This window comes from Pseudomonas siliginis, from assembly GCF_019145195.1.
GTDB lineage: Bacteria > Pseudomonadota > Gammaproteobacteria > Pseudomonadales > Pseudomonadaceae > Aquipseudomonas > Aquipseudomonas siliginis.
In genome coordinates, this window is sequence record NZ_JAHSTW010000008.1 from 113043 (window position 1) to 170713 (window position 57671).

51 protein-coding genes (2 of these 51 cut by a window edge) are annotated in these 57671 nt (G+C 57.6%); 16 read left to right on the plus strand and 35 right to left on the minus strand.

What is annotated here, in order from left to right:
• On the plus strand, window positions 1-1336 hold the 3' portion of the coding sequence (locus tag KVG87_RS16925; RefSeq protein ID WP_217851693.1) for an ABC transporter permease. Its footprint begins 1169 nt before the window's first position; 1336 of the gene's 2505 nt are visible here — the last part of the coding sequence; its start codon lies beyond the left edge, outside the window; its stop codon occupies window positions 1334-1336.
• 34 nt (window positions 1337-1370) lie between these two features.
• Complete coding sequence (greB, locus tag KVG87_RS16930; protein ID WP_016770885.1) at window positions 1371-1868, plus strand: transcription elongation factor GreB; 498 nt, start codon at window positions 1371-1373, stop codon at window positions 1866-1868.
• Window positions 1869-1874: 6 nt separating this feature from the next.
• Here the strand turns inward: greB and KVG87_RS16935 are convergent, their stop codons facing one another.
• The 3 genes from KVG87_RS16935 to KVG87_RS16945 form a co-directional block, all read right to left on the minus strand.
• On the minus strand, window positions 1875-2183 hold the full coding sequence (locus KVG87_RS16935; RefSeq protein WP_041478394.1) for a hypothetical protein: 309 nt from the start codon (window positions 2181-2183) through the stop codon (window positions 1875-1877).
• Window positions 2184-2431: 248 nt separating this feature from the next.
• On the minus strand, window positions 2432-2866 hold the full coding sequence (locus tag KVG87_RS16940) for a DoxX family protein (RefSeq protein ID WP_039759946.1): 435 nt from the start codon (window positions 2864-2866) through the stop codon (window positions 2432-2434).
• A gap of 111 nt (window positions 2867-2977) precedes the next feature.
• On the minus strand, window positions 2978-4399 hold the full coding sequence (locus KVG87_RS16945) for an MltF family protein (protein WP_122507529.1): 1422 nt from the start codon (window positions 4397-4399) through the stop codon (window positions 2978-2980).
• A gap of 234 nt (window positions 4400-4633) precedes the next feature.
• Between KVG87_RS16945 and KVG87_RS16950 the strand changes: the two genes are divergently transcribed.
• The 3 genes from KVG87_RS16950 to KVG87_RS16960 all read left to right on the plus strand — a co-directional run bounded on the left by KVG87_RS16950 (window position 4634) and on the right by KVG87_RS16960 (window position 7698).
• Window positions 4634-5440 carry a TatD family hydrolase gene (locus tag KVG87_RS16950; RefSeq protein ID WP_217851695.1) on the plus strand — a complete coding sequence of 269 codons (807 nt, stop codon included), beginning with the start codon at window positions 4634-4636 and terminating at the stop codon, window positions 5438-5440.
• 207 nt (window positions 5441-5647) lie between these two features.
• Window positions 5648-7129, plus strand: coding sequence for a methyl-accepting chemotaxis protein (locus KVG87_RS16955; protein WP_217851697.1), 1482 nt, complete (start codon window positions 5648-5650; stop codon window positions 7127-7129).
• Between the two features lie 203 nt (window positions 7130-7332).
• Complete coding sequence (locus KVG87_RS16960; RefSeq protein WP_217851699.1) at window positions 7333-7698, plus strand: DUF962 domain-containing protein; 366 nt, start codon at window positions 7333-7335, stop codon at window positions 7696-7698.
• A gap of 1 nt (window position 7699) precedes the next feature.
• Here KVG87_RS16960 and KVG87_RS16965 read toward each other — a convergent pair whose 3' ends face one another.
• On the minus strand, window positions 7700-8494 hold the full coding sequence (locus tag KVG87_RS16965) for an acyl-CoA thioesterase (protein WP_056788449.1): 795 nt from the start codon (window positions 8492-8494) through the stop codon (window positions 7700-7702).
• Window positions 8495-8978: 484 nt separating this feature from the next.
• Between KVG87_RS16965 and KVG87_RS16970 the strand changes: the two genes are divergently transcribed.
• Window positions 8979-9974, plus strand: coding sequence for an IS110 family RNA-guided transposase (locus tag KVG87_RS16970; RefSeq protein ID WP_217851701.1), 996 nt, complete (start codon window positions 8979-8981; stop codon window positions 9972-9974).
• Window positions 9975-10009: 35 nt separating this feature from the next.
• Here KVG87_RS16970 and KVG87_RS16975 read toward each other — a convergent pair whose 3' ends face one another.
• Complete coding sequence (locus KVG87_RS16975) at window positions 10010-10768, minus strand: CHAD domain-containing protein (RefSeq protein WP_217851703.1); 759 nt, start codon at window positions 10766-10768, stop codon at window positions 10010-10012.
• Between the two features lie 103 nt (window positions 10769-10871).
• The gene (locus KVG87_RS16980) at window positions 10872-11150 is read right to left on the minus strand and encodes a hypothetical protein (protein WP_016770894.1); all 279 of its coding nucleotides are present in this window, start codon (window positions 11148-11150) and stop codon (window positions 10872-10874) included.
• 214 nt (window positions 11151-11364) lie between these two features.
• Between KVG87_RS16980 and KVG87_RS16985 the strand changes: the two genes are divergently transcribed.
• The gene (locus tag KVG87_RS16985; protein WP_041478381.1) at window positions 11365-12402 is read left to right on the plus strand and encodes a patatin-like phospholipase family protein; all 1038 of its coding nucleotides are present in this window, start codon (window positions 11365-11367) and stop codon (window positions 12400-12402) included.
• Window positions 12403-12550: 148 nt separating this feature from the next.
• On the opposite strand, the gene KVG87_RS16990 is transcribed toward KVG87_RS16985, so the two are convergent.
• The 6 genes from KVG87_RS16990 to kdpF all read right to left on the minus strand — a co-directional run bounded on the left by KVG87_RS16990 (window position 12551) and on the right by kdpF (window position 20629).
• Window positions 12551-13249, minus strand: a complete 699-nt coding sequence (locus KVG87_RS16990; RefSeq protein WP_217851705.1) for a response regulator — start codon at window positions 13247-13249, stop codon at window positions 12551-12553.
• 48 nt (window positions 13250-13297) lie between these two features.
• Window positions 13298-15949, minus strand: a complete 2652-nt coding sequence (locus KVG87_RS16995) for a DUF4118 domain-containing protein (RefSeq protein WP_133339427.1) — start codon at window positions 15947-15949, stop codon at window positions 13298-13300.
• A gap of 145 nt (window positions 15950-16094) precedes the next feature.
• Window positions 16095-16640: a potassium-transporting ATPase subunit KdpC gene (kdpC, locus tag KVG87_RS17000; protein ID WP_217851707.1), complete on the minus strand. Its 546-nt coding sequence runs from the start codon at window positions 16638-16640 to the stop codon at window positions 16095-16097.
• 128 nt (window positions 16641-16768) lie between these two features.
• The gene (kdpB, locus tag KVG87_RS17005) at window positions 16769-18826 is read right to left on the minus strand and encodes a potassium-transporting ATPase subunit KdpB (RefSeq protein ID WP_217851709.1); all 2058 of its coding nucleotides are present in this window, start codon (window positions 18824-18826) and stop codon (window positions 16769-16771) included.
• A gap of 10 nt (window positions 18827-18836) precedes the next feature.
• Complete coding sequence (kdpA, locus tag KVG87_RS17010) at window positions 18837-20531, minus strand: potassium-transporting ATPase subunit KdpA (protein ID WP_217851710.1); 1695 nt, start codon at window positions 20529-20531, stop codon at window positions 18837-18839.
• An 8-nt stretch (window positions 20532-20539) separates the two neighbouring features.
• Entirely contained in the window at window positions 20540-20629 is a 90-nt protein-coding gene (gene kdpF, locus KVG87_RS17015; RefSeq protein ID WP_007899818.1) for a K(+)-transporting ATPase subunit F, read from the minus strand.
• Between the two features lie 423 nt (window positions 20630-21052).
• Between kdpF and eat the strand changes: the two genes are divergently transcribed.
• The 3 genes from eat to KVG87_RS17030 all read left to right on the plus strand — a co-directional run bounded on the left by eat (window position 21053) and on the right by KVG87_RS17030 (window position 23409).
• Window positions 21053-22417: an ethanolamine permease gene (gene eat, locus KVG87_RS17020; protein WP_016770900.1), complete on the plus strand. Its 1365-nt coding sequence runs from the start codon at window positions 21053-21055 to the stop codon at window positions 22415-22417.
• 129 nt (window positions 22418-22546) lie between these two features.
• Window positions 22547-22714, plus strand: coding sequence for a DUF2897 family protein (locus tag KVG87_RS17025; RefSeq protein ID WP_016770901.1), 168 nt, complete (start codon window positions 22547-22549; stop codon window positions 22712-22714).
• Between the two features lie 137 nt (window positions 22715-22851).
• Window positions 22852-23409: a TetR/AcrR family transcriptional regulator gene (locus KVG87_RS17030; RefSeq protein ID WP_217851711.1), complete on the plus strand. Its 558-nt coding sequence runs from the start codon at window positions 22852-22854 to the stop codon at window positions 23407-23409.
• Here the strand turns inward: KVG87_RS17030 and fabF are convergent.
• From fabF to KVG87_RS17050, 4 genes are all read right to left on the minus strand, one after another.
• The gene (gene fabF, locus KVG87_RS17035; RefSeq protein ID WP_217851712.1) at window positions 23406-24680 is read right to left on the minus strand and encodes a beta-ketoacyl-ACP synthase II; all 1275 of its coding nucleotides are present in this window, start codon (window positions 24678-24680) and stop codon (window positions 23406-23408) included. The genes KVG87_RS17030 and fabF overlap by 4 nt on opposite strands.
• Window positions 24681-24885: 205 nt before the next feature.
• Window positions 24886-25221: a ComEA family DNA-binding protein gene (locus KVG87_RS17040; protein ID WP_122746666.1), complete on the minus strand. Its 336-nt coding sequence runs from the start codon at window positions 25219-25221 to the stop codon at window positions 24886-24888.
• A gap of 110 nt (window positions 25222-25331) precedes the next feature.
• Window positions 25332-27326, minus strand: a complete 1995-nt coding sequence (locus KVG87_RS17045) for a polysaccharide biosynthesis protein (RefSeq protein WP_217851713.1) — start codon at window positions 27324-27326, stop codon at window positions 25332-25334.
• Between the two features lie 132 nt (window positions 27327-27458).
• On the minus strand, window positions 27459-27821 hold the full coding sequence (locus KVG87_RS17050; protein WP_217851714.1) for a hypothetical protein: 363 nt from the start codon (window positions 27819-27821) through the stop codon (window positions 27459-27461).
• On the opposite strand from KVG87_RS17050, the gene KVG87_RS17055 reads away from it, so the two are divergent.
• The 6 genes from KVG87_RS17055 to KVG87_RS17080 all read left to right on the plus strand — a co-directional run bounded on the left by KVG87_RS17055 (window position 27808) and on the right by KVG87_RS17080 (window position 35419).
• Window positions 27808-29907 carry a glucosyltransferase domain-containing protein gene (locus KVG87_RS17055; protein WP_217851716.1) on the plus strand — a complete coding sequence of 700 codons (2100 nt, stop codon included), beginning with the start codon at window positions 27808-27810 and terminating at the stop codon, window positions 29905-29907. The two genes, KVG87_RS17050 and KVG87_RS17055, sit on opposite strands and share 14 nt — an antisense overlap.
• Window positions 29904-31952 carry a hypothetical protein gene (locus KVG87_RS17060; RefSeq protein ID WP_217851718.1) on the plus strand — a complete coding sequence of 683 codons (2049 nt, stop codon included), beginning with the start codon at window positions 29904-29906 and terminating at the stop codon, window positions 31950-31952. The genes KVG87_RS17055 and KVG87_RS17060 overlap by 4 nt, the downstream gene beginning before the upstream one ends.
• Before the next feature lie 75 nt (window positions 31953-32027).
• The gene (locus KVG87_RS17065) at window positions 32028-33137 is read left to right on the plus strand and encodes a DegT/DnrJ/EryC1/StrS family aminotransferase (protein WP_217851720.1); all 1110 of its coding nucleotides are present in this window, start codon (window positions 32028-32030) and stop codon (window positions 33135-33137) included.
• Window position 33138: 1 nt separating this feature from the next.
• The gene (locus KVG87_RS17070; protein ID WP_217851721.1) at window positions 33139-34074 is read left to right on the plus strand and encodes a glycosyltransferase family 2 protein; all 936 of its coding nucleotides are present in this window, start codon (window positions 33139-33141) and stop codon (window positions 34072-34074) included.
• On the plus strand, window positions 34071-35018 hold the full coding sequence (locus KVG87_RS17075) for a WxcM-like domain-containing protein (protein WP_217851722.1): 948 nt from the start codon (window positions 34071-34073) through the stop codon (window positions 35016-35018). The genes KVG87_RS17070 and KVG87_RS17075 overlap by 4 nt, the downstream gene beginning before the upstream one ends.
• 5 nt (window positions 35019-35023) lie before the next feature.
• Entirely contained in the window at window positions 35024-35419 is a 396-nt protein-coding gene (locus tag KVG87_RS17080; RefSeq protein ID WP_252876708.1) for a GtrA family protein, read from the plus strand.
• Between the two features lie 82 nt (window positions 35420-35501).
• Here the strand turns inward: KVG87_RS17080 and KVG87_RS17085 are convergent, their stop codons facing one another.
• The 19 genes from KVG87_RS17085 to serC form a co-directional block, all read right to left on the minus strand.
• Window positions 35502-36527 carry an MraY family glycosyltransferase gene (locus KVG87_RS17085; protein WP_217851723.1) on the minus strand — a complete coding sequence of 342 codons (1026 nt, stop codon included), beginning with the start codon at window positions 36525-36527 and terminating at the stop codon, window positions 35502-35504.
• Between the two features lie 107 nt (window positions 36528-36634).
• Window positions 36635-40822: a methyltransferase gene (locus tag KVG87_RS17090; RefSeq protein ID WP_217851724.1), complete on the minus strand. Its 4188-nt coding sequence runs from the start codon at window positions 40820-40822 to the stop codon at window positions 36635-36637.
• Window positions 40819-42126: an ABC transporter ATP-binding protein gene (locus tag KVG87_RS17095; RefSeq protein ID WP_095182232.1), complete on the minus strand. Its 1308-nt coding sequence runs from the start codon at window positions 42124-42126 to the stop codon at window positions 40819-40821. The genes KVG87_RS17090 and KVG87_RS17095 overlap by 4 nt, the downstream gene beginning before the upstream one ends.
• The gene (locus KVG87_RS17100) at window positions 42116-42934 is read right to left on the minus strand and encodes an ABC transporter permease (RefSeq protein ID WP_095182233.1); all 819 of its coding nucleotides are present in this window, start codon (window positions 42932-42934) and stop codon (window positions 42116-42118) included. The genes KVG87_RS17095 and KVG87_RS17100 overlap by 11 nt, the downstream gene beginning before the upstream one ends.
• A 116-nt stretch (window positions 42935-43050) precedes the next feature.
• The gene (locus tag KVG87_RS17105) at window positions 43051-44058 is read right to left on the minus strand and encodes a glycosyltransferase family 2 protein (protein ID WP_367616686.1); all 1008 of its coding nucleotides are present in this window, start codon (window positions 44056-44058) and stop codon (window positions 43051-43053) included.
• Window positions 44059-44459: 401 nt separating this feature from the next.
• Window positions 44460-45413 (minus strand): UDP-glucose 4-epimerase family protein, encoded by a 954-nt coding sequence (locus tag KVG87_RS17110; protein ID WP_095182234.1) that lies wholly within the window; start codon window positions 45411-45413, stop codon window positions 44460-44462.
• Window positions 45410-46333 (minus strand): glycosyltransferase, encoded by a 924-nt coding sequence (locus tag KVG87_RS17115; RefSeq protein WP_217851725.1) that lies wholly within the window; start codon window positions 46331-46333, stop codon window positions 45410-45412. Before KVG87_RS17115 ends, KVG87_RS17110 begins: the two co-directional genes overlap by 4 nt.
• A 53-nt stretch (window positions 46334-46386) precedes the next feature.
• Window positions 46387-47277, minus strand: a complete 891-nt coding sequence (gene rfbA / locus KVG87_RS17120; RefSeq protein ID WP_095182236.1) for a glucose-1-phosphate thymidylyltransferase RfbA — start codon at window positions 47275-47277, stop codon at window positions 46387-46389.
• Window positions 47274-48167 (minus strand): dTDP-4-dehydrorhamnose reductase, encoded by an 894-nt coding sequence (gene rfbD / locus KVG87_RS17125; protein ID WP_217851726.1) that lies wholly within the window; start codon window positions 48165-48167, stop codon window positions 47274-47276. Before rfbD ends, rfbA begins: the two co-directional genes overlap by 4 nt.
• Window positions 48164-49240, minus strand: coding sequence for a dTDP-glucose 4,6-dehydratase (rfbB, locus tag KVG87_RS17130; RefSeq protein ID WP_217851728.1), 1077 nt, complete (start codon window positions 49238-49240; stop codon window positions 48164-48166). The genes rfbD and rfbB overlap by 4 nt, the downstream gene beginning before the upstream one ends.
• A 222-nt stretch (window positions 49241-49462) precedes the next feature.
• On the minus strand, window positions 49463-49702 hold the full coding sequence (locus KVG87_RS17135; RefSeq protein ID WP_217851730.1) for a LapA family protein: 240 nt from the start codon (window positions 49700-49702) through the stop codon (window positions 49463-49465).
• Between the two features lie 30 nt (window positions 49703-49732).
• Entirely contained in the window at window positions 49733-50029 is a 297-nt protein-coding gene (gene ihfB / locus KVG87_RS17140) for an integration host factor subunit beta (RefSeq protein ID WP_007950920.1), read from the minus strand.
• A 153-nt stretch (window positions 50030-50182) separates the two neighbouring features.
• On the minus strand, window positions 50183-50461 hold the full coding sequence (locus tag KVG87_RS17145) for a hypothetical protein (protein WP_217851732.1): 279 nt from the start codon (window positions 50459-50461) through the stop codon (window positions 50183-50185).
• Between the two features lie 192 nt (window positions 50462-50653).
• The gene (rpsA, locus tag KVG87_RS17150; RefSeq protein WP_016770920.1) at window positions 50654-52339 is read right to left on the minus strand and encodes a 30S ribosomal protein S1; all 1686 of its coding nucleotides are present in this window, start codon (window positions 52337-52339) and stop codon (window positions 50654-50656) included.
• Between the two features lie 119 nt (window positions 52340-52458).
• Window positions 52459-53148, minus strand: coding sequence for a (d)CMP kinase (gene cmk, locus KVG87_RS17155; protein ID WP_024013869.1), 690 nt, complete (start codon window positions 53146-53148; stop codon window positions 52459-52461).
• Window positions 53145-55352 (minus strand): bifunctional prephenate dehydrogenase/3-phosphoshikimate 1-carboxyvinyltransferase, encoded by a 2208-nt coding sequence (locus tag KVG87_RS17160; RefSeq protein WP_264082222.1) that lies wholly within the window; start codon window positions 55350-55352, stop codon window positions 53145-53147. Before KVG87_RS17160 ends, cmk begins: the two co-directional genes overlap by 4 nt.
• A 28-nt stretch (window positions 55353-55380) precedes the next feature.
• The gene (hisC, locus tag KVG87_RS17165; protein ID WP_217851736.1) at window positions 55381-56493 is read right to left on the minus strand and encodes a histidinol-phosphate transaminase; all 1113 of its coding nucleotides are present in this window, start codon (window positions 56491-56493) and stop codon (window positions 55381-55383) included.
• Between the two features lie 12 nt (window positions 56494-56505).
• The gene (pheA, locus tag KVG87_RS17170; RefSeq protein ID WP_016770924.1) at window positions 56506-57600 is read right to left on the minus strand and encodes a prephenate dehydratase; all 1095 of its coding nucleotides are present in this window, start codon (window positions 57598-57600) and stop codon (window positions 56506-56508) included.
• Window positions 57600-57671, minus strand: partial view of a 3-phosphoserine/phosphohydroxythreonine transaminase gene (gene serC / locus KVG87_RS17175; protein ID WP_038860448.1) — the final stretch only. 1014 nt of this gene lie beyond the right edge of the window; 72 of the gene's 1086 nt are visible here — the last part of the coding sequence; its start codon lies beyond the right edge, outside the window — the gene reads right to left on this strand; the stop codon is at window positions 57600-57602. Before serC ends, pheA begins: the two co-directional genes overlap by 1 nt.

Here is a 57671-nt window from a genome sequence, read left to right on the forward strand (position 1 = left end):
GCTGCCGATCCCCTCGAGCACATGGATGGTCTACGGCGCGGCGCTGGGTGCGCTGGGCCTGATCATGTGGCGTCTGAGCCTCGACCTGCTGCTGACCTTCGCCCTGCTCGGCGGTGGCGTGGTCGCCGCGCTGGTGCTGGGCGGCCTGCTGTTGTTGCTGCTGCAAAGCCTGCGCCGCATGCTCGCCCGCGCCTCGTTGCCATGGCGTCTGGGCCTTGGCCAGTTGTTGCGGCATCCATTGGCGGCAGCCGGGCAGTCGCTGGCGTTCGGTCTGATCCTGTTGTCGATGGCGCTGATCGCACTGCTGCGCGGCGAACTGCTCGACACCTGGCAAAACCAGCTACCGAAAAACGCACCGAACTATTTCGCGCTGAATATCCTCCCGGCGGACAAACAGGCTTTCGCCGATCACCTGATCAAGGTGTCCGCGCAAGCGGCGCCGTTGTATCCGGTGGTGCCAGGACGACTGATCAGCATCAATGGCGAAGCGGTGCAGCAAATCGTCAGCAAGGACTCCGCCGGTGACCGCGCCATTCAGCGTGACCTGAGCCTGACCTGGGCGGCGGATCTGCCGGCCGGCAACAAGCTCACCGCCGGCTCGTGGTGGAGCGGTCAGCCGTCCGACGACGTGCCGGGGGTCTCGGTGGAAGGCAAGGTTGCCGAAAGCCTGAAACTCAAACTCGGCGATCACATGGTGTTCAGTGTCGGCGGGGTCAATCGGGAAGCGAAGGTCACCAGCCTGCGCGAGATCAACTGGGACAACTTCCAGCCGAACTTCTTCATGATCTTCCAGCCCGGCACCTTGAAGGATCTGCCGGCGACCTACCTGACCAGTTTCTATCTGGCTCCGGGGCATGATCAGCAGATTGTCGAGTTGTCGCGGACCTTTCCGGCGGTGACCATCCTGCAGGTCGAGGCCTTGCTCGAACAGCTGCGCAGCATCCTCGCCCAGGTAACCCTGGCGGTGGAATATGTATTGTTGTTTGTTCTGGCTGCGGGGATGGCGGTGCTGTTCTCCGGCCTGCAAGCGACGCTGGATGAACGTATCCGCCAGGGTGCGCTGTTACGCGCGCTGGGCGCCGAGCGGCAGTTGCTGATCAAGGCGCGGCGTATCGAGTTCGGTCTGTTGGGTGCGGTCAGCGGTCTGCTCGCGGCGATCGGTTCGGAGGTGGTCAGTCTGGTGCTGTACCGCTTCGCTTTTGATCTGCCATGGCATCCGCATCCATGGCTGCTGGTGCTGCCGTTGATTGGCGCCGCACTGATTGGTGGTGCCGGTGTGTTCGGCACGCGTCGCGCTCTGAATGCGAGCCCACTGACAGTGTTGCGCGAGGGTTGATAGACTCAAGCGGTCTTAATCACAAGAAGTCGCCATGAGCCGTTATCGCCCTCCCCGCACCGCCGGCACCGCGCTGATCACCCCCGAGGGTGAAGCGCGAATGCGCGCCGAATTCCATGAGTTGTGGCATGTGCGTCGCCCGCAGGTCACCCAAGCGGTGAGTGAAGCGGCGGCGCAGGGTGATCGTTCGGAAAACGCCGAATACACCTACGGCAAAAAGATGCTGCGCGAAATCGACAGTCGCGTGCGTTTTCTCACCAAACGTCTGGAAGCGCTCAAGGTGGTCAGCGAAAAACCCAGCGACCCGAACAAAGTCTATTTCGGCGCCTGGGTAACCATCGAAGACGAGGACGGCAAGCAGTCGCGCTACCGCATCGTCGGCCCCGATGAACTGGACCTCAAACTCGGCTTGATCAGCATCGACTCGCCGCTGGCCCGCGCGCTGATCGGCAAGGCACTGGACGCGGAAGTGCGGGTGCAGACGCCGACCGGCGAGCAGTTCGTTTACATCGTTGCGATTGAATATCCGTAAGCACCATCAGCGCCGAGTGATCAGGCCCTGCCGTGCAACGCGGGTCAGTTGCTTGATCATCTCCGGCGCATCTTCTGCGCTCGGCGCCTGAATCACCGCCAGATCAAAGCTGTCCGTAGCGAAACGCGCCAGCGACTCGCCATCATCGACAAACTGGATCAGGAACGCGGCAGGACCGCCGCTGCGACGTGGCCAGCCATCGAGATAACGCAACAGCGTCGGCTGGTGTTTGCCGCCAAGAAGGATTTTCGGGTTGCGCTGGGTGACATGTGCCGTGATCGGCGCGGGACGTGCAGGAGGGCGTAATGCGTTCATCGTGTCGTGTCTCTGCCTCAAAAGTCTGCATGGCAGGTGAGAGGCAACACCGAACCAGCGCTTTAGCGGTATTTCGAAGCCCTGTTCCGGCTTCTGACGGTAACTGTAGAAGTCACCTGGCGCCCCGCAAGTAGCTGTTTAAATCGGCGCATGGGCAACATCCTAGAGAACGTGACCGATCAGTGTCAAGAATCGCCAGCAACAAAAAAGGCCCGCGCAATGCGGGCCTTTGCCTTGAGCCAGAGCCTTCAACCGGCTATGGCGCGATCCGCCGAGAGCTTGCCGGCACCTTCGATAAGTACCGCGATGCTGCCGGCCAGCAGAGCCAGAGCGAACTCATAACCGTTGTTGGCCATGAACAGACCGTTGCCGATGTGCACCGAGAAGATCGCCACCAGCGAGAGGAACGCCAGACCAAGGGCCGCCGGGCGTACCAACAGGCCGATGATCAGCGCCAGACCGGCGAAGAACTCGGTACCACCTGCCAGCGAGGCCATCAGATAGCCCGGAGTCAAGCCGATGCTTTCCATCCATTGCGCCGTGCCGGCCAGGCCGTAACCACCGAACAGACCAAAGAGTTTCTGCGAACCGTGGGCGGCGAAGATCACGCCGACAGCAATGCGCAGGACAGTCAGGCCGTAACCGGCGCGGGTGAACAGAACCTTGTTGATCAGAGAGCTCATGGTGCATTCCTTGTTGTGCAGAAGTGTTTGTGTTTGGGTTGGTCGCTATATTAATCAGTTTATTTCATGTTTAAAGCGCAAAAATTTCGCCATAACAATCGAATTGTTAGATTATTTCCGTGTGACCACTTTCTGCTGCCGGGGCTCGAGCGACTCTCGCTCCCGGTCGAATGCCAGGTAATACTTGTTCACGCTATTAACATAGCTGACGGCGCCCATCCCCACCTGCTCCATGGCAATGCGTTCGACCTGGAAGAACCACTGGTTGGGATTGAGGCCACGGCGGCGGGCTTCGGCGCGCATGCCCTGCACGCGCTCGGGGCCGATGTTGTACGCGGCGAGGGTGAACGCCATGCGCTCACGCTCGTTGAGTTTCGGGCTGCTGAAGAACTTGCGGCGGATCATCGCCAGGTACTTGGCGCCGGCCTGCACATTCGCATCGAGATTCTGGATATTGCTCACGCCGACCCGCTGCGCGGCGGATGGGGTGATCTGCATCAGCCCGGTCGGGCCGCTGCCGCTGCGAGCGTTGGGCTGCAGACGCGATTCCTTGAACGCCAGCGCCGCCAGGTTAAGCCAGTCCATGTTCTGCGCATCGGCGTGCTTTTGCAGGGTCGGACGGAGTTTTTCCAGACGCTGGCGATCGGCCTTGGCCAGCGGATTGTGCACCTGATACAGGCGTCGATAGATGCGCAGAAAAGCGGCGTCTTCGTCCGACGGTCTCTTGTAACCGGTGAGGAAGCGATCAATGCTCGCGCGCAACATCGACGCATCGCGACGCACGAACCAATGTTCTTCGCCCGGCTCGCCGAGGCTCAGTTGCCGATCGAGACGCAGTTTCGGCAGGATCTTGCCCCAACGCTCGGCAATCGGTTGCTCGACAATGGTCAGGTGGAAAATCCCGCCCTGGACCATCTCCAGCACGTCTTCGACCGCCAGCGTCGGATCGACCCACTCGATGTTGATCGGCGCGAGTTTGTGCAGTGCGAGCTTCTGGTTGAGCTGACTGACCACCTCCCCCGCCGCACTGCCGGTGGGCAAGGCCAGGGTCTTGCCGGACAGTTGCTCGACCTTGGTGTAACGGCGCTGGCCCTTGATCCCGACCAGCACCAGCGGCACGTTGCTGGCAATTGGCTCACTGCTGGCGACCGCGTAGCCAGAAGGCAGATCGAGCAATTCACCGGGCGCGACCATATCGCCTTCGCCGCGCTGCAAGGCGCCGAGCAATTGATCCTTGGCTTTTGGAATGATCTTGAGGGTGACTTCCTGGCCGTCGCGAGCATGGCCATTGAGGTATTGCTCGAACGCGCGCAGTCGGTGGTACTCGACACCGATGGCCTGGCCCTGGACTTCGCCGGAGCTGTTGCGGCTCTGATTGACCAGCACCCGCAACACGCGGCTGCTGCGGATTTCCGAGAGGTCGCGCACCTTGCTCGCCGGCACGGCTTGCAGCGGCCCGGGCAGGCGTGCGACCGCCGTCATCGGCAGCAGCAACGCAGCACACAACAGCAGCAGAACCGAGGGACGATGCATCCACTCTCCGAAAAGAATACGGGGCGATTCGTCGCAAAAAAGACGACATCACCGACGAAAACAGAGCGCTTTGCGCGCTGATAAAGTGCGAGAGACTGGCACAGTGATGGCATCGTCGCCACCCCGGAGTCCTTCGCGGCCTCAACAGACAGCCATAAGTCGTTGTAGTTCTTGGATTTTCTTATAAATCTACAGCTCTGATATGCTTTCCGGCCTTCGGCCCGAGGTAGCACCATGCAACTCATCGATATCGGCGTCAACCTGACCAACCCCAGTTTCGCCGACAAACACCAGGCCGTGCTCGACCGTGCCTATGCCGCCGGCGTCTGCCAACTGGTACTGACCGGCACCAGCGTCGAGGGTAGCGAGCAGGCGCTGGAACTGTGCCGGCAACTGGATGAAAGCGGCCAACGGCTGTTCGCCACCGCCGGTATTCACCCCCATTCGGCCAGCGACTGGAACGCTGACAGCGCCCGTCGCCTGCGCAGTCTGTTGAACGAATCCAGCGTCGTCGCGGTGGGCGAATGCGGGCTGGATTTCAACCGCGACTTCTCCCCGCGCGCGCAACAGGAAAAGGTTCTCGAAGAACATCTGGCGCTGGCCGTCGAACTGCAATTGCCGGTATTCCTGCATGAGCGCGATGCCAGCCAGCGCCTGCTGGAGATTCTCAAGGACTTCCGCGATCAACTGCCGGCGGCGGTGGTGCACTGCTTCACTGGCGAGCAAAAGGCCTTGTTCAGCTACCTCGATCTGGATCTGCACATCGGCATTACCGGCTGGATCTGCGACGAACGCCGGGGCACGCATCTGCATCCTCTGGTCAAAGAGATCAAGCCGGGGCGGCTGATGCTGGAAAGCGATGCGCCATATCTGCTGCCGCGCACGTTGCGGCCGAAGCCGAAAAACGGCCGCAATGAGCCGGCGTATCTGAGCGAAGTGCTGCGCGAGGTGGCGCTGCATCGCGGCGAGACCGAGGAAGCGCTGGCCGCACATACCACCGCGTGTGCCCGGGCGTTTTTTAATCTCCCCATTCTCACCTGACTGCACACTTCCCCTGTGGCAGCGAGCCTGCTCGCGAAGGCGGTGGATCAGCTACAAATGGGCTGAAGGACGCAACGCTTTCGCGAGCAGGCTCGCTCCCACAATAGATCTCGGCATCTTTTGATTCATATCAAAACTCCCGAATCTGCATAGCGGCACAATAATGGCACCTTGCCAAAACTGTTTCCGCTATCAGAGAAGACCTCCATGGGTGCCTGGCTTAGCAACATCTCGCTGAAATACAAATTCTGGGCGGTCAACGCGGTCGCCTTTGTCACCACCCTGCTGCTCGTACTGTACGCCGTACATCTCGAACAGCAGGCCCGCAGCCACGCCGCGCAGGCATCCGCGCAAGCGCAGGCGCAGTTGCTCAAGGCCTGGCCGACCGGGCAACCGTTGCCCAAGTCCGCTCAGGTGCTGACCTTCAAGCGCGGTGAAGTGCCGCGTCTCAACGATCAACCGCTACTGGAAATCAGCGGCAGCAACGGCTGGAACGCCATCAATGAAATGCCGCTGTTTGGCGAGAATCCGTTGATCGGCGCCGAAGTGTTCAGCCGTGCCGACGGCGAGCAAGTGGCGGTCATCGCCTATGCCCCGAGCCTGAGCCAGGTGTTCAGCGAGCGTTTCGCCAACTATGCGCTGGCGGTATTCATCCTGATGCTGGCGATGCTCGGCGCCTCGCAACTGTTGATCCGCTTTCTGCTCAGCCAGCTCAACACGTTGAAAGACGTGATGCTGCACGTTGAAAAAACCGGCGACCTCTCCGCTCGCGTGCCGCTGGTGGGCAGGGACGAAGTCGGGCAGATGGCCAATGCCTTCAACGCCATGCAGGCCGGTTATCAACGCGTCGTGACCACCGTTGCCAGCACCGCGCGACAACTGGATGACGGTGCAGCGCGGCTGGCCTCGAGCATGAACGACGTGCGCCACGGCATGCTCGGCCAACAAAGCGAAACCGACCAGGCTGCCACCGCGATCAACGAAATGACCGCCACCGTTTATCACATCGCGCAACACGCCGGCGCCACACGCGATCTGTCGAAAACCGCCGATGGCCTCGCCGGCAGCGGTCAGCAGGTGGTGGCGCGGGTGCAGCAATCGATTGCCGGGTTGTCCAACGGCGTGCAGCAGACGGCAGAAATGATTCAACGCCTGGCCGAGGACAGCCAGAAGATCAACGGCGTGGTCAGCGTGATTCACAGCATTGCCGAACAGACCAATCTGCTCGCGCTGAATGCGGCGATCGAAGCGGCCCGCGCCGGGGAGATGGGTCGCGGCTTTGCCGTGGTCGCCGATGAAGTGCGCAATCTCGCCAAGCGCGTGCAGGCTTCCACCGACGAGATCACCGGCATGATCGCCGCATTGCAGGCCGGCACCCGCGATGCGGTGGATTTCATGCAGGAGAGTTCGTACAAGGCCGACGACTGCGTGCAGCAGGCCCAAGAGGCTGGCGCGGCGCTGGCGGAAATCACCGGAGCGGTGGCGCAGATGCGCGAAAGCAACACGCAGATTGCCGTGGCGGCGGAACAGCAGAGTCAGGTTGCCGAGGAGATGAACCGGGCGGTGGTGAGTATTCGTGACGTGACTGAAAATACCGTGCAGCAGACGGTGGATTCGGCGACGACCAGTAATGAGCTGGCGACGTTGGCCGGGGAGCTGAACAAGGCGATAGGCCAGTTGAAATTGTGAATCCGCTTTCGCGAGCAGGCTCGCTCCCACATGCGCCATAGAATCAATGTGGGAGCGAGCCTGCTCGCGAAGGCGTCAGAGGCACCTACATCGAATCCTGCGATGACGGCTATCACTTCAATAGCCAACCTTGATTCGCCGCCCTCCGCGCCCGGGCCTATTCTTCAACCATGAAGTTCAACATGGATCGAGGAGTAGCAAACATGGGCAAACGTCACCCCAACCTTCCCGCGTGGCAATGGCGCGCCTATCCGGGCAATCATCAGCATCCGACCAATCTGGTCCTGCACCTGATTGCCGTGCCGCTGTTCATCGTGGCGTTTCTGTTGATCGTGTCGGGAGTGTTCAGTCTGAGCCTGGCCAGCGTCGCCATCGGCGTGATCGGTATCATGGCGGCGCTGGGTCTGCAGCGCCACGGTCACGGCCTGGAGGCGCAAGCCTCCGAGCCGTTCAGTGATCGCAAAGATGCCGTGTCACGTTTGCTGGTCGAGCAGTTTCTGACCTTTCCGCGGTTCTTCCTCAGCGGTGGCTGGTGGCGCGCCTGGCGTGAGCGCCACCGTCGGCATTGAGTCAGGCGAAGATCGTCACGGTCTGCCGACTCATGGCAATCAACTCCCCTTTCGCGCTCCACAACTTCGCGGCGACATGGCCGTAACCGTCGGCCGCGTATTCGATATCGGCCAGGTATTGGCACCAGTCCAGCGTGCTCAAGTCGTGTAACGGCTGCACGAATTCGATGGTCCAGGTCAGCGTGCTACCCGGCGCCGGTTTCTTCAGATACGGCAACAGCGCCGGCGGCCAGGCATCCACCAGCGCCAGCAGATGCGCCTCGTTGACCGGCTCCTCTTTGACATCCCCACGCAACCGCACCCAGCCGCCCATCAAGCGCGAGGCCGTGCCGGAGAACGGAATGCCGCCGACGCTCCAGCGCATCGCCAGATGGCGCATGAATTCCGGGGTCACGCCTTTGATGTAGGGCAGCTCTTGGCATTCGTCCCAGTGTTTCATGATAGGCGCCGGGTAGGCTTCGACGGCGACTTCCGAGGGCCGCGAGGCACCGAAGCTGCCCTGAATGATCGTCACCACCTGACCATTCTGCATGGCGCGGCCCAACACCTGGCTGACGGCTTTGCCTTCACGCAGCACATCGACTTCGAAACTCACCGGCACTTCCGGCTCGACCGGGCCGACAAAGGTAATCGCCAGCGAACGCACCGGGCGCTCCGTCGGCACCCTGGCGCGCATGGCTTCAAATTGCAGCGCGGCCACCAGTCCGCCAAAACTGGCGCGGCCCTGCCCCCATTCGGCGGGGATGATTACTTCAGGTTGTTGGCGGACAGCATCGAGCAGATCGCAAAAGCGCATGGCAACCTCGGAAAACGAGAAAGGAATGCGCGGATCTTACCCAGCCCCGGGCGGCGGCGCAGCGTCTATTCCGGTCAAATGGGCTGACAGATAGGCCTTGGCACTTTTCGATTTCGCCGCAGAACCCTTGTAGGAGCTGTCGAGTGAAACGAGGCTGCGATCTTTTGATCTGTTTGCAAATCAAAATCAAAAGATCGCAGCCTTCGGCAGCTCCTTGTATGTTCCCCACACACCAGCATGAATGAGATCTAAGCTCGCTGGTGCGACATACGAAGATGTGTTTCTGGGGGAGACCGATCGCTCCTTAAGGCAGGACTTGCTCCTGACCTTGTCTGTAGAGAGGTCCCCCCGCCTCATTGCCCACCACGAAGAGTATCGAGAAGCCGACGAGTCGGACTTCGCATTACAAGGTTGCAGTGGCATGAAGTTCGAGGTCAGGGGAACCAGGAAGCATTTTTAACTCAGTTCTCTTGGAGTTGAAAGCATGAACATGCACGTCGGTTTGGATGTGGGATCTCGCACTACAGCGATGGGCTGGCGCAATGGCGGCCGCTTTGCAGGTCAGTGCAATATCGACCAGACACCGGCGGGTCGCAAAGCTGCTGTCAGCAAGTTACTTGAGCTCAAGCCTATGTCTGTGGTGATGGAAGCCACCGGAATCTACTACCTGGACTTGGCCATGGAGCTCGCTGCGGCGGGTTTGCCAGTCTCGGTTATCAATCCGAAGAGTTTTCACAACTTTGCAAAGCTGATGCTGAAAAACAGCAAAACGGACGCAATCGATGCCCAGTTACTAGCTGAGTACGGCGAACGCATGAGCCCAAGGTTGTGGACGCCGCCCACTTCAATACAGCTTGAACTGCGTGCTATCGGCCGCCACATCAATCGTTTGACGGGTCATCGCACCCGCGCCAAAAACGAGCTGCATGCACTAAAAGCCACTCAAACAACTCTTCTGATGCTGATTGAGGACGAAGAAGAAGCCATCAACGCCTTTGACAAACGAATCGAGCGTTTCCGACTCGCTGGTCGGGCATTGATCGACAACTGCCCAACGTTGAGCGTCCAGTTCGCCCACATGATCGCCGCCCCTGGCATGGGTGAGATCTCAGTATTTGCGGCGCTGGCTGAACTGACGACCTTACCGGTGACGCTCAAGTCAGCGCAGGTCAGCCGCCATGCCGGACTCGATGTCCGACTCACGCAATCAGGCACCAGTATTGATAAACCCGGCCGGATAAGTAAGGGCGGCAATGCCTATTTGCGCTCAGCGATGTACATGCCTGCGCTGACCGCCATACGTTGCGACCCGAACGTTAAAGCGTTTTACGAAGCCTTGGTGGCTCGAGGAAAGAGGAAGATGCAGGCTATTGTCGCAGTCATGCGCAAATACCTGACCGGATTATGGGCCTGCATGCGGGCAGGCGAAGACTTCAGTACAGCCAAGCTTTTTAGCGATAAACACACCCAAAAAGCTTGACCGTGAACAGAGTATCTACAGGGGATGCGCAAGCTTCAGGATTTGAAACACGTAGCGCTGAGCTTCTCCAGCACTTGATCGGCCTTCAGCTCTGCCTTGATCAACCCGGCCTGCCAGGTGTCCACGCACGGTTGCAGATCAGCCTCCTGCTCGGCACGCGCCAGCCATTGCCAGCAATCGTGCCAGTCGCCCAGTGCGCCTTGCGCGGATTTCAGGCGTTTGTAGGCCGGCTTCGGCAAGCGATCGAGCTCGGGATAGGCTTCGATGCCATAGCGCACACGCTTGATCAGCAGGCGCAGGCGATGGCGGTCATGGGCGGGATCGTGCAGCGCTTCGTCGAGTTTCTGCCATTGTTTGCCCAGGCGTTTTTCAATGCGTTTATCCAGATCTTTGAGCAAGCCCTGACGCTCGGACGCGCGCAGAAACCGTGGAAAGGCGTCGAGAATCATCAGCAACGAAGCCAATTCCGCACTCGCCGCCAGCGCCGGATACGCCTCGGCCATTTGCGCCAGACGCCGCTGCGCAGCCTCGGGCTGATCATGCTCGAGCAGGTACGCCGCGAGCACTTCGCGATCACGCCACGGTGTGGTCAACTCGCCCACCGCAGACGCCGCCGCCTCCAGTTGCTCGACACCCGGCAAGCCGCGCAACGGCCGCAACAGACTGCGCAAGCGCCGCACCGTGGTGCGCAAATCATGCAACGCCTCGGGATCAGTGCGCGCAGTCAGGCGCGCCTGACATGCCAGTAGCCGCACATCCAGGCTCAACACATGAGCCACCAAGCGATCGATCATGGGGTCTACTCCGTAGACAGCTACAAGCTTCTAGCTACAAGCTTCAAGCTGAATGTGATTGCTTCAAAGCTTGCGGCTTGCAGCTAGAAACTTGCAGCTGCTGTTAACGTCCTGCGCGGGATTCGCGAATGTAGAAGCGGGCTTTCTCGGCTTTCTTGCTGCAGCCTTCGAAGCCTTCGAATTGTTGCTGGGTCTTGGCGGCGGTCAGCAGCGACAGCGCTTTGGAATAGCTGACGGTGCCGGCGAAGCCTTCGGCCTTGGCCAGATCCAGTTCGTGCCAGGCCGCGTCGAGTTGGCTGCCGCAGCTGTCGCGGTACGCGGTTTTGCCGGCGCAACCGGCCAGAACCAGAGCCATCAACGGTACACAGATCCAGGCTTTCATCACTCACACCTCAAGGTAGGTCAACAGTCGTGCAGGTAAGACGGTCAAGCGGCGAAAAAGTGCCTCGCTGATCGGTCAAACCACGTGGCGCAGAGCATAGCGCGCAAGCGTGCGCCGCGAACGAAAAACGACGTCACCGCTTCGCGCAACGACCTTGGCGATTGAGCCGCTTGGCCGATGCGTGCATTGTGCAGGCTTGTCCGGAGGAAGTTTGATGAAAAAGCGTGTCGCACTGGTACTGGGCTCCGGTGGCGCCCGGGGCTATGCCCATATCGGCGTTATCGAAGAAATTGAAAGACGCGGCTACGACATCGCCTGCATTGCCGGTTGTTCGATGGGCGCGGTGGTCGGCGGGATCTATGCTGCCGGCAAACTGGATGAGTACCGGCGCTGGATCGAAAGCCTAGATTACCTCGACGTGCTGCGCCTGGTTGATGTGAGTTTTCGTCTCGGCGCGATTCGCGGCGAAAAGGTCTTCGGGCAGATTCGCAAGATCGTCGGCGAGATCAACATCGAAGACCTGCGCATCCCCTACACCGCCGTCGCCGCCGACCTGACCAATCAGCAGGAAATCTGGTTTCAGGAAGGCTGCCTGCATCAGGCCATGCGCGCCTCGGCGGCGATTCCCAGCCTGTTTACCCCGGTGATGCAGGGCAACCGCATGCTGGTCGACGGCGGCATTCTCAATCCGTTGCCGATCGTTCCGGTGGTGTCGAGCCATTGCGACCTGATCATTGCGGTCAACCTCAACGCCACCAATCAGCGGCAGTACAAGTTGCCGGTGATCGAGCGGCCGGCGGCGTTCCGTTCGCGCTTCGACAGTCTGATCAAATCCATGGGTTCGAAGTTGCCGTTCCGGCGTAAACAGGCCGAGCAATTGTTGAAGCTGGAACAGGAAGCCTTGCGCGCCGAGGCGGCGGAGATCAATCCGTGGCTCGAAGGCGTCGAACCGGAAAGCCAGCAACCGGCCGCCGCCCCGGAACGCGAAGGCGCGCCGAAATCCGCCACCGGTTCGTTCATCATCGATAACGTCGGGCCGGCGTCGCTGCTGGATTTGATCAACCAGAGTTTCGAGGTGATGCAGACCTCACTGGCGCAGTACAAGATTGCCGGGTATCCGCCGGACATCCTGATCAACGTGCCGAAGCGGGTATGCCGGTTTTTCGAGTTCTACAAAGCGCCGGAGTTGATCGCGCTGGGGCGGGAGATTGCCAGTGATACGCTGGATCGGTATGAGCAGGAGCAGGGTTGATTACCTGAAGGCTGTGGGTGAATGTTCCGGCCTCATCGCGGGCAAGCCCGCTCCCACAGGGTTCTCGGGGGAAATGAAATCTGGGTGATACATAGCTCAATGTGGGAGCGGGCTTGCCCGCGATGGCGCCCGACCATACAACACAAAACTACAACCCATCAGCATTCAACAACCGATACCCCACCCCCGCCTCAGTCACGATAAACCGTGGCCGGGTCGGGTCATCCGCCAGTTTCTGCCGCAGATGCCCGACCACGATGCGCAGGTAATGACTGTCCTCGGTGTGCGTCGGTCCCCAGATATCCTTGAGCAACTGCTGCTGGGTGATTACCCGCCCCGGATGCCGCGCCAGTTGCGCCAGCACCGCGTATTCCTTGCGGGTCAGGGCGACTTCGGCGCCGTCGAGCAGCACGCGCCGATAGGCCAGATCCACGGTCAACGGGCCGAAACTCAGCGCCGCTGGCTGCGCCTCCCCCGCCGGTGCCTGGCGCAACAACGCGCGAACCCGGGCGAGAAATTCCTGGATGCCGAACGGTTTGGTCACATAGTCATTGGCGCCGCCATCCAGCGCTTCGACCTTTTGCCCTTCACTGGCGCGCACAGACAACACCAGCACTGGCGTGGTCGCCCACTCGCGCAACTCGCGCAGGACCTGCTGACCGTCCATGTCCGGCAGGCCGAGGTCGAGCACCACCAGGTCCGGTTTGCTCAGCGCGGCTTGTGCCAGGCCTTCAGCGCCGGTGCCGGCTTCAAGCACTTTGTAGCCTTGAGAGGCGAGGCTGATGCGCAGGAATTTGCGGATCTGCGGTTCGTCATCGATGACCAAAATGGTCGCGGTCTGGCTCATGAATTCACATCAACACAATAGATTGGCAAGAGAGTAGCGCAGTCGACTTCAAGCTTCACCGTCCATCCCCGGTTGTGCCTGCAACGGCAGGTGCAAGGTGATGCAGGTGCCGCGCCCGTCGATGCCGTCAGCCACGGAAATACGCCCGCCGTGGGCGCCGACCATGCCCTGACAGATCGCCAGCCCCAACCCCGTGCCCTGCCCGCCGCGATCACCGCGCGCGGCGGTGTAGAACATGTCGAAAATCTTCGCTCGGTCCTCTTCAGGAATCCCCGGGCCTTCATCGCTGACCGCAAAGAAAATCTCCTGCTCATTGGCGCCGGCGCGCAGTTGCAGGCGACCGTGGCTGGGGGAAAAGCGCGCGGCGTTTTCCAGCACATTGACCAGCGCCTGCTCGATCAGCGCCGCGTGCACATAGAGCAACGGCAACTCGGCCGGCACTTCGGTGCTGACCTGCAGCGGCGCCAGCACGGCGCGCAGGCGATTGAGCGAACTGCCGACGATATCGGCCGGCGATACCCAGTCGCGCGCCAGCTTCAAGGCGCCGTGGCCGAGGCGGGTCATGTCGAGCAGGTTCTGAATGTAGCGGTCGAGGCGTTCGGCCTCATCGCGGGTGCCTTCGAGCAGCTCGCGGCGATCCTCCAGCGGAATCGCTTCGCCGAGGGCCAACAGGCTGTCGATGCTGCCGCGCATGGCCGTCAGCGGCGTGCGCAAATCGTGGGACACCGAGGCCAGCAAGGCGCTGCGTAACTGTTCGGTTTCGCCGTGCAGACGCGCCGCTTCGAGGTCATCGGCCAATTGCGCGCGGGCCAGGGCTTGCGCCAGCGGCTGGCTCAGCGCAGTGAGCAAACGTCGGCGCTGACCGCTCAAGCTCTGGCCTTCCTTGGCGCAAACACCAAGCAACGCCAGCGGCCCGTCCTCAACCGACAACGGCCACCACCACCAACGCCCCAGCGGCAAGGTACCGGTGCCCTTGCCCGCCGGTTGATCGTGTTGCCAGGCCCAATCGGCGGCGGCGCGTTCGGCCTCGGTAAATTGCAGCGGCCCGCCGGTTTCGACTTTCCAGCCGCCCTGGCCGTCGCGGTTGAGCAGGCACAATTGCACATCGCTCCAGCCTTCGAGGTGTTGCGCGGCGGCGCTGATCACCGCCTGGCGATCGGTCGCGGCGGTGAGTTTGCGCGACAGGTCGAGCAGTTCGCTGGTCTCTTCCTGGGTATCGCGCAAAGCCTGCAACTGCCGCCGCTGACGCGCCGCGAGGTTGCCGGTGAGCGCCGCCATCAACAGGAAAAACAGCAGCGTCAGCACGTCTTCTTCGCGCTGAATGCTGAAAGAGAAATTCGGCGGGATAAACAGAAAATCGTAGGTCAGAAACGACAGCGCCGCACAGGCCAGCGCCGGGCCGAGGCTGCTGCGCACCGCCACCAGCAACACCGCCGCGAGAAACACCAGCGAGATGTTCGGCAACGGCAACACACTCGACACCGCCCAGGCCAAGGCAGTGGCCAACAACGTCGCGACCAGCGCCAGCGCGTAGTCGAACCACACCAGCGTGACTGAATTACGCGGGCGCGGTTGGTGCTGCTCGTGATCACTGTCGAGCACGTTGATTTCCAGACCATGCGCCTGACGCAGCAGGCGCGCCGCCAGACCACCGCCGAACAGTCTACGGCGCAAGCGCGGCCGCGACTGGCCGACCAGCAACAGACTGGCGCGGCGCTCGGCGGCGTGTTGAATCAGGGTTTTCGCCACTTCGCCAGCCCGCAACAGCACCACTTCGCCACCGAGGCGTTCGGCCAGTTGCTGGGCGCTTTGCAGACGCAACCGCGATTGCTCATCCCGCGCACTGCCGTTGTCGACATGCACCAGACTCCACGGCAGATGCCGGCGCTGGGCGACGCGGCTGGCGTGACGCACCAGACGTTCGGCCTGCGCATCGCCATCGATGCCGACCAACAAACGCCCGCGTACCGCCGGCGCGGCCTGCCCGAGTTGGCGATAGCCTTGGGCGAGATCGTTGTCGACCTGCGCGGCGGCGGTCTGCATCGCCAGTTCACGCAGTGCGGTGAGATTGGTCTGGGTGAAAAAAGCGTCGATGGCCGCGCGGGCCTGTTCCGGCACGTAGACCTTGCCTTCGCGCAGACGCTCGAGCAATTCACGCGGCGGCAAGTCGATCAGCAGCAGCTCGAAGGCTTCCTGCAATACCCAGTCCGGCAGCGTTTCGCGCACCTGCACGCCAGTGATGCCGCGCACCTGATCATTGAGGCTTTCCAGGTGCTGGACGTTGACCGTGGTGAACACGTCGATGCCGGCGGCGAGCAGTTCCTGAATGTCTTGCCAGCGCTTGGCGTGACGACTGCCGGGGGCGTTGCTGTGGGCCAGTTCATCGACCAGCACAAGCTTCGGTTTGGCCGCGAGAATGCCGTCGAGGTCCATTTCCTCAAGCAGCACGCCACGGTATTCGCTGCGCACCAACGGCTGCTGCGGCAGGCCGCCGAGCAAGGCTTCGGTTTCGGCGCGGCCATGAGTTTCAACCACGCCGGCAAGGACTTTTACGCCCTGACGCAGTTGCGTGTGCGCGGCCTGGAGCATGGCGTAGGTCTTGCCGACCCCGGGGGCGGCGCCGAGAAAAACCTTGAGCCGGCCACGGCCATCGCGGGGCAGGTCTGCTAACAATGCGTCGGCGCGGCCGGAGTCGCTCATGCTTGATGCTCTCTCTTACGAATGATCGTTCCCACGCTCTGCGTGGGAATGCAGCCCGGGACGCTCTGCGTCCCATAAAAGCAGACGCAGAGCGTCTATTGATGCATTCCCACGCAGAGCGTGGGAACGATCGGTATCAACTGAATTACAGGTTTTGCAGTGCCAGATTCAGCTCCAGCACATTCACCACCGGCGGCCCCACCAGCGGCTGTTCGATGTGCTTATCGAGCAATTGCTGCACGGTCGACACCGGTAAGTTACGCGCTGCTGCGACACGCGCCAGTTGATAGGCAATTGCCGCCGGTGGCAAGTGCGGATCGAGGCCGCTGGCGGAGGTGGTCAGCAAGGCCAATGGCACCGGCCCCTGCCCAGCGACTTGTTGTTTTTGCGCATCTTCGATTACGCGGGTCGCCAGGGCCGGATTGCTCGGCGCGAGGTTGCTGGCGCCGCTGGCGACCGTGGCAAAAGCCCCGGCAGAGGGGCGCGGGTGAAACCAGTTGTCACCGCTGAAATCCTGGGCGATCAGCGCCGAGCCGCGGACTTTGCCGTCGGCGTCGTGGATCAGGCTGCCGTTGGCCTGAGCCGGGAAGGCGATCTGGGCAATGCCGGTGACCGCGAGTGGATAGGCGACGCCGGTGATCAGGGTCATCAGCGCTAACAGGGTCAGGGCCGGGCGTAGGGTTGTGGACATTGCAGAATCCTCGATTCAGAAACCAGTACTGTGTTGAGTCAGATAAGCAGTGGCGCATTCTTCGCGAGCAGGCTCGCTCCCACAGGGGAATGCAGTTTCAGGTGGGAGCGAGCCTGCTCGCGAAAGCGTTACACCAGATGCAACGCCGTAAGCAGCATGTCGATCACCTTGATCCCCACGAACGGCACGACAATCCCGCCGACGCCATAGATCAGCAGATTGCGCCGCAACAACGCCGCCGCACTCGCTGCTTGCACGCGCACACCGCGCAATGCCAGTGGAATCAGCACAACGATGATCAAAGCGTTGAACACGATGGCCGAGAGAATCGCGCTCTGCGGACTGCTCAGATGCATGATGTTCAGCACGCCCAGCTGCGGGTAAATCGAGGCGAACAGCGCCGGCAGAATCGCGAAGTATTTGGCGATGTCGTTGGCGATGGAAAAGGTCGTCAGCGCGCCACGGGTCACCAGCAATTCCTTGCCGATCTGCACCACGTCGAGCAGCTTGGTCGGGTCGCTATCGAGATCGACCATGTTCGCCGCTTCGCGTGCTGCTTGTGTGCCATCGTTCATGGCCATGCCGACGTCGGCCTGAGCCAGCGCCGGGGCGTCGTTGGCGCCGTCGCCGCACATGGCGACCAGGCGACCGTCGTTCTGCTCGTGACGGATCCGCGCGAGTTTTTTCTCCGGCGTGGCTTCGGCGAGCACATCATCGACGCCTGCTTCAGCGGCGATCGCAGCAGCGGTCAGCGGGTTGTCGCCGGTGACCATCACCGTGCGAATCCCCAGTTTGCGCAGCTCGGCGAAACGCTCGCGGATGCCTGGTTTGACCACGTCCTTGAGATGGATCGCGCCAAGCAACTTACCGTCTGCACAGACCAGCAACGGCGTGCCGCCACTCTGCGCAATCTTGTCGATTTCCCGCGCCAGCGCCGGGGCCAGATCGCTACGTTGCTGACCGAGAAACGCCAGCAGCGAATCCACCGCACCTTTGCGATACACGCGGCCCTGATAATCGACGCCGGACAAGCGGGTTTCCGCGCTGAACGGCACGGCGGTCAGAGTTTCCGGGGCCGGCTCCGGTTGCGGATGCAGGCCACGGAGGAACTCGACGATCGATTTGCCCTCAGCGGTTTCGTCGGCCAGCGAGGCGAACAGCGCGCCTTCGGCCAGCTCACGGCCGGTCACACCCGGCGCGGCATGCACCGCGCTGCAACGACGGTTGCCGAAGGTGATGGTGCCGGTCTTGTCGAGCAACAGCACGTGCACGTCACCCGCCGCTTCCACCGCGCGACCGGACTTGGCGATCACATTCAGGCGCACCAGCCGATCCATCCCGGCGATACCGATGGCCGACAGCAGACCGCCGATGGTGGTCGGGATCAGCGTGACCAATAACGCCACGAGGAACACCAGCGGCAGGCTGCCATTGGCGAAATGCGCGAACGGTTGCAGGGTGACGACCACCAGCAGAAAGATCAGGGTCAGGCCGATCAGCAGGATATCCAGCGCGACTTCGTTCGGGGTCTTCTGACGCTTGGCGCCTTCGACCAGGGCGATCATGCGGTCGAGGGTCGATTCACCAGGGTTGGTGGTGATCTTCACCAGCAGCCAGTCGGACACCAGCCGCGTGTTGCCGGTGACGGCGGAACGGTCGCCGCCGGACTCGCGGATCACCGGCGCCGATTCACCGGTAATCGCCGCTTCGTTGACCGCCGCGATGCCTTCGATGACTTCGCCGTCACCGGGGATCATTTCCCCGGCTTCGACTCGCACCACGTCGCCCTTGCGCAGATTGGCAGCCGGCACGATCTTGAAGCTGCCATCGGCTTGGCGGCAACGGGCGCTGAGGCCTTCGCTGCCGGCCTTGAGGCTGTCGGCGCGGGCCTTGCCACGACCTTCGGCCAGGGCCTCGGCGAAGTTGGCGAACAGCACGGTGAACCACAGCCACAGAGCGATTTGTGCGGCGACGAAGGTCGGCACATCAGCGTCCGGAAGGAAGCACAGCACGGTGGTGAAAATCGCCGTCAGTTCGACCACCAGCATCACTGGCGAACGCGCCAATTGCCGAGGGTCGAGCTTGACGAAGGCTTGCACCAGCGCCGGACGCCACAGGGCCGAGATCGCGGTTTTGGCTTGTTCCGGCGCTTTGACGGCGGCGGGTTTGATTGCAGGCATATTCATGATGGATTCCTTAGAAGCCCATACTTAAATGTTCGGCGATAGGACCGAGCGCCAGCGTCGGCAAGAACGTCAGGCCGCCCACCAGCAAAATGGTCACGGTCAACAGGGTCACGAACAGCGGGCCGTGAGTCGGAAAGCTGTTCTGGCCGACCGGTGCGCTTTTCTTCATCGCCAGGCTACCGGCCAGTGCCAGCACCGGCAGGATGTAGCCGAAGCGGCCGATCAACATGCCCAGGCCGAGCATCAGGTTGTGGAACGGCGTGTTCGCGCCCAGGCCACCAAATGCCGAACCGTTGTTGGCGCTTGCCGAGGTGTAGGCATAGAGCAACTGACTGAAACCATGCGCGCCGGGGTTGCTGATGGTTGCCGCAGCGCTGGGAACCGTGGCGGCAATCGCGCCGAGCACGAGCACGCCGACCGGCATCACCAGCAGCGTCACCACCAGCAATTGCACTTCGCGGGCCTGGAGTTTCTTGCCGAGGTATTCCGGCGTACGACCGATCATCAGACCGGCGAGGAACACCGCGATCAGCACGTTGAGCAACATGCCGTAGAGCCCGGCGCCGACACCGCCGAAGATCACTTCGCCGACCATCATGTTGACCAGCGCGACCATGCCGCTCAGCGGGTTGAGGCTATCGTGCATGCCGTTCACCGAGCCGTTCGACGCCGCCGTGGTAGTCACCGACCACAGCACCGTCGCGGTAGTACCGAAGCGCGCTTCCTTGCCTTCCAGCGGCGCGGTCTGCTCGACGGCGGCATTGTTCAGGGTCGGATTCGGCTGATACTCGGCCCACAACGATGTCGCACCACCGATCAGGAATAACGCCAGCATGCAGGCGATGATCGCGCGGCTCTGACGCAGGTCCTTGACGTAATGGCCGAAGGTGAACACCAGCGCCACCGGGATCAGGATGATCGAAGCGACTTCGAACAGGTTGCTCCACGCGGTCGGGTTCTCGAACGGATGCGCCGAGTTGACCCCGAAGAAACCGCCACCGTTGGTGCCCAGCTGCTTGATCGCAATCTGGCTGGCCGCCGGGCCAAGCGGAATTACCTGATCAACACCCTGCAGCGTCACGGCATTTACATACTGAGCGAAAGTTTGCGGTACGCCCTGCCAGACCAGATACAGCGCCAGCAGCAGGCACAGCGGCAGCAAGCCATAGAGGGTGGCGCGGGTCATGTCGACCCAGAAGTTGCCGAGGGTCTGCGCCGACTTACGGCCGATGCCACGGCACAGCGCGACCAGCACGGCGAGGCCGGTGGCGGCGCTGACAAAGTTCTGCACGGTGAGACCGACCATCTGGCTCAGATAGCTGAGGGTCGCTTCGCCGCTGTAGGACTGCCAGTTGGTGTTGGTCATGAAACTGACCGCGGTATTGAACGCCTGGGTCCATTCCTGGCCGGGCAGATTTTGCGGGTTCAGCGGCAGGTGATCCTGGAACAGCAGAATCGTAAACAGCAGCAGGAAACCGGCAAGGTTGAACGCCAGCAGCGCCAGCGTGTACTTCTGCCAGCTCTGCTCCGCCTGCGCATCGACCCCGGCAAGACGATAGCAACCGCGCTCGACCGGGCCGAGAATCGGCGTCAGCCAGGTGCGCTGGCCCTCCATCACCTTGTAATAGAAGCGCCCAAGGAACGGCGCCGGCAGCAGGACCAGCGCAAAAAACCCGAGGATCAGCCAATAGTCATAACTGTGCATAGCCGCTCCTAGTTCCGGTCCGCGCGCAACAGCGCAACCAACAGATAAATGAACAGCCCCACTGCCAACAGCAGTGACACCCCGTCCAGAACGCTCATGGAAGATCTCCGTGTAACGGCGTATTGCCGTGTGTGCAGCGATTGTCGGGAAGGAGGCTGTAAAGGAACGAGAGCGAGGGCCGGCGTGGGTCATAAAGAAAGCGTAAAGAGTGGGTTTATGCCGGCGTTACAGCAGGTTTTTGCAGCGTCAGGTCGGACCTCATCGCGGGCAAGCCCGACTCCCACAGGTTATGCGCTGGAATCAAATTCAGCGGACGACGCAGAACCCTGTGGGAGCGGGCTTGCCCGCGAAGGCGGCATAACAGACTCCGCTGCTCCCAACTGGCGCACAAAAATCGCTCATCCAGCTGCGAACATCCCCGATACGACAGCTTTGAACTCATTACGACTTGTTTCACGGTGATGGCACGCCCACTGCACACGCCCTCCCCCGAGCTTTCCAATCCTTCAGGGAGCAAGCGCATGAACACACAACTCAAACCCACGCTGGGCACGTTGCACCTGTGGGGCATTGCCGTAGGGCTGGTGATTTCCGGGGAATATTTCGGCTGGAGTTACGGCTGGGGCGTGGCCGGTACGCTGGGTTTTCTGGTGACCTCATTCATGGTCGCGACCATGTACACCTGCTTCATCTTCAGCTTTACCGAACTGACCACCGCGATTCCCCATGCCGGTGGGCCATTTGCCTACAGCCGCCGCGCGTTTGGCGAAAAAGGCGGATTGATCGCCGGACTGGCCACACTGATCGAATTCGTCTTCGCCCCGCCAGCGATTGCTTTGGCGATTGGCGCGTATCTCAATGTGCAATTCCCGGCACTGGACCCGAAACACGCGGCGGTCGGGGCGTACATCGTGTTCATGGGCCTGAACATTCTCGGAGTGAAACTGGCCGCGACCTTCGAGCTGATCGTCTGCGTGCTGGCGGTGGCTGAGTTGCTGGTGTTCATGGGCGTGGTCGCGCCGGCGTTCAGCTTCAGCAACTTCGCACTGAATGGTTGGGCCGGTTCCGACGTCTTCGGCGCGCCGGCGATTGCCGGGATGTTCGCAGCGATTCCATTTGCGATCTGGTTCTTTCTCGCCATCGAAGGCGCCGCCATGGCCGCGGAAGAAGCCAAGGACCCGAAACGCACGATCCCAAAAGCCTACATCAGCGGCATCCTGACCCTGGTGCTGCTGGCAATGGGCGTGATGTTCTTCGCGGGCGGCGTCGGCGACTGGCGCACCTTGTCCAACATCAACGACCCACTGCCGCAGGCGATGAAAACCGTGGTCGGTGACAACTCCGGCTGGCTGCACATGCTGGTGTGGATCGGCTTGTTCGGCCTGGTCGCCAGTTTCCACGGCATCATCCTTGGTTATTCGCGGCAATTCTTCGCCCTCGCCCGCGCCGGTTACCTGCCCGCTTCGCTGGCAAAACTGTCACGCTTCCAGACCCCGCACCGCGCAATCATCGCTGGCGGGCTTATCGGCATCGCGGCGATCTACAGCGACGGCCTGATCAACCTCGGCGGTATGACACTCACCGCAGCGATGATCACCATGGCCGTGTTCGGCGCGATCGTGATGTACATCATGAGCATGCTCAGCCTGTTCAAACTGCGTAAATCGGAACCGAATCTGGAGCGCACTTTCCGCGCGCCGTGCTATCCGCTGGTTCCACTGATCGCGCTGGTGCTGGCGGTGGTTTGCCTGGTGGCGATGGCGTGGTTCAACACGCTGATCGGGCTGATTTTCCTTGGATTCATGGCGGTGGGGTTCTGCTACTTCATGCTCACCGGACAACTGCGCGCCGATGCGCCGGCGGATGCGATGTTGACCGGTCTGTAACACGATTCGGGTGTGCCGGGCATAAGCGGCCTAGAATGGAACCACCGCGAAGTCGTTTCGCTCAAAGGTGGTATGCAGCATTGCACGGCGAAGTCCTCGCCCGTCGAGCTGCCATTAAGGAGAGCCGTTATGCCCTGGTATGCCTGGTTGATTCTGGTCGTTGCGATCGGCTCGATTGTCGGCGGATTGATGATGTTGCGCGACACCGCCAACAAGGTCGAACTGACCGATGAAGAACGCAAGCGCGTCGCACAGCGCAATGCCGAAGCGGATGCCAAGGATGCACAAGACCGCTGATACCAACCCCGCCGCAATGGCGGGGTTTGTTTTTTCAACACAATCGGACGTACCCGCAGGCTGTTTAGATTTTAGAAGTACAGTCACCATTTAATCTTCCGTGGTTAAGATGGCAGCATCGTCGCGGAGAGCTCCACATGCGTTACTCGCCAGATCACAAAGCCCAGACCCATCAACGCATCATCAAGGAGGCTTCCGCCCGATTTCGCAAGGACGGTATCGGCGGCACCGGCCTGCAGCCTTTGATGAAAGCCCTGGGCTTGACCCATGGCGGTTTCTACTCGCACTTCAAATCCAAGGAAGAGCTGGTCGAAAAAGCCCTGCAAGAGGCCGGCGAGCAAGTCGCGGGCCTGTGCGAAGAAATCTTCGCGCAGGAAAACCCTCTGCAAGTGTTCATCGACACCTACCTGTCGGAGTGGCATCAGACCTCGCCCCACGAAGGCTGCCCGCTGCTGACCATTTCCTCGGAGCTGGGCCTGCGCGGCCAGCCAAGCCCCACCAGTGACGAAGTCCTCAATGCTCGCCTCGAACAAATTCAAGGCACGCTCGAAGGCGAGAACAGCGCCGATCGCAGCATTGTCATCATGGCGACCCTGGCTGGCGCATTGCTGCTGTCACGCAGCGTCGCGGATGTCGACTTTGCTCAGCGCATCCTCGACGTCACCCGCGAACATCTCAAGCAATCGAGCGATTAACCCTCCCAGCGCTTGAACAACACGCTCGCATTGACCCCGCCAAAACCGAAGCCGTTGGACAAGGCATATTTGATCGCCATCGACCGCGCCTGACCATGGACGATGTCCACCCCTTCGCTCGCCGGATCCGGGTTGTCAAAGTTGAGCGTTGGTGGCACCACCTGATCACGAATCGCCAGCAGCGTGAAAATCGCCTCCAGCCCGCCGGCCGCGCCGAGCAAATGACCGGTAGCGGATTTGGTCGAAGTCACGGCGATCTGGTTCTGCGTGCCAAACACCGCCTTGATCGCCGCCAACTCGCCGAGATCGCCGACCGGCGTCGACGTCGCATGTGCGTTGAGGTGTTGCACCTGATCCGGCGTCACACCGCCCTGAGCCAGTGCCAATTGCATCGCCCGGCGAGCGCCGCTGCCGTCTTCCGGCCCGGCGGTAAGATGATATGCATCAGCGGTGGTGCCGTAACCGACCAGTTCGGCCAGCGGCTTCGCACCGCGTGCAAGCGCATGTTCCAGCGACTCGATGACCAATAGACCGGCGCCCTCGCCCATCACGAAACCATCGCGCCCACTGTCGAAGGGACGCGAAGCTTTTTCCGGGGTGTCGTTGTAGCCGCTGGACAGCGCCCGCGCCGCCGCGAAACCGGCGAGACTGACGCGATCGATCGAAGCTTCAGCACCGCCACATACTGCGATGTCCGCCTCCCCCGCCCTGATCAACCGCGCTGCATCGCCGATCGCCTGAACCCCGGCAGCACATGCGGTAACCGGAGCACCCAACGGCCCTTTGAGGCCATGCTGGATCGACACATGACCCGCCGCGAGATTGACCAGAAACGATGGAATGGTGAACGGCGACAAACGCCGGGGGCCACGGCTGTCGGTGGTACGCACCGCATCGGCAATGGCACCGAAACCACCGACACCCGAGCCGATGATTGTTGCAGTGCGCTCCTGGCTTTCAGCGTCCGCCGGATGCCAGCCGGCCTGCTCCAGCGCCTGCCGCGCCGCTTCCATGGCAAACATGATGAAGCGATCCATTTTCTTCTGTTCTTTGGGCGGCGTCGCACGATCCGGATCAAACCCGGCCTCCGCGTCCTCCTCCACCGTCGGCACACTCCCGCCGACCCGGGTTGGCAGATCAGCCACAACCGCATCGGGCAAGTTGCGCAACCCGGAACGACCGGCCAGCAAACGCTGCCAGACAATTTCAACATCACTGCCCAAGGGTGAAACCAGGCCCATGCCCGTGACGACGACTCGACGTTGGTTCATATCGTGGTTACCCCTTATCAATTCAAAATTCGACGTGTAGCGGTGTGCGGCGATTCGACTGCTGAATCAGTCCCGAGCGAAATTATTATAGGCATAATCAAGGCGCAATATGATACTCGTAATTTTCAGCGTTCAGGCATCCACCCGATCAGCATCCAATAAAAAGGCCGGTCAATGACCGGCCTCTCGGCGTTGAACTATCAGCTTAGTTCACTTCCAGCTTTTCACGATTGCGATCCAGAATCGCCTTGCCAATCCCCTTCACTTCCAGCAATTCATCCACCGACGCGAACGGCCCGTTTGTATCCCGATACGCAACAATCGCCTGCGCCTTCGCCTCACCCACACCCGCCAACTCCTTCTGCAACGTCGCCGCATCCGCGCCGTTGAGATCGACCTTCGCGCTTGCCGAGGGCGCTGCCGCATCCATCAGCAAAGGCGCCTTTATTGTCTCGGTGGGCGCTACAGGCGCAGCAATCGCAGCGATCGAGGCGCTGGTGAGGAAAGCAAAAATCAGCGAGTAGAAATAACCGGTACGCATAAGTGACGCTCCATCATCGTTTTAGAAAGCAGCTTTTCCCAAGCTGCTCTCCAAACGTAGGTCATGATAGAGCGAAGTCAAAAATGCGAGCGTTACAGGATGTGAAATAATCAGGGTTCGAGGCGGCGTTGCTGGTAGATCCAGTCGACGATTTCGCCATCAGGGGTGTACCCGCTCACCGTTTCGCGCAGAACCTGGCGGACGCGGGAGTAGTCATCCACGTCGACAGCCGCGAGCAGCTCACCCAAACGTGACTTCAGAACATCCCATGGCAGATGATCCTCATTGGCGGTCATGATCATCGGATGCGGCGTGGCTGCAACATTGTCGCCGATCAGCAGTTCCTCGTAGAGTTTCTCTCCGGGACGCAACCCTGTGAACTCGATGGAAATATCGCCCTGAGGGTTGCGCTCGGAACGAATACTCAAACCGGACAGATGAATCATTTTCTCGGCCAGTTCCACGATTCTCACCGGTTCGCCCATGTCCAGCACGAACACATCACCGCCCTGCCCCATGGATCCTGCCTGAATCACCAGTTGCGCAGCTTCCGGAATCGTCATGAAGTAGCGAGTGATTTTCGGGTGGGTAACCGTCAGCGGACCGCCGGACTTAATTTGACTGTGAAACAGCGGGATCACCGAGCCGGACGAGCCCAGTACGTTGCCGAAACGGACCATGGTGAAGCGGGTTTTGTTGACCCGGGAAACATTGGCCTTGTCGCCAAACAGGACAGGGGCGATTTCGTGACTCAAGGCTTGAAGGATCAATTCGGCCAAACGCTTGGTGCTGCCCATCACGTTGGTGGGCCGGACAGCCTTGTCGGTCGAAATCAGCACAAAGTTCGAAACACCGGCCTGCAATGCGGCTTGAGCCGTATTAAGTGTTCCCATCACATTGTTCAGCACGCCTTCGGCAATGTTGTGCTCCACCATCGGCACATGCTTGTAAGCGGCAGCGTGGTAGACCGTGTCCACGCTCCAGGTCTTCATGACATCCAGTATTTTTTCCGGGTGGCGAATCGAACCGAGAATGGGCAGCAATTTTGTCGATACCGACTCACGATCCGCACGCTGCTCCAACTCGGAAAGAATGCTGTAAAGGTTAAATTCGCTGTGCTCGAACAGCAAAAGCGATTTTGGCCCCAGTGAAAAGATCTGCCGGCACAACTCGGAACCTATTGATCCCCCCGCCCCAGTCACCATCACCGTTTTGCCCTTAATGCAGCGCTCAAGCAAATCATGCTGCGCCGGGACCGCGTCCCGCCCGAGCAAGTCCGCAATATCGACTTCCTGAATGTCATCGACCTTCACGCGACCGCTGGCCAGGTCGGTAAAATTAGGAACACTGCGCACGTGCAAAGGAAAACCCTCCAGCATATTGAGGATCTCCCTGCGTCGAGCACGGGTCGAAGACGGCAGTGCCAGCAAAATTTCTTGCGCACCGGTGACGTCGATCATTTGTTGAATATGTTTGGGTTTATAGACTTGGAGACCGGAGATTGAGCGGTCCGAGATTCCTGAGTCATCATCGATAAAGGCTACGGGACGCATCGCCCTTCCCATGCGCAACGCAGCGACAAGCTGATTGCCAGCTACGCCCGCCCCGTAGATCGCCACTTTGGTCAGACCATCGTCGCGATTGGCAAAAGGAACGTGCTGAGCGGCGGTGAACCAGTCCCCCATGAAGTACTGGCGCATGCAGAGACGAAGCCCGCCGATGATCACAAGGCTGAGCCACCAATAATTGAAGATGATCGAGCGCGGCACGATGGCTTCGTGATTACTGTACCAATAGACCACCAAAGCCAGGATCAGCGAGGACAGACTGACTGCTTTAATGATCACCACCAGCGCGTCATTACCGAAATAACGCATCACTGCCCGGTACATGCCGAACCTTATGAATAGAGGAATGGCGACGAGCGGAGCACAGACAAACAACCACAAGTGCACTTTCAACGGATTGACCATCTCGTCGATACCCAGACGGACGATAAACGCCAACCACAAGGCTACCCAGACGAGCAAAACATCTGTAAGCACCTGAATCAATCGCTTCTGGCGGCGCGGTAAACCCAGCAAGAACTCGCGCATTCTGTCCATATTCCCCTGTACCAATCTGGCCTGCTCCCTTTGGTTAATCGGCGGGTACATTGTACGGAGGTAGTGAACTTCGTTACAGAAAAAAGAATGTGATGAGGACGTGCCCCCCTAACGAGCCGCCATCACTGAATCTTACGGTGATCTCACCGCCCCCATTCGTTTATCACCCGTCACCTGCACCATGCGATGTCTGTGCTGCGACATCATGGTCGAGTGAGTATACTGCGCAGCAAATTTCCTGCACCTCGCCACCGCGAATTCGGGATCAAAAAAGAAAACCCGACCTGGGATGATTTTTCCAATGCCCCAGGCACGAAAAGGCTTTGTTGTTGACGCGACTGCTCGCTGGTGTACGGCCAGTAACAGCGAAAGTGAAGACATTACAATCAGAATGACGAAAAGGAAGTGAAAACAAGTGACGACAACAGGGCGCGGCATTAACTTGAAAAACATTGTCAAATGGGTCCTTCCCTGCATTTTCATGACGTTGGTCATCGCTTTTATTCTGTTGAAAAGCCCTGCGCTGGATCCTGTCGTCAGTATTAGCACCAGCCAATTCCCTGCGACGCAGTCCCAGTTATTTTACAAACGCATGGATGACTATAAGGAAAGAAATTCCAAAATCAGCAAACTGGATATGGAGAACCATACCTTTAGCTTTGCGTTGCCAAAGTACGATGAGAATCTGCGTTGGGACCCATTGGAAAAATCCGGTTCCTTCTATGTCAAGGCTGTGACGATCAGCGTGCTGGTTTATACCCGCTCTATTGAACTCGACAACCTGACGCCGATGGCACAGATTGAGGCGTCCGCCCGCGAAACGAAAATTGTCAAATTCACAACGCCGTCGGGTGCGACTGACCCACAGATAAACATTCACCTTAACTACAAGCTACTCGACAAAGTGCGCTACGTTTTCGCGCTCTTGCTCGGACTGGCCAGCGCATTTGCCATTCTTTCCTGGATCAAATGGCATTCACGGATCCTAGACTTCCTGCAGGGTGATCGCGATTGTACCGCACAATTGAAATCATTCTTCAGACAAGAAAACTTCAGTCTTAACGAATTCACAAAGTTACTCGGCATCGGGGTTTTTCTTAATATAATCCCGGTCGTCAATTTCTTTTTGTCTGTTGATGATGAACGGGGCGCCTTCCGTACCGACCCATCCATCTGGATCGCCGATGGCCGATGGACAGCCTATCTGGTAGAAAAGTTTATCTTCCCTCAGCCAGTAATGCCTTTCGTTCCTAATCTTTTCTTTTACGCTTGCGTTGCGCTGGCGTACATGTTCCTGATCAGGGCACACCGTCTCACATTCGGCTGGATTGCCGCCCTGGCCTACTGCATTTTCATTGCGCACCCGATTTGGTGGTTCATTGGCGAGTTCTACTCCAACATTCCTTCGATCGGTGTAGGCGTACTGGCACTGTCGATCGGCATCTTTGTATTTTCAAAATGCCATATCGGCGACGACTTGAAAGGCAAAACTGCCCGCTTGGCGTTGCTTTCCAGCGTATTGCTGTCCGTGGCAATCGGCGCATACCAATCACTGGTCATGTTCTATATTGTTGCCGGTCTCGGTGTCGTTCTTTTCAACTTCCGAAAAGACAACCCGACAGCCGTACTATCAATTTATCCGACAATCCAGCGTGCAGGCTTGTTGCTCGGCACCCTCGTTGGCGGCGTTGCTTCCTATGTCATCATAAACAAGCTTGCCCAACTGGCTTACCCTTCCGACCGTGGTTACATCGATAACTTTCTACGTATCAACGAACTGATCGCGGATCCTGTTCTAATTACCAAGCTGGTTTTGTTAGAAGCGTGGAAACTTTACTCAGGCTCCCCTCTGAGCTACGGCGTTTCATTCTTCAGTGCGGCCGTCGCATTGGGATTTGCAGCCCTCTTCCTGGTCACACAGAATACTTGGAAAGCTGCTTTGTGGATGACTCTCCTCATCGGAGCATTGTTGATCTCCCCATTCCTGCTGAACTTCGTCGCCGGAGGTATTTATTTGCCTCTGCGTGCCATGCTGGCCATTTCCTTTGTTGCGTGGTTCACCACGATCATCGTTCTGGAAAAACAGGGGCTGTTGCGGATCCTCGGCGCTGTGCTCGCAGTCGCACTGCTATTCCAGATGATTTCGGTAAATGGTCAATACTCGGCAAGCACAATGATGGCCACGACCCACGACCGATTCACCGCCGAGGCGCTTTACGATCGAATCAGCAAGGCCAACCCCGAATTTGACAAGAATGAACGCATCATGGTCGATGTTTATGGGCGAATGCCATTCGCGAGCCGCTATCCAGGCCCGGAAACCTCGACCATGAGTTCTTCGTTTTTCGATTGGGACCAAGGCAACGTCTATCGCATGCTGGAATACATGCGCCTGATCGGTTTCTCGAATGTTTATGCCATGGGCAACGCGCTGCGTATTCCGTTGACGCCGCACTTTGACAACATGCCGGTATGGCCGGCAGAAGGCTCCGTGCGATATGAAAACGGCGTTTATCTTGTCAAGTTGAGCGAAGTTGCCGACCCGACGCACGCACAGTACAAGCGAGTCGAGTCGCAATGATTAACAAGGCAGGCATGCGACCCTTTTTCGCCTACCTTGCGCTTGCCGGGCTGTCTTTGCTGGCAGCACTTGCGTCCCTTTATCTCGCCAAGGCAACCGGTACGTTCGACGCCACCAGACACAACATTTGCTTGAGCATTGATTCGTCATCCAAAGGCGTGACGCAACTGTTCTGGTCCAGCGAATCTGGCGCTTTCAGTGAATCACAATCGGATTCGCAAAGAATCGACGCCGGTACTCAGCGTGTTTGCTTCTCGGTCGCGACAGGTCAGCGCTTCCTGCGCTGGGATCCCAACAACGTTGCGTCCGAGATGCGTGTCAGCCAAGGCGAAATAAACTTTTGGGGTCTGCGGCAAGCGCTGCCGCTAAGCGTTCTGGCTCCTGCCAATGCACCAACGTCATTGTCGACCGAAGCGTCTTCGGTCACATTGACGTTTGATAATGACGACCCGCAATTCAAGTTCGAAATCAGCGACTCGGTCAGGTTCAAGGAAATAGCTTATAGCGCAGCGCTGCTGACTTTCGCTTATTGGCTGATCCTGAGCTGCACGCTGTTCATCCTCGGGAAAATAATTTTCGACGAAAGCATCGCCTATCGCATGTCGGTATTGGCGGCGCTTCTTTTGATAGCCGTATATCAATTAACCGGACTTATTGCGGTGGGCGATGGTGCGGGCTGGGACGGCAACGCCTATTTGAATCTTCTGTTCGACTGGAAAAATTCCGGGCATATTCCTGTCACGGATCCCTACCGTATCAGTCGCCTCACCGGCTTTTTTCCAACGGTAGTAGCAGAGTTCCTGCTAGATCTGACCAGACACCAGCTTTTATATGTACAGATGTCTTTCAATGTGCTCGGTATCAGCGTAGCCGCCGGGCTATTTACTGACTACTTGATGAAGTCCGGCATCCCGACCAGGCGGGCAGTGCAGTACACAACTGCCTTACTTTTGACGTGGCCAATCCTGGTCATGTCGACTTACTACCCCCTTTTAAGCGACCATTTGGCAATAGTGCTGTCGTGCTGGAGCTTGTGGTGCTTTTCGCACAAACACTTCAAATGGCTACTGGCAACCTGCCTGATAGCACCATTGATCATGCCAGGCTTGGTTCTCCTGCCGCTGACGCTTCTCACCTTCTCACAGCCAGAAACGCAAGCTTCCTTCATCAACCGTCTGACTTTCGGCATGAAAGTCAGGATGCTGGTTTTTCTAGGTCTGGCTGCCGCCATGGTGGGTTATGCGTGCCTGTGGTTCACACGTATCGAAGACAGCGAACTCTTACATGTCGGTTCTACACTTGCCTCGGGCATTCCTGGACTCAGATGGCTTAGCTCCACTTACTTGATTCTGGCCCTGATTGGCGTTGCCTGGCTTTGGAGTCGACTTCTGGGGCGTGATGGTGCGTTGCCAGTATTGTCCATCAAGTGGTTTTTCCTGGCCGCCATTGCGACGGCGTGCGGCCATGCCATTCTCTACTTCGGACTGGACTGGAGCCAGGGATTCCGAGGCCCGGACTTAGTGCAGAACATGTTTTATCAAGGTTTGAATACGCCATTCAAACCCATCCTCTCGCACTTTAGTTATTTTGGCCCATGCTTGCTTATTGCCTTGCAGCTAGTGTGGACCAGCAATCGAAGCGCGCGCACGGTGCGCGCCGTACAAATTGCCATATTGGGATTCTTGCCACTGTTGGTCGTCGGTTCCGAAAGTCGCCAATGGATCGCCATTCTTCCATTTCTGGTAGCGTACGTTGCGCAATCCGGAGTTTCGGATAAAACCACGAAGCTGATTCTTTATTTTTCCCTGCTGATGGCGATCCCATTATTCTGGCTGGCCAAGTCCATAGCCAGCGCCTTTGCATCGGGCTTACCCATGAGTGATCCATTGTGGCAGCTGTACTTTGGGCGTCAGGGACCATGGATGTCGCATTCGACGTACCTGATCACTGCGATTGCGTGCATGATCTTCACGGCTGCATGGTGGCTGACACGGCCAACCACCCCTAAATCGGCGGATTACGTCGGCTCAGACTTGCCAGATTGAGCCGACATCACTGTCTGAATGTGTAGTAAAATTGCGGCCATTATCATGTGCGCAGTCAAAAATTCTGGATGGATCATGGACGCAAATCATCAAATTCCTTTGTTTTCTGCAGTAGCGGCGAATTCCGGTATTGATTTTTCCGAACCGCTTAGGCGCGTCGTTAATCGGCACTGGTACATTTTGGGTGAAGAAGTAAAGAACTTCGAACGAGAGTTCGCCAACTATGTCGGCGCAGAACATTGCATCTCGGTCGCGAACGGCTCGGAAGCACTGGAAATCGCCTTGCTGGGCATGGGTGTGGGCCCGGGTGATCGTGTTGTCACCGTTGCCAACGCCGGGTTTTATAGCAGCACCGCCATCCACGCTGTCGGCGCCGAGCCGGTATATGTCGATGTCGATGAGAGCACTTTGACCATGTGCCCGAAATCACTGGAGAAGGCGCTGGCCCAACCGGCGAAGGTCGTGATTGTCACGCACCTTTACGGACAGTTGGCAGACATCGAAACTCTGGCAGCCATTTCTCGCTCGGCCGGGGCGGTCGTGCTCGAAGATTGCGCCCAGTCCCACGGTGCGCGCTCTGATAATCGGCTTTGTGGATCGTTCGGCGACCTGGCCTGCTTCAGCTTTTACCCCACCAAAAACCTCGGCGCACTGGGCGACGGTGGCGCGATCGTAACTTCATCCTCCGAGATTGCCGCCCGCCTGCTCACGCTTCGCCAATACGGCTGGTCGACCAAATATCACGTTACCGTTCCGCACGGACGTAACAGCAGACTCGATGAAATGCAGGCTGCAATCCTGCGGGTCAAACTGCCTCTACTCGACCAATGGAACGAGCAGCGCCGCTCGATTGCCAGCCGCTACTGTGCAGCCTTCAGCCAACTGCCAGTCAAATTGCCTGAAAGTCTGGGCGACGACTTCGTTGCCCACCTGTTTGTAATGCGTGTCGAAAATCGTGAAGCGTTCACTGCCTACCTAAAAGAGTATGGCGTCAGTACCGATGTTCACTATCCAGTTCCAGACCACTGGCAAACAGCGTACACACCGCGCGAAACATTCAATCTTCCGGTGACCGAGTCAGCATGCACCCGACTGGTCTCCTTACCTTGCTTCCCTGGGCTGACCGATCAGCAAGTCGATCGTGTCATTGAAGTGGTTTGCGCCTACTTCAAGCAGGAGATTTAGGGTGCTTTCGCTGGTTATTCCGGTTTACCGTAACGAGGAATCGCTGCCGTCATTGCTCAAAGCCGTCGATGATTTGAACGTCGAGCTTCAAGGCGCGCTTGAGGTGGTTTTCGTGGTCGATGGCAGCCCGGATCGCTGTTACGAGATCCTGCGAGATCGCCTGCCCGAGCAACGTTTTGCCTCCCAGCTGATTCTGCTGTCGAAGAACTTCGGTTCTTTCATGGCGATACGTACAGGTTTGCAGCATGGGAAGGGTCGCACGTTTGCCGTAATGGCCGCCGACCTGCAAGAGCCGCCAAGCCTGGTGCTGACCATGAACCGGGTGTTGAATACTGAGCCGGTGGATGTAGTAGTCGGTGTCCGCGAGGGTCGTGACGACCCATTCCTGTCGAAACTGGCATCGAAAACCTTCTGGGGTCTGTACAAACGTTACGTTATCCCGGAAATGCCTGACGGCGGCGTCGACATGTTCGGCTGCAACCTGGAGTTTCGCGACAACCTGCTCAAACTCGAAGAACGCCACAGCTCTTTGATCGCGCAGATTTTCTGGCTGGGTTTCCGCCGACAGGTAGTCAGTTACACTCGAGTTGCCCGGCAACACGGCAAGTCGGCGTGGACATTGCGAAAGAAAGTGAACTATCTGATGGACAGTGTCTTCTCGTTCACGGACTTGCCCATTCGCCTGCTTATTCGTGTAGGTGCAGCCGGCTCAGCACTCTCGGCGTTATACGGCGTCAGTGTAATCCTCGCGAAGATAGGCGGCATGATCGATGTCCCTGGTTATGCCATGACACTGTTTACCATTACCCTGCTGGGCAGCCTCAATCTGCTGGGGCTCGGCGTGATCGGTTCGTACGCCTGGCGTACATATGAAAATACCAAAGGGCGCCCTTTGGCGATCCCTATGAAAGTTTCTGAGTTTGGAGCCAATAAATGATTGATTCGCGCGATTTTTTCGTTCATGACCGTGCGATTTGTGAATCGTCCACTATCGGTAAAGGCTCGCGTATCTGGGCGTTTGCACACGTATTACCGAACGCTCGTATCGGCGCAGAGTGCAACGTGTGCGATAACGTGTTTGTCGAGAACGACGTCATCATTGGTGACCGGGTAACACTCAAATGCGGCGTTCAGGTTTGGGACGGCATCACCATAGAAGACGATGTTTTCGTGGGACCGAACGTCACGTTCACCAATGACAAGTTTCCACGCAGCAAAATCTATCCGGAAGCGTTTTCTCGCACCATCATCCGCAAAGGTGCATCTCTGGGCGCCAATTCGACGATCCTGCCCGGAATTACCATTGGCACCTCGGCAATGGTCGGCGCAGGCGCGGTCGTCACCAAATCCGTTCCACCGAATGCTATCGTGGTCGGTAACCCAGCGAAAATCATCGGCTACGTCGATGCCAAGCCTACCGAAGGCACAGTCGTAGACAACCCGGTAAAAGTCGGCCAATCAGATGTCCATCCTTGTGGCGTTACGCTGCACCGCATGATGGAAGCCGTCGATATGCGCGGCAGCCTGAGCGTTGGCGAATGCGGCAAGGACGTTCCGTTCGAAGTGAAGCGTTACTTCCTGGTAACCAACGTTCCGACTGCTGAAACACGTGGTGAACATGCTCACCGCGAATGCCACCAGTTTCTGGTATCGGTCAAAGGCACCGTTCACGTAGTTGCCGACAATGGAAAGCACCGCCAGGAGTTTGTTCTGGACCACCACACACTGGGCCTGTTCCTGCCAGCAATGACCTGGGGTATTCAGTACAAGTACTCGGCGGACGCGGTTCTGCTGGTTTTCGCTTCCGAGCATTACGCTGCTGACGACTACATCCGCGATTACGATCAATTCCTGATCGAGAAAAAAGCGCAGATTGGTTAATAGCCGTGAAAATTTCCGAACTGATGGAAATCAGGTTTTTCCGGTTCCTCCTGACAGGCGGGCTGAACACCGGAATTACGTATGCGCTGTATCTTATATTGCTCAGTGTACTTCCCTACACATGGGCTTATTCGATCAGCTATGTTTGCGGGATTGTTTTCGCGTTCGTGATGAGCCGGTTCCTTGTCTTCAAAGAACACCAGGGGATCAAATCGATCCTGCTGTTCCCACTCGTCTACGTCGCGCAATACGTATTGGGGATGTTTGTCGTCTGGTTCTGGGTCAAACAGCTGTCGCTGCCTGAATACCTAGCTCCACTGGCGGCGATCATTCTGTCGCTACCACTTACATACGTATTGACGAAGCTGGTATTCGTCAAACCCGGAGCGATTACTCGCTAAAAAAAGGCAGACGGAATAATCCGTCTGCCTTTTTTAATAGCTGAACGCTATCAGCGCAATCAGGCTGATCCCGCCTCGATGTTCATGCCGCAACATCCTTTTCGGATTTTCCCGCGCTGAACCGCAACGCCAGAATGAATAGTGGCACGTAAGCCACCACGGCACCGACAAAGCCATTCAGCTTGAAGTGCGTGACAGCCACTGCAATCGGCAGGAGCCAAAACACATTGATCAAGCCCACGACAAGGGTCACCGGCAGGTGCTTGCCATAACGGCGCGAGGCGAATTGGTATGCATGACTGCGATGCGCTTCATACACTTTCTCGCCGCGCAGCAATCGACGCAACAAGGTGAAAGTTGCGTCGACGATGAACACCCCGAGCACGATCAACCAACCCCAGAAGTACTCAAATGAGGCATTGGCGGCCTGTATCGACAAAATGCCCAAGACGATACCCAGAAAGCCGCTGCCCGCATCGCCCATGAAAATCTTCGCTGGCGGAAAGTTCCACAACAGGAATCCTCCCGCACAACCAGCCAGTAGCAGGGCCGGCCCCATCAGCCCGACATACCCGTCCAAGGCGTACAGCACGCACGCCCCGACACACGCAGTTACCGCCTCGACCCCGGCAATCCCGTCGATACCGTCCATAAAATTGTAGAGATTGAGCATCCAGACGAGGTAGAGGCTAGCCAATACAAACCCGCCCCAGCCCAGATCGAAGACCTGTCCGAACACACTGACGGGCGGTAGGCCACCCAACCAGGCCAACGCCCAGATCGCCGCGCAAAAGTGCCCAAGTAAACGCCAGCGCGCAGCAATATGGCCATGATCATCCATGAATCCGATGATCGCCACCAGGCTGCCAGCACCGACGATCGCAGCGAAATCTCTGAATGCGATCAAGTCAGCAGCATACAGCGAGCACATGGCGACAAGGAACGTCACGACGATCGCAACCCCCCCTCCCCTTGGCGTGGGGACCGTATGCGAACTACGGGCATTGGGAATATCCATCAGACTTCTGGCAAGGGCATACCGGCGCAAAACAGCAGTCAGAAGGAACGAAATAATTAAAGCGATCAGCACAAACCAGCTGAAATTCATCGCGGCAGTAGCTCCAAATAAAAGCCAGCATTCGTCACTGGCAAACAAAAACCATTGCACCCGCCTGGCCGATCAAGGGGTTCGATAAGCCAGGCGGGCGCACTGCATCAGTTTTTGTTCACATCCACGATCTCATGCAGCGGACGCTTGCTCAGCACGCGTTTGATTTTTTGCCGTAGTGAGTAAGGCACCGCATGGCTGATGCGCTCCATGCGTGGATGACGGTAAAGCGTCCAGATGGCCAATAGCGCGATTTCCTTGGTCGTCAGCGGCGCCTCATACACAGTTGTCGGGGCCGAGAATTTCGGCAGTTCGAAACCGTTTTTTGGTTTGCTGTGCTTATCACTGCCCACGCCGCATAAGGCCGGGTAATCAACGCTATAAAACGCTGGCTGCTGCAGGTGGGTGTCCACGACAGGCGCAGTCAACTGCTCACCGGCAGCGAGCCTTTTCACAAAGTCGCTGATTCGCCGCATCAACTCGGCTGGCTCGAGCCCATAATCATAAACAAGAGTGTTTTCACGTCCGGACAATCGTTCCGGGAATGCCCCAATGTTTGGCGCAATAATTGGCAACCCGGCTTCCAGCGCATAGCTGAGGGTATAGCTGTAGGTTTCCGGGCACAGACTTGGAAACAGGACGACATCAAACTCATTTGCGGCCATTAGGGAAGACAGCTCACTGGCATCGTAACGACCTGTAGTCAGGACACCGCCCAACTCTCTGTAGCCGAAACCGACCAGCCGGAAGTTGATTGGTGCATTGACCGTCGCTGCCGCCTCCGCCACTTGTTCCAGATAATCGGCACCCTTTTCTTTACCAAGAGCACCAATAACACCCACGTTGTAGCGGATCTTTTGCGCGACAGCCGCGACACCCTGCCCAATATTGCGTTTGTGCTCTACGTGACCTGCAACGACAGCGTTACGTAACTCGAAGTTGAGTCGATAATTGGCGAGGGTGTACGCCGAAGGGAAAATTACCGCTTTCGCCCCGTCGATAAAGCCGCGCAATTGCTCACGCCATTGTGCCGGCGATACACCATCCGGCAGAGGGAAGTCAGGATTGACGATGTCGTCGGCATAACTGCCCGGATAAACGCCCTGCGCATCGGTCAGTGTAGGGTTGCCGCATAGCCAGTAATAATCATGAACCGTCAATGCATATTCAGTGCCCAACTCAGCGGGCAATTGAACCAGTTGCGAATTCAGACCGAGCGTGTGATGGAAGTGCACGAAGCCGACACCACAGCCCTTCAAGAACTCGACCAAAAGGTTGTGCTCTTCCGGCAACTGGAAAAGAAGCTCGTCAGCCCCCGGGAAACTCCCCATCCGCAAAGTAACGGCGGACTGGCCACGACGAGGCGCCAGGAATAGGCAGCAAACATCGGACTCAAGAGCGTCTGCCAACTCGTCCAGATGCTGCTGCACACCGCCTCCAGCCTCATGCGAAATGTGCAAGACCTTTGGCCGGTCCAACGATGCGATCAATTGCGCAAGACGTTTTACCCGTAATGGTTTCAGCGGATCAGCTGCGATGAACCTCTGGATATCCAAGTGATAATCCGGATGCAGCTCGGTGATGGCCTTGGTTGCATGCTCGGTCAACGCCTGCTTGGAAGAGGAGAAGCTGACCCCGCCCTCATGAAATGCATACAGGTTAGGGGTCACGATGTTGAGCCAACCGGCTTTTAGCCCGCGCTGGCACAGATCGTTCTCTTCACCATAACCTTTGCCGAACTTGTCCTCGTTCAGCAGCCCCACGACATCCAGACAATCGCGGCGAATGTACATGCAGAAACCTACACCTGTCGGTGCCTGGCTGACCGGCAAACGCGGGCCGGAAAACACAGCATCGATCTGCTCGACGCTTAAACCAAAGGCTGGCTGGTTTTCGTAAAGAAACGCCGGGAAGCTACAAATAGTCGCGTTGTTGGAAAACGGTGTAACGGTACCGATGTTTGGCGCGATGTACGCCTCAGCGGTCAGCCGCTCCAGCCAGTCAACAGGCACGATGACATCACTATTAAGGAAAACGATATCGTCCTGGCTGGCATGGCGCATGCCGCGATTGACGGTTTTGACAAAGCCAAGATTGACTTCGTTTTCGAGAACGGTCATCACCTGCGGCCATTGCATTTGCAATTCGATCAACATGGCCTGCATGCCTGCATCTGGGCTCGCATCATTGATCGCGACCAGTTTGGAGTCGAAAGCAATAATCCCTGGCATCGCGGCAAGGATGCAGCGACGAGTCATTTCGACATCTTTATAGATTGGCAGAATGACGCTGACCGAGCGAGTGCGCGCGACAGGCGCTTCAATTACGTCGTCAACCGGCTGTGGCAGATTGGCTTCCTGGCCGCGCAGATAGGCCGTCAGCGCCTGCTTGGAAGTCTCCAGTTTGCTGCGCAACACGCCTTTCCCCTGCCGCAACGAGCGCACGAGGAAGCGTACAGGTTTGGTGATGAACCAAGAGTTGGAGTTAATGACTTGATTATAGTCAGCTTCACGCTGGTCCAGTTTTGCACTCAGCGTTTCGATTTTCTGCCTGGCGTCAGTGACAGCGCTTGCAAGCGCTTCACGGGTTTGAGCCAATGCAATCTGCGAACTGCTGAAAGCAGAAAACAGATTGTCTTCGACAATCAATCGATCTTCGCCCCACGCCGTAAATTCACTCGGGCTTCGGCCGTTAATCGCATTCTGTATCTGCGCCTCGATGGCCAGAAACTCTTCCACATCTTTTTCGCAAAGTGGGTACCCGGCGGCTTCGCAAGCTCGGAATACAAAGTCTTTGCGTGTAACCGGGCCAGCCTCTGCGCCCTTGCTGATACGTGTAATCGAACCCAGCATCTGCGTTAGCGCTTTGAACAGCAGGTACTCGTAGCGAACATTCGTGTTGAGCGTCCACTCTTTGTCGATCAACTGCGGACGGCCGTCCAGATCAATCACAATATTTTGCGGGACCGCATCGATCAACGCTCCCGACACCTCACCCGGCTGGCTCTCGGCGTTATCACAGAGCACGTTTAGCATGCTCAGGTAATTTTTGAGGAAGGCGCCGATACCTGCGTAAGTCCAGCCCTCGGCATTGACTATATCGATCAGCTTAGTGCCAAGCACATAACCATTGATGTAAGGCTCGGACGCAGCAAGATTAAAAGTGACGAGCGATTGCCCTTCACCCTCATCGATAGTCTTCCCGAGTTTTTGGTAATGCACATTGATCGCATCTTCGAAATCGCGACGAAATTCCGAACGTTTGCAATACGTCGAGCGTCGATCGCAGCTGTAATGATACGCCAGGGTCTGCGGGTCGACTGCGCTGCGCGAGACCGTCGAAGCACCTACAAGAAAGGAGTTGGCCATATCCATGCCCAAGCCGTTCCTGAAAATCTGTGACCAGGCTAATTCCAGTGAGAAGGTGCACAGATCCGGCAATTGCGGATCTCTCTGTACACTTTGCGATGCGAATGCACTGGCATCGAAATCAGGATCTTTGAACCCCTCTTCGGTGATGATCGAAACGGGCAACTTGTAATCGGGAAACGGCGCAAAGAACTCACTCGAGGTAAACCCGGCTGTCGCCAACAACGACGCGAGAGCTTTTTTCCCGTAGGTCTGCACGGTAGCGCTGTTATAGCGCCCCTCGACACCGTACATCGGCGTCGTCACGTGATCTTCAGGCGCTCCAGCAAAATATTTCAAGCCGAGCTGGTTTTCGATCGCGATGATGAGCAAACCGTCAGGCTTAAGCAGTGAGCGAACTTTCTCAAGCATTCTCGCACCCGGGTTATCACCGGCTACGAACAGGTTGGCATATTCAAAAACGCCGATCAGGGTGATGACATCGAATTGGGTATCAATGCTGAACTTCTCGAACGACTCAGCCAGAACCGAGACGTTTGGCAAGTCTCGGGTGCGTGCACGGGCGATGCTGGCGCGACGCGAGCTACCTTCCAGCGCCAGCACCCTGCCGCCCTGCTCACCTAAATACCGGGTAATTGCACCACAACCGGCGCCGATCTCGAGCACATCGCCACGCAGATCGGCATCGAACACCCGCAACAAGTTCGAACGGGTACTTGAGAGGTAATAAAGCGATGGCCAATCGGTGCACGATCTTCGCAGCTCATCAGAAAAAATACTGACGTCACTGGCCTGATCGATCAAGAATTTTATGCGCAGTTCGGTGCTATCACCATCGCTGTAGTTGATGCTCGAATAATCCGGCCTCGACCAGATGTTGAGCTCGTCATTAAGCTGATAGCCCGCTTGTTTCAATAAAATATTCAATTTGAAACCTTCTTGGCACGAATGCTGGAGTCCAGATTTACAAGCCCAAAAAATTTGTCAGTCGGACGAACCTGGAAGTGGATCGAATCATAACGCCTGTCACGGGGAGTAACCTCTTCGCCATCTTTGGTCGACACTCCGACAGAAATGAAGTAGTCACCTGGGGCCAGATCACAAGATATAAGTACCTCAACTTCGACGATCTCGCCCTTGCGCCCGCACGTTCTAAATTCCAGGCAATCCAGCGTTTCACTATTTACGCCATAGAGGGTAACGCCCTCTTTGGTCTTGATCGTCATCCCGAGAATCGGACACACCAGATCAGTATCAAACCGTACAAATACCGATAGTTTGATCTGCACGCCAGTGTCTAGGGCAATCGGGTACTCAAGCCCTTCTGCGCTCAGGTGGAAGTCGATGATAGTGGCCGATCTGTCACCCCAACGATATTCGTTCGGGTTGTAGTTCGGATGCGTTTCAAATACATCGAGGCCGCCTTCAGGCGTTTGATACGCTGCCAACTGGTCAGACGCTTCTGCACTTTCGACAGAGGCCGATTGCTGAGTCTTGCCGAACAACAAATCAAGGTAACGGTTGACGACCATGCGCGGCTCGCCTTCAGCGAGCTGCACACCGTTGTTCAAAAGAAAGGCGTGGTCACAGTGCGTAACGATTTGTTCGCTGGAGTGCGTTACCAGCAGAATGCTCGTGCCGTTTTCCTTGAGCTTTTTCAACCGATCAAAGCAACGGGCCTGAAATTTTGCGTCCCCCACTGCCAGCGCTTCATCGACAATAAGAATATCGGGCTCGACTTGCGCCTGAACGGAAAACGCCAGTCGCACCAACATACCGCTCGAATATGTCTTGACCGGTTGATTGATGAAATCGCCAATGTCCGCGAATTCGATGATCGCATCATATCGTGCGTCGATTTCTTCTTTGCTCAAACCCAGAATCGAGGCGTTCAGGTAGACGTTCTCGCGTCCAGTAAACTCGGGATTGAATCCGGAGCCAAGTTCGAGCAATGCAGCGATCCGGCCATGGGTTTCAACCGTACCACTGGTTGGATTCAACGTACCGCAAAGAATTTGCAGCAAGGTGGACTTGCCACTGCCGTTGCGGCCAACGATACCGACCGTCTCGCCTTTGCGAATTTCGAAGGAAACGTCGCGTAGCGCCCAGAACTCACGGCAATATTTTTTCTTCCCGCGACTGAGCATCTGAAGCAGTCTGTCGCGCGGTTTGTCGTAAATCTCATAGCACTTACTGAGATTTTGAACCTTGATAGCGACCTCAGATGACATCGGCGAATCCTTTTCGTGTTTTCTGAAACCAGGCGAATCCAAGCCATGCAATCAACGCCGAGCCGGCGAGATAAATGCCCAATACGGTAAAGTCAGGCAGTTTTCCCCAAAACAGAATGTCCCGGGCGTACTCGATTGCAGGCGTCAGCGGATTGAGCATCAGTAGATGTTGATACTTCTCAGGTAGCGCACTGGCAGGGTAAAAAATAGGCGACAGAAACATCAGGACTGTGGTCAGGATGCCGATGAATTGCGCGACATCTCTTAAGTAAACGCCGAGCGACGCCAAGGCCCACGTCAAACCCATGATCATCAGCATCAACGGCAGGATAATCAACGGGAACAACAGGACGGTCAGGTGCGGCGTGCCAAACAGTATCAAATAGGCCAGCAACCACACAGTCAGGCTGATCACCATGTGAAAGAGCGCCGAACCGACTGTGATCCAAGGAAGGATCTCCAATGGAAACACGACTTTCTTCACATAGTTGGCGTTCGAGAGAATCAGCGTCGGGCTTCGATTGAAACACTCCGCAAAGAAGTTGAAGACGATAAGTCCCGCAAACAGAATAAGTGCAAACTCGGTTTTCGAGTCACTTCCGCCGCTCCAGCGTGCCTTGAAAACGACGCTAAAGACAAAGGTGTAGACAACCAACATGAACACGGGGTTAAAAAACGACCAGAGAATTCCCATGAACGATCCACGATAACGCCCAACGACTTCTCGCTGTACAAGCGCCGCGATCAGGCTCCGATTACGCCAGAAACTGTTGACCATTTCCTTTGGCGACGTGGAAAAATTAAGCATTATGCACACACCTGAGATAAATCGAGGGAGACAGACTTCATACAAAAACTCTCTTGTTGAGATACCGGGAGGACGCCACGGAGCAATTTCACGTCCTGCCTTGCACGATGAGGGCATCAAATTCTGTTGAGCACCGCGGCCAGCAGCAGCCCAAGATTACCCAAACACGTCTGCCGATAGACCTTCGCGCGGTAAAGCCAGACGAAACGGCCGAATCCTTTTGAATCACGGGCTTTCTTGAATTGCTCAAAGGTCTGCAGGCTGTCTGCACTCAAGCTTGAGCGAACCGTTTCAAGTGCAGCGATATTTTTGTCATTCCAGTCACGAAAGCGACCCGTAGACATCATCCGCAAGCGCATGATCCGTGCGCGCACTCCTGAGTTGGCGCCAATCAGATTCGCTTCATGCTGCCTGTACAGAATGGAAGGCGAGGCGTCATAGACGACCTCGCCACCCACCCCGGTAATCAGTAGATAGGCCCACCAGTCATGGGAAACGATATCCACTTGGCCGCCAGCATGACAGAGTACGTCCCGAGCCAAATGATTGAATACCATAGTATTCCCCCCGGCCAGACTTTGTACCAGTGCATTGCCAAAACTGGCGGGGCGAGAAAATAGTGGCGAGCGACCGATGACCGTTCCCGAGTCACCAATCAACTCGGTCCGGCCGCAATACAAAGCAGGAAGACCGGACGGCAGCGCCTCCAATACCTTTACGGCAGACTCAAGTTTATTGGCTTGCCAGATATCGTCCTGGTCGGCCCACGCATAAAATTGCGATTGCACGGGCGCATCGCAGGCAACGGACATGAAGTTAGCCGCGAACCCTCGCTTGGGCCCTTGCAGAATGGTCAACCGGCCTTCTCCCCAGATCGCGCTGTACTGGCGCAGAATATCCAGTGTCGCGTCGGTAGAACCGTCATCAGAAACAACGACGGTCCATTCGCGATAACTCTGGCGAGCTATCGAATCCAGTTGTTGTGCGAGAAAGCGTTCACCGTTGTAGGTACACATCAGAATCGTTACGCGGGCCGATTGCGTTTCATGACCTTGAATACTAAAGTCAGAATGGCCGCCAGGCTGCTCGCCTGTCTGATCAAATTGTGGAAGAGGGGCTACCACCGAGCACTCCATTGCATTGAAGAAAAAATAATGACGATGTCGTTGCGCTCAACATCAAGAGGTACAGCCTTGGCAGCATGAAAATTACATGCCCCTCTCATGGACCGCTCCCGACAGCGAAAAATTTGCCATTATAAGTCATACCAATTTGATAGCCCAGTGACATCACCACCTTCAACAGCACAAGGCGGTGGTCATGGTATGAAAAGAGTAATCAGAATGTTGCCTTGAGCCGGAAAAATCCTGCCAAGGCGTACGGATTTGGGCTGCGTAGGGTATCAAGGCGCCCTAATTGGCAAAAGGGTGGCAATCTGCCAATCCATCGAGGGTCAGATCAATTGCTGTGCTTTATCGAGCAAGCCTTAGCGAAAAAGTGACATCCATAAAGAATACTGACACATTTAGCGCTCCCGGAGATGGTTGGCAGTGGCCTGAAGTGCCTGGCTCACGCTGATGGGCGGCGTCCACTCCAGTATTGTGCGCGTCTTTTCCATGTCGACCTGTAACGAGCCGCAGAGTCGCTGAGCTAAGGCTCTCCTACCCAATAAAGCTGCCCCAAGGCGCAGAACAAACGGAGGCACGGGCAACAATCGCGCTCGCACAGTCAGGGCGCTCGACATCCTTTGAAGCAATTGAGTGGTCGAAAGATCTTCGCCATCACTTACCAGAAAAGTTTGATTGGCTGCTTGTGGATGATCGATGCAGGTCACCAAAAGATCCACCAGATTACTGATTGCCACCAAGCTGCGGCGATTGCCCAATGCGCCCAATGGCAGTGGCAATCCTTTTTGCAACCAGCGCATCATATTTAGGAAGTTAGCTTTGACGCCCGGCCCGTAAACCAGGGGCGGTCGAATAATTACCAGCTCCATTGCGGTTTCCAGTGCTATTTGACGCACGACTTCCTCTGCCTCGCACTTGGAAATACCGTAAGGATCAACAGGCGCGGGAATATCGGCTGCGGTAAAGGGTCTCCCGGCGGGTGACTCTTCGCCATTGACCTTGATCGAACTGACAAAGATGAAGCGCTTTACCCCGGACGCTGCCGCATGACGGGCCAGCCGCGCAGTGCCCTGCACATTCATTTGCCGAAACATGGCAAGCGGATCAGCCTCACACTCGTTCATTACATGAACCCTGGCCGCACAATGAATCACCGTCTGGATATTATTCAATGGCGGCAATAAAACGCGCTCATCCAAATCAAAAGGCACGACATCACACAAACCACTCAACCGAGTTTCGCTACGTGCAGCCGCAACTGGTGTGTAGATCTTGTCGAGAAGCAGGCGGAACACCACGGCCTCGCCGACAAACCCCGTCGCCCCGGTCACCAATACCCGAGCACCTTTCATTTGTTTTTCTTCCCGATCACGGCAGTCGCGCAACAAATAAAGAAAAAGAACAGCTTGTCCCTGGTTCGACGACGACATTCACCGGCTTTTAACGACAGCCGCAATAATTGTCGACGCCCCAAAGGTAACCATTGCCGGACGAATGGATCATCGGCGAGACCCACCACCTGCGCAATCATTCGAATCTGAGAAAACCACCAACCGTCATGGATAATTTTATAACGCGCAATCAGTGAATTTATACCTGAATTGGCCCCGACCTGATTACTTTCGTGCTGGCGATAACACATGGATGGCTGCGGATCAATGAACCAGCGTACACCACGACTGCGTGCGAACGCATAGCAATACCAGTCATGCAGACTGACCTGTTGCAAGGCATCCCAATGTTTCAACAATGAGACCTTCAGCATCTGCATCATCCTTTGGCTCATGACATACGTACAGCCCGGTCCGGCAGCCTCAAAGAGAAAGTCCCAGCGGGTTTGCGGCTGGGCCTTATCCAGTACCTGGTTACGACCATCAGGCCAGAACGCAACTACGTTACTCGAGTAAGCATCCACGCCAAGAGATTTGATCGACCGGATAGCGCGCTCGATCTTGTCCAGATACCAGACGTCATCCTGATCAGCGAACGCGATGAAATCGTAGCCTTCAAGATCAACATCTCGAAGCAAACGGAAGAAGTTGCGGGAGGCCCCACCAAACGCACCGGCGTCGGGCAGGACGATTACGTTCGGATGCTGTGCAGCATAATCGGCGCACCATGCCTCAGTACCGTCAGTGGAGGGATCAATACTTATATAAACGGTTACGTCGACAGCTGTCTGACCGAGGATCGAGGCCAACTGCTCCTCGATCCACTGCATGCCATTGTAGGCGGCCAGCAAAATCGCAACCTTGGGATGTTCTACTGGCATGCCATTCCTGCTTGCAGCGTTAAACATAGCATTGCGAAAGTCAGAACTTTCGATCAGGCAGACGGCGAGTCCAGCAACTTCTGAAGGTATTGACCGTAACCCGTCTTCTTCAGTGCTTGCGCTTGTGCGTTAAGCTGCTCGGCAGAAATCCAGCCATTGTGATAGGCGATCTCTTCCAGACACGCCACTTTCAGACCCTGACGCTGTTCGATCGTGTGAACGAAGTGACTGGCTTCAAGCAGAGAGTCGTGAGTACCGGTATCCAGCCAGGCAAACCCGCGACCGAGCATTTCCACGCTCAGGGTCTGGCGCTCCAGATACGCACGGTTGACGTCGGTGATTTCCAGCTCGCCACGCTCGGAGGGCTTGATGTTCTTGGCGATCTCGACCACATCGTTATCATAGAAATACAGACCGGTGACCGCATAGTTCGATTTTGGCTTCAGCGGCTTCTCTTCGATACTCAAAGCCTTGCCACTTTTATCAAACTCGACGACACCAAAGCGTTCAGGATCGGAGACGTGGTAGCCAAATACGGTAGCTCCCTTTTGTTGGGTACTGGCGGAGCGCAAGTTGTCCGAGAAATGCTGACCGTAGAAGATGTTGTCCCCCAGAATCAGACAGCATGGATCCTGACCGATGAACTCTTCACCAATAATGAACGCCTGGGCCAGGCCGTCCGGACTAGGCTGCTCGGCATAAGTAAGCTTGATCCCGTACACGCTTCCATTACCCAGCAGTTTACGGAAGCACGGCAAATCTTCCGGCGTGGAAATAATTAGGATTTCTCGCATACCCGCCAGCATCAAAACGGACAGCGGATAAAAAATCATCGGCTTGTCGTAAATAGGCAACATTTGCTTGGAAACACCAAGAGTCAGCGGGTGCAGGCGCGTGCCCGAACCACCAGCGAGGATGATGCCTTTACGATTTGTCGTGGTCATTTGTTCAGAACTTCCCTAAGCATTCGGGTTACACCACTTTGCCAATCCGGCAAGTGTAGAGAAAAATTGTCGCGCAGCTTCTGAGTATTCAATCGTGAGTTCAGAGGGCGACGTGCAGGTGTAGGATAGGCTGTGGTTTCAATCGGGTTGACCGCCGTTACAGCTAACTCCTCACCTTGGGCTTTAGCGAAGTCTATGACGTGACTGGCATACCCATGCCAAGACACTTCGCCCGCAGCGGCCAAGTGATAGAGGCCAGCCAACTCTGGACGACTGATAACTCGCTGAATAGCCAACGCCGAAACGTCAGCAATCAGATCAGCACCGGTTGGAGCACCAATCTGATCCGCAATCACATTTAATGTTTCGCGATTCTTGGCCAAGCGCAGCATGGTCTTCGCAAAGTTGTTGCCGCGAGCTCCGTAAACCCAGCTAGTACGAAAGATCAGATACTTACAACCCGCCGCGATAATTGCCTGCTCGCCGGCGAGCTTGCTGGCGCCGTAATGGTTCACTGGCGCAACAGCGTCTGTTTCCTGCCATGGCGTGACGCCTTGGCCACTGAAGACGTAATCCGTTGAGTAGTGAACCAGCCATGCGCCCGACGCTGCGGCTTCTTCCGCCATGACGCCGCTCGCGAGTCCGTTTACGCGATCTGCCAATTCGGTTTCCGACTCAGCTTTATCAACCGCCGTATAAGCAGCAGCATTAACAATAACGTCGGGCTTTATCTGACGAATCGTTGCACGCAAGGATTCAAGATTCGACAGATCACCGCAGAGGCCATCAACAAGGTGACGATCAAGAGCGACGAGTTCGCCAAGCGGAGCCAGGGAACGTTGCAGCTCCCAGCCCACCTGACCGTTCTTTCCTAGAAGTAGGATCTTCATGCTTTATTCGAGCGATCCGCATAGTTCTGATCAATCCACTGCTGGTAGCTGCCGCTCTTCACGTGCTCAACCCACTCAGTGTTATTCAGATACCACTCGACAGTCTTACGAATACCAGTCTCGAAAGTCTCTTTCGGAGTCCAACCCAGCTCACGCTGAATTTTGCTCGCATCGATTGCATAACGCACGTCATGTCCAGGACGATCCTGAACATAAGTAATCAGGCTGGCATGCGGACGATGGGCAGAATCAGGACGCAACTCATCGAGCAACGCACACAGGGTATGCACTACCTCAATGTTTTGCTTTTCGTTATGACCGCCGATGTTGTAGGTCTCGCCGATGACGCCTTCAGTGACGACTTTATAAAGCGCGCGCGCGTGATCTTCGACATACAGCCAGTCACGAACCTGGTTGCCTTTGCCGTACACCGGCAGCGGTTTGCCTTCCAGCGCGTTGAGGATGATCAGCGGGATCAGCTTCTCAGGGAAGTGGCACGGGCCGTAGTTGTTCGAGCAGTTGGTGACCAGTGTCGGCAGGCCGTAAGTGCGGGCCCAGGCACGGACCAGGTGGTCGGAGCTGGCCTTGCTGGCCGAATAAGGCGAGCTTGGCTGGTAAGGTGTGGTTTCGGTGAAGAGGTCTTCCGGACCTTCGAGGTCTCCGTAAACTTCGTCAGTCGAGATGTGGTGGAAGCGGAAATTGGCTTTGCGCGTGTCATCCAGAGCAGCCCAGTAATGGCGCGCAGCTTCTAGGAGTGTGTAAGTGCCAATAATGTTGGTCTGGATGAACTCGGACGGGCCGGAGATCGAGCGGTCAACGTGGGATTCTGCGGCCAGGTGCATGATTGCATCAGGTTGGTGATCACGCAGGACGCGGTCGATCTGGTCACGATCGCAGATATCGACGCGCTCGAAGGCGTAACGCGAATTCTGGCTGACCTCTGCCAGCGACTCCAGATTGCCGGCGTAAGTCAACTTATCGACGTTGACGACCGCATCGGCAGTGTTGGAGATGATGTGACGGATGACTGCCGAGCCAATGAAGCCGGCGCCGCCGGTAACTAGAATTTTCACGCGAAGCGATACCCTTGAGCTGCGGACAGCGCTGCCAGAGAGCGCGGTCTAATCCATGAATGCAGAAGCCAATATCAATTGGCATCCGTCAGAGTCAGTCTGAATCGACATGCATGAAGGCACGACGAACAAGGGACGCATTTTACAGCTTAATGATGGTTTTACTAATGGATAAAGACAGGCTGAGGCGCAATTTCGACAGATGCCGTGTGCCTGTCGTTTTCACATCACTCGCTTGCGTGCAGCTCTGGACGAGCGCCCCAGAAACCAGCCCAATACAGGACCGATAAGCATACCGATCAGCAACGCCAACACCGCAACAACCGACACCGGCAACTGCGGGCCGGAAAAACCCAGAAACAAAAGCGAAACCGATTGCTGGTTTTCCAGCACAAACGCCAGAACAACCAGAACCATCAGCAGAAGAAAAACGCCAAGCAGTATGCGTTTCAGGTTACGCATTCACGCCCCCTTGAATTTGAATAGCGGAGATCAAGCGCCCTCCTCCTCTTCTTCGTTCACGCGGTCACGCAATTCCTTGCCCGGCTTGAAATGCGGAACGAATTTACCGTCCAGACTTACCGACTGGCCGGTCTTTGGATTGCGGCCGACGCGCGGTGCGCGGTAGTGCAGGGAGAAGCTGCCAAATCCACGGATCTCGATACGATCACCGGTGGCGAGGCACTGAGACATTTGTTCAAGCATGGTCTTGATGGCCAGCTCCACATCCTTGGATGAGAGTAGCCCTTGATGGGTGACAATTCGTTCGATCAACTCCGACTTCGTCATATTTTTCCCTTCTTTTTCAAGCAGCTAGATCAGCGCTTGAAAGGTTTTAGCATGCCCGGAACATTTTGAACAGCCCAGGGATTGACATATCTTTCCCGGGGTCAAAACGCCCATTTTCAGGGCACTCCAGTAGCGAGTCGGATCGCCGCTGCCCTAACGACACATCACCAGCATGGTCCGGGTCACGAAGCCCGCCGGATTAAAGCCAAACGGGTATTCGTCTTCATCTTTGGCATCGTCAGAACGGGTGATGACCTTATAGCCCTTGCCTTTACACTCCTTCGCTGCACGCTTCTGGCACTTTTCCCAACCGGAACCCAACCCGGAGCAATCGACCTCGATACCACTGACGCCGCGCACCGCATGGGTTTTCACACTAGTGGTGCAACCTGCCAGCGCCAATACCACCGCAACAACAAATAACTTGTTCATCCACTTCCTTATGCCAGGCAAGCCTGACGACTAATACTCAAGATCTAGCTTAGTCGCGAATAGGCGATTGATCCGATTAAAGAAACAGACCCGCAGGCGAAGCCATTGGTTTCATGCACGGACGTACAAAGACCAAATAGCAGGCACAAAAAAGGGCGACCGAAGTCGCCCTTTTTAATGATCAAGCAGAACTTAGTTCTGTTTGGCCATTGCTTGACGCAGCAGTGCCGCCATAGTGGTGTCAGCTGCTTCACCTTCCGGAGCTGCTTTCAGGCTCTGGATGGCTTCTTTCTCTTCAGCATCGTCTTTCGACTTGATCGAGAGCTGGATTACGCGGCTCTTGCGATCAACGCTGATGATCTTGGCTTCAACTTCCTGGCCTTCTTTCAGAACGTTGCGCGCGTCTTCAACGCGGTCACGGCTGATTTCGGAGGCTTTCAGGGTAGCTTCGATGTCGTCGGCCAGAACGATGATGGCGCCTTTGGCGTCAACTTCTTTCACGGTACCGGTCACGATAGCGCCCTTGTCGTTAACCGAGACGTACTCGGAGAACGGATCGCTTTCCAGTTGCTTGATGCCCAGGGAGATGCGCTCGCGCTCTGGGTCAACCGACAGGATGACGGTGTCCAGCTCGTCGCCCTTCTTGAAACGACGTACGGCTTCTTCGCCCACTTCGTTCCAGGAGATGTCGGACAGGTGAACCAGACCGTCGATGCCGCCGTCCAGACCAATGAAGATACCGAAATCGGTGATCGACTTGATGGTGCCGGAGATCTTGTCGCCCTTGTTGAACTGGCCAGAGAAGTCTTCCCATGGGTTCGACTTGCACTGCTTGATGCCCAGGGAGATACGACGACGCTCTTCGTCAATGTCCAGAACCATGACTTCCACTTCGTCGCCGACTTGTACGACTTTCGAAGGGTGGATGTTCTTGTTGGTCCAGTCCATTTCCGAAACGTGTACCAGACCTTCAACGCCTTCTTCCAGCTCAGCGAAGCAGCCGTAGTCGGTCAGGTTGGTTACACGAGCGGTCACGCGAGTGCCTTCTGGGTAACGGGCTTTGATAGCAACCCATGGATCTTCGCCCAGTTGCTTCAGGCCCAGGGAAACACGGTTGCGTTCGCGATCGTATTTCAGAACCTTGACGTCGATTTCGTCACCAACGTTGACGATCTCGGAAGGATGCTTGATGCGCTTCCAGGCCATGTCGGTGATGTGCAGCAGGCCGTCCACGCCACCCAGATCGACGAATGCGCCGTAATCGGTGAGGTTTTTGACGATACCTTTGACTTGCTGGCCTTCCTGCAGGGATTCCAGCAGAGCTTCACGCTCGGCGGAGTTCTCGGCTTCGAGGACGCTGCGACGGGAAACGACAACGTTGTTGCGCTTCTGGTCCAGCTTGATGACCTTGAATTCCAGCTCTTTGCCTTCCAGGTGCGTGGTGTCGCGCACTGGACGGACGTCAACCAGGGAACCTGGCAGGAACGCACGGATGCCGTTAACGTCGACAGTGAAGCCGCCTTTAACCTTACCGTTGATAACGCCCTTGACCACTTCCTCGGCTGCGAAGGCTGCTTCCAGAACGATCCAGCATTCAGCGCGCTTGGCTTTTTCACGGGACAGCTTGGTTTCGCCAAAGCCGTCTTCAACCGAATCCAGAGCAACGTGAACTTCATCACCAACGTTGATGTTCAGTTCGCCAGCATCGTTGTAGAACTGCTCAAGCGGGATGAGTGCTTCAGACTTCAGACCAGCGTGAACGGTTACCCAGCGAGCCTGGTAATCGATATCAACGATAACACCGGTGATGATGGAGCCTGCCTGAAGGTTCAGGGTTTTCAGGCTTTCTTCAAAGAGTTCCGCAAAGCTTTCGCTCATTTTAATTCCTGTAGATGAGGGCGAAGTAAACGCCCATCTCCACACCCCAGACGGTGTGGGTTAGTTTCATTTAAAAGAAGCACCGCAGGACTATGACTGGTCCCCTGCGGCCTTCTTGGTCACCCGGCGATATCGCGAATGGCGATCTCGCTCATGATGCGTTCAAGCACCTGATCGATGGAAAGCTCCGTTGAATCCAGCTGAATCGCGTCGGCCGCCGGCTTGAGCGGGGCTACTGCGCGCTGGGTGTCACGCTCATCGCGTGCACGGATCTCATCTAGCAGACTCGACAGACTAACACCCTCGACTTTGCCCTTCAACTGCAAATATCGACGACGCGCCCGTTCCTCGGCACTGGCGGTAAGGAAAATCTTCAGTGGTGCATCCGGAAAAACCACCGTGCCCATGTCGCGGCCGTCGGCCACCAGGCCCGGCGCTTCCTGGAAAGCACGCTGGCGCTGCAGCAGCGCCTCGCGCACAGCGGGCAGCGCAGCCACCTGCGAGGCGCCGGAGCCGACGCTTTCGGTGCGAATGACATCGCTGACTTCGTCGCCTTCGAGAATGATCCGCTGCAGCTGACCTTCGGTCGCGGCGATGAACTGCACATCCAGATGAGCGGCCAATGTCTTCAGCAGCTCTTCATTGGTCAGGTCGACGCCATGGTTGTGCGCAGCGAACGCGAGCAAACGATAAAGCGCACCGGAATCCAGCAGGTTCCAGCCCAGACGCTTGGCCAGAATCCCGGCGACCGTGCCTTTGCCGGAGCCGCTTGGCCCATCGATGGTGATGACCGGTGCAATGTTTTTCACGACTGAGCCTCTTGTGCCACACGAATGCCGACTTGCCCGCACAGCGCGAGGAAGTTGGGGAACGAGGTCGCGACGTTGGCGCAATCATGGATGCGGATCGGTGCGGTAGCGCGCAACGAGGCAACGCTGAAGGCCATGGCGATACGGTGGTCGCCGTGACCGTGCACTTCACCGCCGCCGATCTGGCCGCCGTCGATGATGATGCCGTCAGGGGTCGGTTCGCATTTGACGCCCAGCGCCAGCAAACCGTCCGCCATGACCTGAATCCGGTCGGATTCCTTGACCCGCAGCTCTTCTGCGCCGGTGAGCACGGTCCGCCCTTCGGCGCACGCAGCCGCGACGAACAGTACTGGGAATTCGTCGATGGCCAGCGGCACCAGTTCCTCCGGAATCTCGATACCTTTGAGTTTAGCTGCGCGCACGCGCAAGTCAGCCACTGGTTCGCCACCGACCTCACGCTGGTTTTCCAGAGTGATATCGGCACCCATCAGCCGCAGGATGTCGATCACGCCAGTACGGGTCGGGTTTATGCCGACGTGCTCGAGCACCAGCTCGGAACCCTCGGCGATCGAGGCCGCGACCAGGAAGAACGCCGACGACGAAATATCGCCCGGCACTTCGATGTGAGTCGCGGTGAGCTTGCCGCCGGACTCGACCGAAGCCGTGGCGCCGTCGACGCTGACCGGGTAGCCGAAGCCACGCAGCATGCGTTCGGTGTGGTCACGGGTCGGCGCAGGTTCGGTGACAGTGGTCTTGCCTTCGGCATACAGACCGGCAAGCAGCAGGCAGGATTTCACCTGGGCACTGGCCATCGGCATGGTGTAGGTCAGGCCTTTGAGCTTGTGGCCACCGCGAATGGTCATCGGTGGACGACCTTCAGCAGCGGTTTCGATCACGGCGCCCATTTCCCGCAGCGGATTGGCCACGCGATTCATCGGACGCTTGGACAGCGAAGCGTCGCCGGTCAGGGTGCTGTCGAAGTTCTGCGCCGCCAGCAGGCCAGAGAGCAGACGCATCGAGGTGCCGGAGTTGCCCAGATAGATCGGGCCCGGCGCAGGTTTCAGGCCGTGCAGACCAACACCGTGAATGGTCACGCGGCCGTGGTGCGGGCCTTCGATGACCACGCCCATGTCGCGGAATGCCTGCAAGGTCGCCAGGGCGTCTTCGCCCTCAAGGAAGCCTTCGACTTCGGTGACGCCTTCGGCCAGCGAGCCGAGCATGATCGAACGGTGGGAAATCGATTTGTCACCCGGTACGCGAATCCGACCGGACAGGCGGCCACCAGGTTGAGCCAGGAAGATCAGATCGTTGGAATTCATAGCGTCCACATAGGCCCTGCGGGCCAGGATTTTACTGAAATGCTCGCGGGCAACCCGGGCGCGCGTGAAAACGCCCAACAATTGGTGCCCATCCCCTGCATCGACCGCGTCGCGCAAGGCGTCGAGGTCGCTGCGAAATGTATCGAGTGTGCGCAGGACAGCCTCGCGGTTGGCGAGGAAGATGTCGTGCCACATCACCGGGTCGCTTCCGGCGATTCTTGTGAAATCGCGAAAACCACCGGCAGCGTAACGGAAGATCTCCAGATTTTCATTGCGCTTGGCCAACGAATCGACCAGACCGAAGGCCAGCAGATGCGGCAAATGACTGGTCGCGGCCAGCACTTCGTCGTGACGCTCGACCTGCATGTGCTCGACATCGGCGCCCAGTTCGCGCCACAGGCGATCGACCACCGCCAGCGCGGCAGGATCGGTCTGCTCGAGCGGCGTCAGGATCACCTTGTGCCGGCGGAACAGCTCGGCATTCGAGGCTTCCACCCCGCTCTGCTCGGAACCGGCAATCGGGTGCCCGGGGACGAAGCGCGCCGGCATGCCGCCGAACGCCTCGGTCGCCGCGCGCACCACGTTGCCTTTGGCACTGCCGACATCCGTAAGAATCGCCTGCCCCAGGTCCATGACAGCCAGACGCGCGAGCAGCTTTTCCATGGCCAGAATCGGCACCGCCAGCTGAATCACATCGGCACCGACGCAAGCCGACGCCAAATCATCTTCGCAGCGATCGACCACACCCAATTCGACCGCGAGCTTGCGCGATTGCGGGTCGAGATCAACACCAACCACTTCACGGCACAGGCCGCTTTCACGCAAACCCTTGGCAAATGAACCACCGATCAACCCCAGACCGACCACCACGAGGCGACCGATCATAGGTGCAGCAGGTTGCAGCGCAGTGACATCAACCACGAGCCAGAACCTTGCGCAGCGCCTCGAGGAAACGGCTGTTTTCGGCCGGCAGACCGATGGTCACCCGCAGGTGGTTCGGCATGCCGTAATTGGCCACCGGACGCACGATCACGCCTTCGCGCAGCAAGCCCTGGAAAATCGGCGCTGCGACCTGGCCGAGATCGACACAGATGAAGTTGCCTTTGGACTCGATCCAGCTCAGTCCCAGCTCACGGAAACCCGCCTGCAACTGCTGCATGCCGGATTCGTTGAGCTGACGGCTTTGCGCCAGATATTCTTTGTCCTTCAATGCCGCACAGGCTGCGGCGAGCGCGAGGCTGTTGACGTTGAATGGCTGACGAACGCGGTTCAGCACGTCCGCCACCACAGGCGTCGACAAGCCATAACCGACGCGCAGCGCGGCCAGCCCATAGGCCTTGGAGAAGGTGCGCGACACCAGCAGGTTCGGGTAGGCGGCGAGGAAGTCGAGACCGTCCGGCAAATCACTGCCTTCGGCGTACTCGATGTAAGCCTCGTCGAGGACTACTAGCACATGCTCGGGAACGTCCTGCAGGAATTCGTCCAGCGCTTCGGCGCCGAACCAGGTGCCAGTCGGGTTGTTCGGGTTGGCGATGAACACCACGCGGGTGTTGGCATCGATGGCCGCAAGCATCGCCGGCAGGTCATGGCCCCAGTCTTTGGCTGGAACGACTTTGGCTTGTGCGCCGACTGCTTGAGTCGCGATCGGATACACCGCGAAGGCGTGCTCACTGAACACCGCATTCAGGCCCGGTGCCAGGTAGGCACGCGCAACCAGTTCAAGAATATCGTTGGAGCCATTACCCAGCGTGACCTGATTCAGCTCGACGCGGCACTGCTCGGCGAGCAGCGACTTCAGGGCGAAACCATTGCCGTCCGGGTAGCGGGTCAGCTCGGCCAGCTCTTCGCGGATCGCCGCCAATGCCTTCGGGCTGGCGCCCAATGGGTTTTCGTTGCTCGCCAGTTTGACGATTTTTGCCGGATCCAGATCCAGCTCGCGCGCCAGTTCGTCCACAGGCTTGCCCGGAACGTACGGCGAAAGTTGTTGCACGCCCGGCTGTGCCAGAGCGAGGAAGTTGCCACTCATTTGCTACCGCCCTTAGAGAACTGCTTTCGGGTAGGAACCCAGCACTTTGAGTGCTACTGCTTCCTGACTGATCTTTTCCAGCACACCTTTGATCAACGGATCACGGTGGTGGCCGACGAAGTCGATGAAGAACACGTAGGTCCATTTGCCGCTGCGCGACGGACGGGTTTCGATGCGGGTCAGGTCGATGCCATTGTCGTGGAACGGCACCAGCAGCTCATGGAGCGCGCCGGGCTTGTTGCTCATCGACACGATGATCGAGGTCTTGTCGTCGCCGGTCGGCGGCACTTCCTGATTACCGATCATCAGGAAGCGGGTCGAGTTGTCCGGGCGGTCTTCGATCTTCTCGGCCAGACGCGTCAGGCCATACAGCCCTGCCGCCATGTCGCCAGCGATCGCTGCCGAATTCCACTCACCCTTGACCCGTTTGGCCGCTTCGGCGTTGCTCGACACCGCGACGCGTTCGACATTCGGGTAATGCGCGTCCAGCCACTTGCGGCACTGGGCCAGCGACTGCGCATGGGAATAGATGCGACTGATGCTGTCAGTCTTGGTGTTTTCACCGACCAACAGGTGATGGTGAATGCGCAGCTCGACTTCGCCACAGATGACCATGTCGTGCTCGAGGAAGCTGTCCAGCGTGTGATTGACCGCGCCTTCGGTGGAGTTTTCCACCGGCACCACGCCGAAATTCACCGCACCGGCGGCGACTTCACGGAACACTTCGTCGATCGCCGCCATCGGCTTGCTGATCACTGCGTGGCCGAAGTGCTTCATCGCCGCCGCCTGGGTGAAAGTGCCCTCAGGGCCGAGATACGCCACTTTCAGCGGCTGCTCCAGCGCCAGGCACGAGGACATGATCTCGCGAAACAAGCGCGCCATCTCTTCGTTGCCCAGCGGCCCCTGATTGCGCTCCATCACGCGCTTGAGCACCTGAGCTTCGCGCTCGGGACGATAGAACACCGGCACTTCGCCTTCGGCCAGCGAGGCCATCTTCACGCGGGCGACTTCCTGGGCGCAACGCGCACGCTCACTGATCAGCTCGAGGACTTTGGTGTCCAGAGCGTCGATGCGAACGCGCAGTGCCTTGAGTTCTTGCTCGGACATCAGCCGTGTTCCTTCTCGAATTCCGCCATGTACGCCACCAGCGCGTTGACCGCAGTGATGTCGACGGCGTT

Coding starts and splice junctions, on each gene's coding strand:
- KVG87_RS17145 (WP_217851732.1), bottom strand. CDS start 50,461: ATGAACAAGTTATTTGTTGTTGCGGTGGTATTGGCGCTGGCAGGTTGC.
- KVG87_RS16980 (WP_016770894.1), bottom strand. CDS start 11,150: ATGAAAGCCTGGATCTGTGTACCGTTGATGGCTCTGGTTCTGGCCGGT.
- KVG87_RS17095 (WP_095182232.1), bottom strand. CDS start 42,126: ATGTCATCTGAGGTCGCTATCAAGGTTCAAAATCTCAGTAAGTGCTAT.
- KVG87_RS17050 (WP_217851714.1), bottom strand. CDS start 27,821: ATGACCAACGTCATGAAAATGCAGGGAAGGACCCATTTGACAATGTTT.
- kdpA (WP_217851710.1), bottom strand. CDS start 20,531: ATGCACAGTTATGACTATTGGCTGATCCTCGGGTTTTTTGCGCTGGTC.
- KVG87_RS17110 (WP_095182234.1), bottom strand. CDS start 45,413: ATGAAAGGTGCTCGGGTATTGGTGACCGGGGCGACGGGGTTTGTCGGC.
- KVG87_RS17135 (WP_217851730.1), bottom strand. CDS start 49,702: ATGCGTAACCTGAAACGCATACTGCTTGGCGTTTTTCTTCTGCTGATG.
- KVG87_RS17060 (WP_217851718.1), top strand. CDS start 29,904: ATGATTAACAAGGCAGGCATGCGACCCTTTTTCGCCTACCTTGCGCTT.
- KVG87_RS16955 (WP_217851697.1), top strand. CDS start 5,648: ATGGGTGCCTGGCTTAGCAACATCTCGCTGAAATACAAATTCTGGGCG.
- kdpC (WP_217851707.1), bottom strand. CDS start 16,640: ATGTCCACAACCCTACGCCCGGCCCTGACCCTGTTAGCGCTGATGACC.
- KVG87_RS17030 (WP_217851711.1), top strand. CDS start 22,852: ATGCGTTACTCGCCAGATCACAAAGCCCAGACCCATCAACGCATCATC.
- KVG87_RS16950 (WP_217851695.1), top strand. CDS start 4,634: ATGCAACTCATCGATATCGGCGTCAACCTGACCAACCCCAGTTTCGCC.
- kdpF (WP_007899818.1), bottom strand. CDS start 20,629: ATGAGCGTTCTGGACGGGGTGTCACTGCTGTTGGCAGTGGGGCTGTTC.
- KVG87_RS16940 (WP_039759946.1), bottom strand. CDS start 2,866: ATGAGCTCTCTGATCAACAAGGTTCTGTTCACCCGCGCCGGTTACGGC.
- KVG87_RS17055 (WP_217851716.1), top strand. CDS start 27,808: ATGACGTTGGTCATCGCTTTTATTCTGTTGAAAAGCCCTGCGCTGGAT.
- KVG87_RS16995 (WP_133339427.1), bottom strand. CDS start 15,949: ATGAGCGACTCCGGCCGCGCCGACGCATTGTTAGCAGACCTGCCCCGC.
- KVG87_RS16945 (WP_122507529.1), bottom strand. CDS start 4,399: ATGCATCGTCCCTCGGTTCTGCTGCTGTTGTGTGCTGCGTTGCTGCTG.
- KVG87_RS16965 (WP_056788449.1), bottom strand. CDS start 8,494: ATGCGCTTTTGCGATCTGCTCGATGCTGTCCGCCAACAACCTGAAGTA.
- KVG87_RS17115 (WP_217851725.1), bottom strand. CDS start 46,333: ATGCCAGTAGAACATCCCAAGGTTGCGATTTTGCTGGCCGCCTACAAT.
- KVG87_RS16985 (WP_041478381.1), top strand. CDS start 11,365: ATGAAAAAGCGTGTCGCACTGGTACTGGGCTCCGGTGGCGCCCGGGGC.
- KVG87_RS17160 (WP_264082222.1), bottom strand. CDS start 55,352: ATGATCGGTCGCCTCGTGGTGGTCGGTCTGGGGTTGATCGGTGGTTCA.
- rpsA (WP_016770920.1), bottom strand. CDS start 52,339: ATGAGCGAAAGCTTTGCGGAACTCTTTGAAGAAAGCCTGAAAACCCTG.
- KVG87_RS16970 (WP_217851701.1), top strand. CDS start 8,979: ATGAACATGCACGTCGGTTTGGATGTGGGATCTCGCACTACAGCGATG.
- pheA (WP_016770924.1), bottom strand. CDS start 57,600: ATGTCCGAGCAAGAACTCAAGGCACTGCGCGTTCGCATCGACGCTCTG.
- KVG87_RS16975 (WP_217851703.1), bottom strand. CDS start 10,768: ATGATCGATCGCTTGGTGGCTCATGTGTTGAGCCTGGATGTGCGGCTA.
- KVG87_RS17100 (WP_095182233.1), bottom strand. CDS start 42,934: ATGCTTAATTTTTCCACGTCGCCAAAGGAAATGGTCAACAGTTTCTGG.
- KVG87_RS16960 (WP_217851699.1), top strand. CDS start 7,333: ATGGGCAAACGTCACCCCAACCTTCCCGCGTGGCAATGGCGCGCCTAT.
- KVG87_RS17040 (WP_122746666.1), bottom strand. CDS start 25,221: ATGCGTACCGGTTATTTCTACTCGCTGATTTTTGCTTTCCTCACCAGC.
- KVG87_RS17045 (WP_217851713.1), bottom strand. CDS start 27,326: ATGGACAGAATGCGCGAGTTCTTGCTGGGTTTACCGCGCCGCCAGAAG.
- KVG87_RS17075 (WP_217851722.1), top strand. CDS start 34,071: ATGATTGATTCGCGCGATTTTTTCGTTCATGACCGTGCGATTTGTGAA.
- fabF (WP_217851712.1), bottom strand. CDS start 24,680: ATGAACCAACGTCGAGTCGTCGTCACGGGCATGGGCCTGGTTTCACCC.
- rfbA (WP_095182236.1), bottom strand. CDS start 47,277: ATGACCACGACAAATCGTAAAGGCATCATCCTCGCTGGTGGTTCGGGC.
- KVG87_RS16990 (WP_217851705.1), bottom strand. CDS start 13,249: ATGAGCCAGACCGCGACCATTTTGGTCATCGATGACGAACCGCAGATC.
- eat (WP_016770900.1), top strand. CDS start 21,053: ATGAACACACAACTCAAACCCACGCTGGGCACGTTGCACCTGTGGGGC.
- rfbD (WP_217851726.1), bottom strand. CDS start 48,167: ATGAAGATCCTACTTCTAGGAAAGAACGGTCAGGTGGGCTGGGAGCTG.
- KVG87_RS17025 (WP_016770901.1), top strand. CDS start 22,547: ATGCCCTGGTATGCCTGGTTGATTCTGGTCGTTGCGATCGGCTCGATT.
- greB (WP_016770885.1), top strand. CDS start 1,371: ATGAGCCGTTATCGCCCTCCCCGCACCGCCGGCACCGCGCTGATCACC.
- KVG87_RS17065 (WP_217851720.1), top strand. CDS start 32,028: ATGGACGCAAATCATCAAATTCCTTTGTTTTCTGCAGTAGCGGCGAAT.
- ihfB (WP_007950920.1), bottom strand. CDS start 50,029: ATGACGAAGTCGGAGTTGATCGAACGAATTGTCACCCATCAAGGGCTA.
- hisC (WP_217851736.1), bottom strand. CDS start 56,493: ATGAGTGGCAACTTCCTCGCTCTGGCACAGCCGGGCGTGCAACAACTT.
- KVG87_RS17085 (WP_217851723.1), bottom strand. CDS start 36,527: ATGAATTTCAGCTGGTTTGTGCTGATCGCTTTAATTATTTCGTTCCTT.
- KVG87_RS16935 (WP_041478394.1), bottom strand. CDS start 2,183: ATGAACGCATTACGCCCTCCTGCACGTCCCGCGCCGATCACGGCACAT.
- kdpB (WP_217851709.1), bottom strand. CDS start 18,826: ATGAATATGCCTGCAATCAAACCCGCCGCCGTCAAAGCGCCGGAACAA.